The sequence below is a fragment of the Sphingobium sufflavum genome, assembly GCF_021403115.1.
Lineage (GTDB): Bacteria > Pseudomonadota > Alphaproteobacteria > Sphingomonadales > Sphingomonadaceae > Sphingobium > Sphingobium sufflavum.
The window spans coordinates 399,305-456,975 of record NZ_JAJSSH010000003.1; the positions used below are offsets into that span (position 1 = coordinate 399,305).

General features: G+C 64.1%; 48 protein-coding genes and 1 pseudogene (2 of these 49 running past the window's edge). 33 read left to right on the forward strand and 16 right to left on the reverse strand.

What is annotated here, in order from left to right:
• On the forward strand, positions 1–2,396 hold the 3' portion of the coding sequence (locus LWE61_RS07405) for a TonB-dependent receptor plug domain-containing protein (RefSeq protein WP_234149399.1). It extends 1 nt beyond the left edge of the window; the window shows 2,396 of its 2,397 coding nt (coding positions 2–2,397); its start codon straddles the left edge of the window (only 2 of its three bases are visible, at positions 1–2); the stop codon is at positions 2,394–2,396.
• A gap of 343 nt (positions 2,397–2,739) precedes the next feature.
• On the forward strand, positions 2,740–3,948 hold the full coding sequence (gene manD / locus LWE61_RS07410) for a D-mannonate dehydratase ManD (protein ID WP_234149400.1): 1,209 nt from the start codon (positions 2,740–2,742) through the stop codon (positions 3,946–3,948).
• Positions 3,949–4,060: 112 nt separating this feature from the next.
• On the opposite strand, the gene LWE61_RS07415 is transcribed toward manD, so the two are convergent.
• From LWE61_RS07415 to LWE61_RS07425, 3 genes are read right to left on the reverse strand one after another with little or no spacing between them, the layout of a single operon-like run.
• The gene (locus LWE61_RS07415; RefSeq protein WP_234149401.1) at positions 4,061–4,960 is read right to left on the reverse strand and encodes a sugar kinase; all 900 of its coding nucleotides are present in this window, start codon (positions 4,958–4,960) and stop codon (positions 4,061–4,063) included.
• The gene (locus LWE61_RS07420) at positions 4,957–5,925 is read right to left on the reverse strand and encodes a sugar phosphate isomerase/epimerase family protein (RefSeq protein ID WP_234149402.1); all 969 of its coding nucleotides are present in this window, start codon (positions 5,923–5,925) and stop codon (positions 4,957–4,959) included. The genes LWE61_RS07415 and LWE61_RS07420 overlap by 4 nt, the downstream gene beginning before the upstream one ends.
• Positions 5,922–7,229 (reverse strand): MFS transporter, encoded by a 1,308-nt coding sequence (locus LWE61_RS07425; protein WP_234149403.1) that lies wholly within the window; start codon positions 7,227–7,229, stop codon positions 5,922–5,924. The genes LWE61_RS07420 and LWE61_RS07425 overlap by 4 nt, the downstream gene beginning before the upstream one ends.
• Before the next feature lie 250 nt (positions 7,230–7,479).
• Between LWE61_RS07425 and uxaC the strand changes: the two genes are divergently transcribed.
• The 6 genes from uxaC (at position 7,480) to LWE61_RS07455 (ending at position 17,747) form a co-directional block, all read left to right on the forward strand.
• Positions 7,480–8,892, forward strand: a complete 1,413-nt coding sequence (gene uxaC / locus LWE61_RS07430; RefSeq protein WP_234149404.1) for a glucuronate isomerase — start codon at positions 7,480–7,482, stop codon at positions 8,890–8,892.
• Positions 8,889–10,355, forward strand: a complete 1,467-nt coding sequence (locus LWE61_RS07435; protein WP_234149405.1) for a mannitol dehydrogenase family protein — start codon at positions 8,889–8,891, stop codon at positions 10,353–10,355. Before uxaC ends, LWE61_RS07435 begins: the two co-directional genes overlap by 4 nt.
• A 903-nt stretch (positions 10,356–11,258) precedes the next feature.
• A complete protein-coding gene (locus LWE61_RS07440) occupies positions 11,259–11,798 on the forward strand; it encodes a hypothetical protein (RefSeq protein ID WP_234149406.1) in 540 nt (179 codons plus the stop codon).
• 179 nt (positions 11,799–11,977) lie between these two features.
• A complete protein-coding gene (locus LWE61_RS07445) occupies positions 11,978–13,162 on the forward strand; it encodes an ROK family transcriptional regulator (RefSeq protein WP_234149407.1) in 1,185 nt (394 codons plus the stop codon).
• Between the two features lie 279 nt (positions 13,163–13,441).
• Positions 13,442–15,820: a TonB-dependent receptor gene (locus LWE61_RS07450; protein WP_234149408.1), complete on the forward strand. Its 2,379-nt coding sequence runs from the start codon at positions 13,442–13,444 to the stop codon at positions 15,818–15,820.
• Positions 15,821–15,854: 34 nt separating this feature from the next.
• Complete coding sequence (locus LWE61_RS07455) at positions 15,855–17,747, forward strand: sulfatase-like hydrolase/transferase (RefSeq protein WP_234149409.1); 1,893 nt, start codon at positions 15,855–15,857, stop codon at positions 17,745–17,747.
• Positions 17,748–17,800: 53 nt separating this feature from the next.
• Here the strand turns inward: LWE61_RS07455 and bglX are convergent, their stop codons facing one another.
• The 4 genes from bglX to LWE61_RS07475 form a co-directional block, all read right to left on the reverse strand.
• Positions 17,801–20,134 (reverse strand): beta-glucosidase BglX, encoded by a 2,334-nt coding sequence (gene bglX, locus LWE61_RS07460; RefSeq protein WP_326490618.1) that lies wholly within the window; start codon positions 20,132–20,134, stop codon positions 17,801–17,803.
• A gap of 70 nt (positions 20,135–20,204) precedes the next feature.
• Entirely contained in the window at positions 20,205–20,801 is a 597-nt protein-coding gene (locus LWE61_RS07465) for a TetR/AcrR family transcriptional regulator (RefSeq protein ID WP_234149411.1), read from the reverse strand.
• A 91-nt stretch (positions 20,802–20,892) separates the two neighbouring features.
• Positions 20,893–21,915: a hypothetical protein gene (locus LWE61_RS07470; RefSeq protein ID WP_234149412.1), complete on the reverse strand. Its 1,023-nt coding sequence runs from the start codon at positions 21,913–21,915 to the stop codon at positions 20,893–20,895.
• Positions 21,912–23,084 carry a sulfotransferase family protein gene (locus LWE61_RS07475; RefSeq protein ID WP_234149413.1) on the reverse strand — a complete coding sequence of 391 codons (1,173 nt, stop codon included), beginning with the start codon at positions 23,082–23,084 and terminating at the stop codon, positions 21,912–21,914. Before LWE61_RS07475 ends, LWE61_RS07470 begins: the two co-directional genes overlap by 4 nt.
• Positions 23,085–23,153: 69 nt before the next feature.
• On the opposite strand from LWE61_RS07475, the gene LWE61_RS07480 reads away from it, so the two are divergent.
• From LWE61_RS07480 to LWE61_RS20600, 3 genes are all read left to right on the forward strand, one after another.
• Positions 23,154–23,639: a GbsR/MarR family transcriptional regulator gene (locus tag LWE61_RS07480; protein WP_234149414.1), complete on the forward strand. Its 486-nt coding sequence runs from the start codon at positions 23,154–23,156 to the stop codon at positions 23,637–23,639.
• Between the two features lie 161 nt (positions 23,640–23,800).
• Positions 23,801–24,826: a 2-hydroxyacid dehydrogenase gene (locus LWE61_RS07485; protein ID WP_234149415.1), complete on the forward strand. Its 1,026-nt coding sequence runs from the start codon at positions 23,801–23,803 to the stop codon at positions 24,824–24,826.
• 143 nt (positions 24,827–24,969) lie between these two features.
• The gene (locus tag LWE61_RS20600) at positions 24,970–25,104 is read left to right on the forward strand and encodes a hypothetical protein (RefSeq protein WP_267961619.1); all 135 of its coding nucleotides are present in this window, start codon (positions 24,970–24,972) and stop codon (positions 25,102–25,104) included.
• A 39-nt stretch (positions 25,105–25,143) separates the two neighbouring features.
• Here the strand turns inward: LWE61_RS20600 and LWE61_RS07490 are convergent, their stop codons facing one another.
• Entirely contained in the window at positions 25,144–25,761 is a 618-nt protein-coding gene (locus LWE61_RS07490) for a TetR/AcrR family transcriptional regulator (protein WP_234149416.1), read from the reverse strand.
• A gap of 227 nt (positions 25,762–25,988) precedes the next feature.
• Between LWE61_RS07490 and LWE61_RS07495 the strand changes: the two genes are divergently transcribed.
• Positions 25,989–28,412, forward strand: a complete 2,424-nt coding sequence (locus tag LWE61_RS07495) for a TonB-dependent receptor (protein WP_234149417.1) — start codon at positions 25,989–25,991, stop codon at positions 28,410–28,412.
• Between the two features lie 22 nt (positions 28,413–28,434).
• Entirely contained in the window at positions 28,435–29,832 is a 1,398-nt protein-coding gene (locus tag LWE61_RS07500; protein ID WP_234149418.1) for an aromatic ring-hydroxylating oxygenase subunit alpha, read from the forward strand.
• Between the two features lie 96 nt (positions 29,833–29,928).
• Here the strand turns inward: LWE61_RS07500 and LWE61_RS07505 are convergent, their stop codons facing one another.
• Complete coding sequence (locus tag LWE61_RS07505; RefSeq protein ID WP_234149419.1) at positions 29,929–30,732, reverse strand: SDR family NAD(P)-dependent oxidoreductase; 804 nt, start codon at positions 30,730–30,732, stop codon at positions 29,929–29,931.
• A gap of 230 nt (positions 30,733–30,962) precedes the next feature.
• On the opposite strand from LWE61_RS07505, the gene LWE61_RS07510 reads away from it, so the two are divergent.
• The 3 genes from LWE61_RS07510 to LWE61_RS07520 are packed head-to-tail and all read left to right on the forward strand — an operon-like array spanning position 30,963 to position 33,908.
• The gene (locus tag LWE61_RS07510; RefSeq protein WP_234149420.1) at positions 30,963–32,210 is read left to right on the forward strand and encodes an LLM class flavin-dependent oxidoreductase; all 1,248 of its coding nucleotides are present in this window, start codon (positions 30,963–30,965) and stop codon (positions 32,208–32,210) included.
• Between the two features lie 4 nt (positions 32,211–32,214).
• Positions 32,215–33,039 (forward strand): SDR family NAD(P)-dependent oxidoreductase, encoded by an 825-nt coding sequence (locus LWE61_RS07515; protein ID WP_234149421.1) that lies wholly within the window; start codon positions 32,215–32,217, stop codon positions 33,037–33,039.
• Complete coding sequence (locus tag LWE61_RS07520) at positions 33,036–33,908, forward strand: alpha/beta hydrolase fold domain-containing protein (protein WP_234149422.1); 873 nt, start codon at positions 33,036–33,038, stop codon at positions 33,906–33,908. Before LWE61_RS07515 ends, LWE61_RS07520 begins: the two co-directional genes overlap by 4 nt.
• On the opposite strand, the gene LWE61_RS07525 is transcribed toward LWE61_RS07520, so the two are convergent.
• The gene (locus tag LWE61_RS07525) at positions 33,886–34,617 is read right to left on the reverse strand and encodes a helix-turn-helix domain-containing protein (RefSeq protein ID WP_234149423.1); all 732 of its coding nucleotides are present in this window, start codon (positions 34,615–34,617) and stop codon (positions 33,886–33,888) included. The genes LWE61_RS07520 and LWE61_RS07525 overlap by 23 nt on opposite strands.
• A 234-nt stretch (positions 34,618–34,851) precedes the next feature.
• Between LWE61_RS07525 and LWE61_RS07530 the strand changes: the two genes are divergently transcribed.
• The 4 genes from LWE61_RS07530 to LWE61_RS07545 all read left to right on the forward strand — a co-directional run bounded on the left by LWE61_RS07530 (position 34,852) and on the right by LWE61_RS07545 (position 38,622).
• Complete coding sequence (locus LWE61_RS07530) at positions 34,852–35,772, forward strand: SMP-30/gluconolactonase/LRE family protein (RefSeq protein WP_234149424.1); 921 nt, start codon at positions 34,852–34,854, stop codon at positions 35,770–35,772.
• Between the two features lie 50 nt (positions 35,773–35,822).
• Positions 35,823–36,602, forward strand: coding sequence for an SDR family NAD(P)-dependent oxidoreductase (locus LWE61_RS07535; RefSeq protein ID WP_234149425.1), 780 nt, complete (start codon positions 35,823–35,825; stop codon positions 36,600–36,602).
• A gap of 57 nt (positions 36,603–36,659) precedes the next feature.
• Positions 36,660–37,427 carry an SDR family NAD(P)-dependent oxidoreductase gene (locus tag LWE61_RS07540; protein ID WP_234149426.1) on the forward strand — a complete coding sequence of 256 codons (768 nt, stop codon included), beginning with the start codon at positions 36,660–36,662 and terminating at the stop codon, positions 37,425–37,427.
• A gap of 127 nt (positions 37,428–37,554) precedes the next feature.
• Positions 37,555–38,622, forward strand: a complete 1,068-nt coding sequence (locus LWE61_RS07545; RefSeq protein WP_234149427.1) for an alpha/beta hydrolase — start codon at positions 37,555–37,557, stop codon at positions 38,620–38,622.
• 122 nt (positions 38,623–38,744) lie between these two features.
• On the opposite strand, the gene LWE61_RS07550 is transcribed toward LWE61_RS07545, so the two are convergent.
• Complete coding sequence (locus LWE61_RS07550) at positions 38,745–39,866, reverse strand: NAD(P)H-dependent amine dehydrogenase family protein (RefSeq protein ID WP_234149428.1); 1,122 nt, start codon at positions 39,864–39,866, stop codon at positions 38,745–38,747.
• A 46-nt stretch (positions 39,867–39,912) separates the two neighbouring features.
• A complete protein-coding gene (locus tag LWE61_RS07555) occupies positions 39,913–42,114 on the reverse strand; it encodes a TonB-dependent receptor (RefSeq protein WP_234149429.1) in 2,202 nt (733 codons plus the stop codon).
• Between the two features lie 475 nt (positions 42,115–42,589).
• On the opposite strand from LWE61_RS07555, the gene LWE61_RS07560 reads away from it, so the two are divergent.
• The 12 genes and pseudogenes from LWE61_RS07560 (at position 42,590) to LWE61_RS20920 (ending at position 51,133) form a co-directional block, all read left to right on the forward strand.
• Positions 42,590–43,132 (forward strand): TetR/AcrR family transcriptional regulator, encoded by a 543-nt coding sequence (locus LWE61_RS07560; protein ID WP_234149430.1) that lies wholly within the window; start codon positions 42,590–42,592, stop codon positions 43,130–43,132.
• Positions 43,133–43,310: 178 nt separating this feature from the next.
• Positions 43,311–44,060 (forward strand): SDR family NAD(P)-dependent oxidoreductase, encoded by a 750-nt coding sequence (locus tag LWE61_RS07565; RefSeq protein ID WP_267961621.1) that lies wholly within the window; start codon positions 43,311–43,313, stop codon positions 44,058–44,060.
• Between the two features lie 279 nt (positions 44,061–44,339).
• Positions 44,340–44,540 carry a hypothetical protein gene (locus LWE61_RS07570; protein WP_234149432.1) on the forward strand — a complete coding sequence of 67 codons (201 nt, stop codon included), beginning with the start codon at positions 44,340–44,342 and terminating at the stop codon, positions 44,538–44,540.
• Between the two features lie 12 nt (positions 44,541–44,552).
• Complete coding sequence (locus LWE61_RS07575; protein WP_326490620.1) at positions 44,553–46,529, forward strand: TonB-dependent receptor; 1,977 nt, start codon at positions 44,553–44,555, stop codon at positions 46,527–46,529.
• Positions 46,526–47,518, forward strand: coding sequence for a thiamine pyrophosphate-dependent dehydrogenase E1 component subunit alpha (locus LWE61_RS07580; RefSeq protein WP_234149434.1), 993 nt, complete (start codon positions 46,526–46,528; stop codon positions 47,516–47,518). Before LWE61_RS07575 ends, LWE61_RS07580 begins: the two co-directional genes overlap by 4 nt.
• A 60-nt stretch (positions 47,519–47,578) precedes the next feature.
• Complete coding sequence (locus LWE61_RS07585; RefSeq protein WP_234149435.1) at positions 47,579–47,734, forward strand: hypothetical protein; 156 nt, start codon at positions 47,579–47,581, stop codon at positions 47,732–47,734.
• Between the two features lie 5 nt (positions 47,735–47,739).
• Complete coding sequence (locus tag LWE61_RS07590; RefSeq protein ID WP_234149436.1) at positions 47,740–48,513, forward strand: alpha-ketoacid dehydrogenase subunit beta; 774 nt, start codon at positions 47,740–47,742, stop codon at positions 48,511–48,513.
• A 17-nt stretch (positions 48,514–48,530) separates the two neighbouring features.
• Positions 48,531–48,749 carry a lipoyl domain-containing protein gene (locus LWE61_RS07595; RefSeq protein ID WP_267961646.1) on the forward strand — a complete coding sequence of 73 codons (219 nt, stop codon included), beginning with the start codon at positions 48,531–48,533 and terminating at the stop codon, positions 48,747–48,749.
• 4 nt (positions 48,750–48,753) lie between these two features.
• Positions 48,754–49,311 carry a nuclear transport factor 2 family protein gene (locus LWE61_RS07600; protein WP_234149438.1) on the forward strand — a complete coding sequence of 186 codons (558 nt, stop codon included), beginning with the start codon at positions 48,754–48,756 and terminating at the stop codon, positions 49,309–49,311.
• On the forward strand, positions 49,308–50,321 hold the full coding sequence (locus LWE61_RS07605; protein WP_234149439.1) for a phosphotriesterase family protein: 1,014 nt from the start codon (positions 49,308–49,310) through the stop codon (positions 50,319–50,321). The genes LWE61_RS07600 and LWE61_RS07605 overlap by 4 nt, the downstream gene beginning before the upstream one ends.
• Positions 50,314–50,937, forward strand: a pseudogene (locus LWE61_RS07610) (GMC family oxidoreductase). Before LWE61_RS07605 ends, LWE61_RS07610 begins: the two are co-directional and overlap by 8 nt.
• Entirely contained in the window at positions 50,867–51,133 is a 267-nt protein-coding gene (locus LWE61_RS20920) for a GMC family oxidoreductase N-terminal domain-containing protein (protein WP_407696207.1), read from the forward strand. The pseudogene LWE61_RS07610 and the gene LWE61_RS20920 overlap by 71 nt, the downstream one beginning before the upstream one ends.
• Here LWE61_RS20920 and LWE61_RS07615 read toward each other — a convergent pair.
• From LWE61_RS07615 to LWE61_RS07630, 4 genes are all read right to left on the reverse strand, one after another.
• Positions 51,072–51,674 (reverse strand): STN domain-containing protein, encoded by a 603-nt coding sequence (locus LWE61_RS07615; protein ID WP_234149440.1) that lies wholly within the window; start codon positions 51,672–51,674, stop codon positions 51,072–51,074. The genes LWE61_RS20920 and LWE61_RS07615 overlap by 62 nt on opposite strands.
• Before the next feature lie 131 nt (positions 51,675–51,805).
• Positions 51,806–52,762 carry a FecR family protein gene (locus tag LWE61_RS07620; protein WP_234149441.1) on the reverse strand — a complete coding sequence of 319 codons (957 nt, stop codon included), beginning with the start codon at positions 52,760–52,762 and terminating at the stop codon, positions 51,806–51,808.
• 104 nt (positions 52,763–52,866) lie between these two features.
• Positions 52,867–53,367, reverse strand: coding sequence for an RNA polymerase sigma factor (locus LWE61_RS07625; protein WP_234149442.1), 501 nt, complete (start codon positions 53,365–53,367; stop codon positions 52,867–52,869).
• Entirely contained in the window at positions 53,364–53,945 is a 582-nt protein-coding gene (locus tag LWE61_RS07630; protein ID WP_234149443.1) for an energy transducer TonB family protein, read from the reverse strand. The genes LWE61_RS07625 and LWE61_RS07630 overlap by 4 nt, the downstream gene beginning before the upstream one ends.
• A 539-nt stretch (positions 53,946–54,484) precedes the next feature.
• Here LWE61_RS07630 and LWE61_RS07635 point away from each other — a divergent pair.
• Positions 54,485–57,671 carry the 5' portion of a glycosyltransferase gene (locus tag LWE61_RS07635; protein ID WP_234149444.1) on the forward strand. It continues 128 nt past the right edge of the window, so only the first 3,187 of its 3,315 coding nucleotides appear in the window; it begins with the start codon at positions 54,485–54,487; its stop codon lies beyond the right edge, outside the window.

A 57,671-nucleotide genomic window follows, 5' to 3' on the forward strand; every position in this document is an offset into this window, starting at 1 on the left:
TGACAAAGACTTTGGTGCTGCTGCTGGCGACGGCGAGCGGCCTTGCGACGTCCGTAACCGCGATGGCGCAGACGGCCGCCGACGACAGCGCGACCCTGGCCTCCGAACAGGATATCGTCGTCACGGGCACGCGCGTCGCCGGGCGGACCCGGCTCGACACCTCGTCCCCCATCGACGTGCTGACCGGGGAGGCGCTGCGCGGACAGGGCACGGCGGAACTGGGTCAGGCGCTGGCCAATGTCGCGCCGTCGATCAACTTCCCCCGCTCCTCCGCCGTGGACGCGACCGATTCCATCCGCCCTGCGACCCTGCGTGGCCTGTCGCCGGATCAGACGCTGGTGCTGGTGGACGGTATCCGCGGCCATACGTCGGCGTTGCTCAACACCAATGGATCGGTGGGACGTGGCGCGGCGGCCTTCGACCTCAACACCATCCCCACCGTGGCGCTGGAGAGCGTCGAGGTGCTGCGCGACGGCGCATCGGCGCAATATGGGTCGGACGCTATCGCGGGCGTCGTCAACCTGCGCCTGCGCAAGGCGCGCAGCGGCGGCGGCGCGACCATTAGCTATGGTCAGTATGAGACGGAGGTCAGTCCCGCCCTTTCCAGCCGCAACGCGCATGACGGCAAGACGTTCAGCGCATCGGTCTGGCAGGGCATCGGCATCGGCAGCGAAGGCTTCCTGACCCTGTCCGCCGATTATCTGAACCGGGGCCGCACCAGCCGGGGCGATATCGACACCCGCTTCACCCCCGCGCGCGTCTCCTCCCGCTTCGGCGATCCAGAGGTCGAGCAATATACGCTGTTCGCCAATTTTGGCGTCCCGGTCGGCGGCGCGTGGGAGTTTTATGGCTATGCGGGCTATCAGAACCGTGACAGCACCGGTGCGGCATTGCCCCGCCCGCTGTCAAACGCCAACAGCGTGCCCGCCCTCTATCCCAATGGCTTCACCCCGCTCATCAAGGTGAATTCGGAGGATATCAACTCCGCTCTCGGCGTGCGCGGTGAACTGGGCGGCTGGTCGATCGACATCAATGGCTCTTATGGCCGTAACGTCCTGACTTTCCAGACCCGGCAGACGCTTAATTCCACCTATGGCGCGGCATCGCAGCTGGACTTCTACAGCGGCCGCCTGACCTATGACCAGTGGACCGGCGGGGTCGATGTGACGCGCAAGGTCGATCTGGGCGCGGACAGCAGCATCAACGTCGCCTTTGGCGTCGAGGGTCGTCATGAGGGCTTCAAGGAGGAGGCGGGCGAGCCGGCATCCTATAATCGCGGGCCGCTCGGTGCGAATGCGGCGTTGGGCAGCGGCGCGCAGGGCTTTGCGGGCTTCCGTCCCGTCGATGCGGGCAGCAACAGCCGCAACAATGTCGGCGCCTATGTCGACCTGGAGGCGCAGTTCGCCGGGCTGACGGTCGGCGCCGCCGGACGTTATGAGCATTATTCCGACTTTGGCGATAATGGCACCGGCAAGCTGGCGCTGCGTTACGATTTCGCGCCGTCGTTTGCGTTGCGGGCCACCGCCTCCACCGGCTTCCGCGCGCCATCGCTCCAGCAGAGCTTCTACTCCTTCACCCAGTCGACGTCGATCAACGGCGCGATCGTGGATGTGCGGACCTTCCCCTCCACCAGCCCGGCGGCGGTCGCACTGGGCGGCAAGCCGCTCCAGCCGGAGAAGTCGACCAACCTCTCCGTCGGTGCGGTGGTGCGCAGCGGCGGGTTCGAGTTCACGGTGGACGCCTATCGCATCCGGGTGCGCGACCAGTTGGCGCTGTCCGAGAATCTGCTGGCGTCCAATGCCATCGTCGCCCCGATCCTGGCCCCGTTCGGGGTGGGCGGTGCGCGCTTCTTCGTCAACGGCATCCGGTCCACGGCCAAGGGCATCGACGTCGTCGCCCATTACCGGCTGCGCACCGACAATGCTGGTCAGTTCGACCTGACGGCGGCGGGCAATTATAACGAGGTGGACATCACCGACGTGCCGGTCGCCACCGGCAATCTGGCCGGTGTGACGCTGTTCACGCAGCAGCGCATCACCAGCTTGGAGCGTGGCACGCCGCGGGTGAAGGGCAGCTTCACCACGGACTGGTCGCGCGGCAATGTGGGGGCCACGTTCCGGGCGTCTTTCTATGGCAATGTGTTCCAGCCCGCGACGGACGTCGCCAACTATGCCTATACCGGCAACCATACGCTGATCGACCTGGAAGGGCGCGTGAAGCTGTTGAAGCAGGGCACGCTGGCGATCGGCGCGAACAATCTGTTCGACGTCTATCCTGACGCGGTCCCGGCGGCGAACCCCAGCAATTATAATAGCGGGGCGACGGCCTTCCCCTATTATTCGCCGTTCGGGTTCAACGGGCGCTACCTCTATGCGCGCTTCAGCCTGAAGTGGTAATCTGACGAACGGGAGGGCGGCTGTCGGCTCCGCGCCGCAGCCGCCATTTCCCTGTGACCTATAATGCCGTCCGCAATGCGGGCGCGGGCCGCCCGTCGGATGCGGCGTTAGAGGCTGTTCTCCTCCCTGTCTCTCGGATATTCTGCGCGCCGGACGTGGTGATGCCATGCTGTTTGTGGCTGTCCCATCCTGCGTCGTCCGGGTGGCGAAATGCCCCGCTCGAACACCCTGACCAATATCTGAAACTTGACAGACCAATTTAAAGCCCGCAAGGAATGGATATGCAAACAGGCCGCCCATGGGGTCGCTGCCTGACAATCAGTCCATACACTGGGGGGAAGACATGAAAATCGCATCGGCCAAGGTCATCGTGACATGTCCGGGCCGCAATTTCGTGACCCTGAAGATCGAAACCGACCAGGGTGTCTATGGCATCGGCGACGCCACGCTGAATGGGCGGGAATTGTCCGTCGCCAGCTATCTGACCGATCATGTCATTCCCTGCCTGATCGGCCGCGACCCGCGCCAGATCGAGGATATCTGGCAGTATCTCTATCGTGGCGCCTATTGGCGGCGCGGTCCCGTCACCATGCGCGCCATTGCGGCGGTCGACATGGCGCTGTGGGACATCAAGGCCAAGATGGCGAACATGCCGCTGTACCAGTTGCTGGGCGGGCGCAGCCGTGACGCGGTGATGGTCTATGGCCATGCCAATGGCAGCGACATCGCCGAGACGGTGGACGCGGTCGGCCAGTATATCGACATGGGATACAAGGCGATCCGCGCGCAGACTGGCGTGCCGGGCGTCAAGGACGCCTATGGCGTGGGTCGCGGCAAGCTCTATTATGAGCCTGCCGACGCCGCGCTGCCGTCCGTCACCGGATGGGACACGCGCAAGGCGCTGAACTATGTGCCCAAGCTGTTCGAGAAGCTGCGCGAAACCTATGGTTTCGACCATCATCTGCTGCATGACGGCCATCATCGCTATACCCCGATGGAGGCCGCGCAACTGGGCAAGGCGCTGGAGCCGTACAGCCTGTTCTGGCTGGAGGATTGCACGCCCGCCGAAAATCAGGAGGCGTTCAAGCTGGTGCGCCACCACACCACCACGCCGCTGGCGGTGGGCGAGATTTTCAACACCATCTGGGACGCCAAGGATCTGATCCAGAACCAGTTGATCGACTATATCCGCTGCACCATCGTCGGGGCAGGCGGCATCACGCACATGCGCCGCATCGCTGACCTGGCCAGCCTGTACCAGATCCGCACCGGCAGCCATGGCGCGACCGACCTGTCGCCCATCACCATGGGTTGCGCGCTGCACTTCGACACTTGGGTGCCCAATTTCGGCATCCAGGAATATATGCGTCATACGGAGGAGACGGACGCCGTCTTCCCGCATGATTACAGCTTCGACAAGGGCCACCTCTACTGCGGCGAGACGCCCGGCCATGGCGTGGACATCGACGAGACGCTGGCCGCCAAATATCCCTACAAGCCCGCCTATCTGCCGGTCGCGCGGTTGGAAGACGGGACGATGTGGAACTGGTGATCGCACGCGCACGGATATGCACCGCATCCTCCCGATGATGTGTGCATGACTTGCGGCGCCGCCGCCATGGAGTGAAGCCCATGGCGCGGCGCCGTTTTTTTATGAATGGCGGTCAGTAGGGAGCGTCGTCCTTGCGGGCGGGGATCGCGCCGGCATGGCCGATCGCCCATCCCGCGAGCCGATGCCCGGCCAGTGCGGCTTCCACCGGGACCGCGCCACCGATGCGGGCGGACAGATAGCCCGCGTTGAAGGCGTCCCCTGCGCCGCTGCTGTCCACCACGGTGACGCGGGCGGGCGGAGGGACGGTCTGTCCGGCGACAAGGCATCCCTCCACGCCCAGCTTCACCACCGGCTCCGCGCAGCCGAGCGCGGACCAGCGGGCGGCGGTGGCGGCGGCATCGTCGGCCTCGCCCATCTCCACCTCGTCCGCCAGCGTCGGCAGGCCGATGTCGCAGCGGGCGATGGCGGCGTCGCGGGCGGCGCGGGCGGTGGCGGCGTCGGGCCAGAGGCGAGGGCGGTAATTGCCGTCGAAGGCCACGCGGCCGCCGCGGGCGCGGACGGCGTCGCACAGGCTGAACAACCGACCGCGCCCTTCCGCCGAAAGGATCGCAAGCGTAATGAGGGAATAGACCAGCAGGTCCGCCGCCCCGGCCTGCGCGATCAACCGGTCGCTGTCGGGCAGGTCGAACATGGACCGTGCCGCGCTCTCCCCCCGCCAATAGGCAAAGCTGCGCTCGCCCGCGTCATCGGTCTGGATCGCATAGAGGCCGGGCATGCGCCCCGCCGCCGTCAGGGTCGGGGTGAGGTCCAGCCCCTCCGCCGCCCAGCTGTCGCGCAGCCCCGCGCTGAACGCATCGTCGCCCAGCGCGGTCGCATAGGCCACGTCATGGCCCATGCGGGCGAGGTGGATGCCGGTGTTGAGTGTGTCGCCGCCGTGCCCCACGGCCCAGCCGCGCGCGGGGCCGCCGGACAGTTCCACCATGCCTTCACCGATCAGGCAGATGCGGGTCATCGGGCGCTCCCCAGATCGAGATCACGCAGATAGGCATAGCTGCGCGCCGCCGATTCCAGCGGGGGCAGCGTATAGGGAGGCTCCTGCTCCACGGCGAAATGGCGCACCCCGGCGGTGCGGGCGGCGGCCAGTACGCGAGGCCAGTCGACGATGCCGGAGCCGACCTCCGTCGTCGCGGCGCGCAGGCCGGTGTTGACGCGGTGGGTGGGGGCAATGTCCTTGACATGCATCAGGCGGAAGCGGCCCGGATAGGCGCGCAGGATGGTGACGGGATCATGACCCGCCGCCACGACCCAGCCCGCATCCATGTGGAAATGGACCAGTGCGGGGTCGGTATGCTCCAGCAGGATGGACAGGCCGTTCGCTTCCCCCTGTGGGGCCAGTTCGGGATTATGGTTATGATAGGCGAGGGCCGCGCCATGCCGTTTCAGCGCCGCACCCTTTTGGTTCAGCCAGTCGGCGGTGCGTTTCCAGTCGTCGGCGCGCATCGTGCCCGTGACCCGCTCCAGCATGGCCGGCACGGTTTCGCCCGGCAGGCCGCGCATCTCCACGCCGGGCGGGAGGAGGAAAAGGGTGGAGGTGACATAGTGTGCGCCCAGCGTGCGGGCATCCTGCGCGATCAGGCCCGCATCGTCGGCAAAGCTGCGCCCACCGCGCTGGGGAAGGGGGAGGAGGTTGAGGCTGGCGCACCGCATGCCCGCCGCCGTGATCGCGCGGGCCATGGTCGCGGCGTCATGAGCGTCCAGTCCCGTCTCCACTTCGCGATAGCCGATGGCGGCCAGCGCGCGCAGCGTGGCAGCCGGGTCTTTGCGCACCTCCGCCGCGACGACATAGAGGTTGATACCGATGGGCTGGCGCGGCCCGGCGAAGACGCGGCGCGCGGCGCCTGCGCCGGGCAGGGCGGCAAGGCCCGCGATGGCACCCGCCTGCATCAGTCCGCGCCGGGAAAGAGCGAAATCGGTCATATTGCCGCCTCCCGCGTGGCCGGTTTGCGACCGCGCAACATCGTCCAAAGCACCGCCGCCGCGACCAGATCGAATATGGCGAGGCAGACGAACAGCGGATCATAGCCGATGGTGTCGGCCAGCGTGCCGACGATCAGGGAAAAGCTCATCCCCCCGATCCATGCGGCGGACCCCGCCATGCCGGTGGCGGTCGCGACCACGCGCGGTTCGAACATGTCCGCCGAGAGGGTCATGAGCGCACCCGAAAGCATCTGGTGCGCGAAACCGCCGACACAGAACAGCGCGATGGCCGCCGCCGGAGAGCCGGCGAGGCCGATGCAGGCCGGGCCGACCATCAGAACCGCGCCGGTCGTCACCACGATCTTGCGCGATCCCAGCAGCGAAATGTTGAAGCGACGCATCAGCCAGGGCGCATAATAGCCGCCGAGGATCGAGCCGAGGTCGGCGGCGAGGAAGGGCAGCCATGCGAAGGCGGCGATGCTTTTGAGGTCCATTCCGCGCGAATCGACCAGATAGAGCGGGATGAAGAAGCTGAAGGTGTGCCAGGCCGGATCGCACAGGAAACGCGGGATGGCGATGCTCCAGAAGGCACGGGTGCGGATGATCTCGCGCCAGCTTGCCTTGGCTTCAGTCGTGGTGCTGTCGTCCACCGCCGAATCGTCGCGCCCGCTTTGGATATGGGCGCGCTCGCCATCGCTCAGCCCCTTGTGCTCGGCGGGCGAGCGATAGCCCCAATACCAGAGGGCGGCCCAGAACAGGCCGACGCCGCCCGTCACCACGAATGCCGACTGCCAACCCCAGGTGAAGATGCAGAAGATGACGATGGGCGGGGCCAACATGCTGCCGAACGACGATCCGATGTTGAACCAGCCGGTCGCGACCGTCCGTTCGCGCGGGGGAAACCATTCGCCCACCACCTTGATCCCCGCCGGGATCGCCGCCGCCTCCGTCAGGCCCAGCATACCGCGGAAGAGGGCGAGGCTGGGCCAGCCCACGGCAAAGGCATGGGCGCAGTTGGACAGCGACCAGCCGACCGCGAACAGGGCAAAGCCCAGCCGCAGGCCCATCAGGTCGAGCGCATAGCCCGCCAGCGGCTGCGCGATGGTATAGGCCCCCTGAAAAGCGGCGACGACCCAGCTATATTGCTGCGTCGTCATGCCGAAACTGTCTTTCAGCGTGGGCGCGGCGACGGCAAGGGAGGAGCGGGCGAGATAGTTGAGCACGGTGCCCAGCGTGACGAGGCTGATGATCCACCAGCGTAAAGCCCCCGATTTGCTGCCCGCCACCTGTGTCGCCACATCCATACTCCCTATCCTACCAGAGCCGCGCTCCGGCTGGCATCATATTGGCTAGACCAATGGCGCAAGCGTGTGAGCGTGTCAAACATCGTGAGTATGGTGAACTGGGCGAAATGAAACCCTGATAATATCGCTCTTTTTCGAAGAGATTGACGGCGCACGCCGTCGTCTCTAGCTGTTCTGACCAATCTGGCGCCGGATCGGGCGGGCGCGGCTCCGCCATTCCCCGACGCCGAACCGTCGAAAGGCCCCACGCGTGACCAAGCTGACCCTGCATCCCGACCGCCTGTTTCCGGCCGACCCCGGTACGCGGGACATTGCGCGGCGGCTGTATGCCGGGGTGAAGGACTTGCCCATCATCAGCCCCCATGGTCACACCGATCCGGCCTGGTTCGCGGGCAATGAGTCTTTCGCCGATCCCGCGCAATTGCTGATCGTGCCGGATCATTATGTGTTCCGCATGCTCTATAGTCAGGGCGTGCCGCTGGAGGCGCTGGGCGTGCCGCGCGCCGATGGCGGGGCGGTGGAGACTGACAGCCGGGCGATCTGGCGGATCTTCGCGGAAAACTATCATCTGTTCCGGGGCACCCCGTCGCGCATGTGGCTGGACTGGGTCTTTGCCGAGGTGTTCGGGATGGAGGAGATATTGTCCGCCGACAATGCCGACGCCTATTTCGACAGCATCGACGCGGCGCTGCGCACCGATGCCTTTCGGCCCCGCGCGCTGTTCGAACGGTTCAACATCGAACTGCTGGCGACGACCGAAGGTCCGCTCGACCCGCTCGACCATCATCGTGCGATCCGGGCCAGCGGGTGGCAGGGGCGGGTCATCACCACCTACCGCCCCGATCCGGTGGTGGACCCGGAGTATGAAGGCTTTGCGGCCAATGTCGCCCGTTTCGGGGAACTGACCGGCGAGGATGTGAGCCACTGGGCGGGCTATCTGCGCGCGCATGAGACCCGCCGCGCCTATTTCCGCGAGGCCGGGGCGACCGCCACCGACCATGGCCATCCCACCGCCCGCACCGCCGACCTGCCCCGCGCGGAGGCGGAGGCACTCTATGCCAGGGTGACGGGCGGCAGCGTCACGCCCGCCGACGCCGAACTGTTCCGCGCGCAGATGCTGACCGAAATGGCGCGGATGAGCCTGTCGGACGGCATGACCCTGCAAATCCATCCCGGCGTCCATCGTAACCACAACCCCGGCCTGATGCAGGGGTTCGGGCGGGACAAGGGCGCGGACATCCCCACCGCCACCGAATATGTGCAGGCCCTAAAGCCTCTGCTCGACCGTTTCGGCAATGAGGCGGGGCTGACCATCATCCTGTTCACGCTGGACGAGGATAGCTATTCGCGCGAACTGGCCCCGTTGGCGGGCCATTATCCCGCGCTGCGTATCGGGCCGCCCTGGTGGTTCCACGACAGCCCTGAGGGGATGCGGCGGTTCCGCGAGGCGGTGACGGAAACAGCGGGATTCTACAACACGGTCGGCTTCAACGACGATACGCGGGCCTTCCTCTCCATCCCCGCGCGGCATGACGTGGCGCGGCGGATGGACTGCGCGTTCCTGGCGCGGCTGGTGGCGGAACATCGCCTGCCGGAGGATGAGGCGGCCGCGGTCGCCCATGCGCTGAGCTATGATCTCGCCAAGCAGGCGTACCGGCTGTGAGGCTGTCGGCTGCGAGCCTCGACGGCCTGCCCGCCGCAGTGGTCCGGCCCGGCTATGACCGGGAGCGGGCCACCATCGGCGTGGTGCATATCGGCATCGGCGCGTTCCACCGCGCGCATCAGGCGGCGGTGTTCGATGCAGCGCTGGCGAGCGGCGACAATCGCTGGGGCATTACGGGCGTGTCCCTCCGCTCCGCCACGGTGCGCGACCAGATGGAGCCGCAGGACGGCCTTTATACGCTGGTCGAGCGGGATGGCGACGCACAGGCTCTCCGCATCATCGGGGCGGTGAAGGACGTGCTGGTCGCGCCGGAAGACCCCGGCGCGGTGGTGGCACGGCTGGCCTCGCCCGATGTGCATATCGTGACGTTGACGGTGACGGAGAAGGGCTATCATCTGGACCCCGCCACGGGGACGCTGCGGACGGCCGATGCGGAGATCGCCGCCGATCTCGCCAGCCTGAGCGCGCCGCGCAGTGCGCCGGGCTTTCTGGTCGCGGGACTGGCGCAGCGGTATGCGGCGGGGCTGCCGCCCTTCACTGCGCTGTCCTGCGACAACCTGCCGCATAATGGCGCGCGGTTGCGCAGTGCGGTGCTGGCCATCGCGGCGGCGCACGACCCCGCGCTGGCGGAATGGATCGCGGCGGAGGGCGCCTTTCCGCAGACGATGGTGGACCGCATCGTGCCCGCCACCACGGTGGAGGACATTGCCGCGCTGGCCGACCGGATCGGCGTGGAGGACCGGGCGATGGTCAAGACCGAACCTTTCCTGCAATGGGTGATCGAGGATCATTTCTGCGGTCCCCGCCCGGATTTCGCGGCGCTGGGCGTGCAACTGACCGACGATGTCGCGCCATGGGAGGAGGCGAAGCTGCGTCTGCTCAACGGCGCACACAGCGGCATCGCCTATCTGGGCGGGCTGGCGGGGATCGAGCATGTCGATGGCTTTGTCGCGCTGCCCGGCGGACGGGCCTTTGTCGAGGCGCTGTGGGACGAGAGCGCGGCGACGCTGACCCCGCCGGAGGGGCTGGACATCGTGCGTTATCGGGCGGCTTTGATGGGCCGCTTCGCCAATGGGTCGCTGGCCCATCGGACGCGGCAGATCGCGATGGATGGCTCGCAAAAGCTGCCGCAGCGGCTGATCGCCCCCGTGCTGGCGCGGCGGGAGCGGGGGTCAGGCGTGGAGGCGCTGGCGCTGGCCATTGCGGCATGGATGCGCTGGCAGTCCGGGGTGGACGATGCGGGCGAAGGCTTTGCGGTGGACGACCCGCTGGCGGCGGAGACGGCGGCCGCGTTGGCAGGGGCCACGACAGCGGCGGAGCGTGTCGCGGCGTTGCTGGCGATCCGCGCGATTTTCCCGGCGGCGGTGGCACAGGATGCGGGGCTTGTCGCCACGCTGACGCAGGCGCTGGAGCGGCTGGAGGAACAGGGCGCGCTGGGGGTGCTGGGAGGCGTTTCGTCCTGAGAGGTAGGCGCGGTTCGGCAGTTGTCCGATAGCGACCGTTATTGTTTCAGGGTCTCCGGTTGGGCGGGCGTTGGATTTGGGACTCTGCTTCCGCTTGCGGCGGTCGGATTTCGTCCGTGAAACTTTACCGGGCGGCGTGAGGTTCGCGACGTAGACTGTGGGTTTAGGTGAGGAAACATGCTCTTGACCCAAGTATATGGGTCTTGTGCCCTGGCTGCTGGCTGCTGGCTGCTGGCTGCTGGCTGCTGGCTGCTGGCTGCTGGCTGCTGGCTGCTGGCTGCTGGCTGCTGGCTGCTGGCTGCTGGCTGCTGGCTGCTGGCTGCTGGCTGCTGGCTGCGAGGCAGAGCAGATTCTAATCCGATTGAAACAGTGTGGTGTAAGTTTCTTTAATCCATCGCATTTTTGGGCGGTAGACGATCCTTTTTGTATGGAACCGCTAGTACGGCGGTGCAGCATGGGATCTGTCGGCGGTTGTCATGGGTGAAACTTTACCGAACCGAAGTCGGTAAAGTTTCATTGGCGAAACCTCATGAATGTCTGAATTGCAGGGAAGGTTGGACCAGCCCTGATCCATGGCGGCTTCCAATGGGAAACTGGATTTGAATCTGGCGTTGAGACTTGGTTTGACCTCGCAGAATGGCCCGATTGACCTTGCAGAATGGCCCGAAGGCATCGTCGTAAAGTTTCGGGTTTGCCGAGCAACCGGTTCCAGCAGTGACGAGCTGGACCTCTGGCACCGTGTGAGAATCTCTCTTGCCTCCATCTCGCGATGCACGCCATCGACAAGCGGCGGGCCTCCCGCGCACCTTCGGTAAAGTTTCAGGGATGAAAAACATGCCTGACATGCACAAGGGGGATTCACACCGGCGCGGAAGCTGCTAGATTCACTCTATGTTCCAACAGATGGATCTTTTCAGCCGGACTGCCCGCGCGCCTCGCTCGCAGAATCTGGGCTTGATTATCGAGCGGATCGCGGCCCATTCGAAACGGCCGCGCTACGCCTTTCTGGTGCTCAACCTGATCGCGGAAGCGGCGGGGGAGGGGAGCCGGGCCGGACCTTATGTCGTGGCGGAAGGGGAACGGCACGCCATACGGGACTGGCTGTGCGACAAATTGCTGCCGCTGGCGCATCGCGACCAGCGCCGCCGGGAAATCGTGGCGAAGGTTCGGGCGGAGTTAGAGCAAAAGGGCCTGCTGCCGCAGGATGAGCAGGGCGCGGCGGCGCTGTTGGACCATGCGGTACGTGAGCATGTCCGCCGGTCCGGGCGTTGCAATGTCAGCACGGCGGTCTCCGACTTGGTCCGGGCGGGATTGGTCAGGCGGCATTATCAGGGCTATCGGATGGATCATCCCAATCGGGGCGCCCAGCGTGAGGCAGTCTATACACTGACCGCGGATGCACAGGGCGCGCTCAGCCAGCGGTTCGATTTGGCGGCGGGGTGACAGCTGCGGGGTGAGGAGCGGCTGTGTCAGGCCGGGAGGTCCGGCGCGCCCCATGATGCCGCGACTTTCCCACTGTCGCTACCTTGGCCAACGCTCATTCGACCGGCCGCTTTCGACGCAACCCTCGACACATGTGCGCCGTCATTCTACGAAACCGGACGTCGAGAACAGGTGCGCAGTTGATTGATCCAGACCAGAGCAAGCTTCGCGCGCTGAAACTGATCCGTCGGACGGAGGGATTGTCCCGCATCGAACTGGCCAAGGCGCTGGGCTTTAACAAGGCGACGGTGACGGACCTGGTCGCGGACCTGTTGCGCCGCGATCTGCTGGTCGAGGAAAAGGGCGCTGCAGCAGGGCGGGGCCGCCCGCGCACGCATCTGAGCATCAATGCCTCGGCAGGCTATGTGATCAGCGTGTCGCCCCTGATGGGGGAGCGGGCGTCGATCGACATCGTCGACCTCAAGGGCAGTCGCATCCATAGCTGCGAGACGGTGCTGGCGCCTTTTGACGATGTGGAGGCCCTGCCCGACATGCTGTCCGGCGTGCTGGGCGCGGTGCTGGACGAGGAGATCGTGCCGCGGGCGGCTATTCGCTACGCCGCCATCGTCCTGCCGGGCCTTGTCAATCATCGCGATGGCATCGTCCACTGGCTCCCGTCCAGCAAAACCGCGATGAGCGTGCCGCTGGCCCGCCAGATGGAGGAGCGGGTGGGGATACCCGTCATCCTCGACAATCGGGTGGCGGCGATTGCGCGGGCCGAGCATTGGTTCGGTAGCGAGGGCAATCTGGACAGTTTCACCCTCATTGCCCTGCTGGAGCAGGGGATGAACGCGGCCCGCTATGTCGAAGGGCGGATGCAGATCGGCCATAATGGGATGAATTCCGAATTCAGCCATGTGAAGGTCGCGTTCGAAGGGGGCAGGCCCTGTTATTGCGGGAGCAGCGGTTGCATCACCGCCTATGCCAGCGTGAGCGGTATCGGGTCCGCGCTCGCCCGGCTGCGGGGTATCGGCCTGTCCGACTGGTCCCAGCGCACGACCGCGTTCGAAGAGGCCGTTCGTCTGACGGCGGCGAAAGAGGAGGGGGAGGTCGCCGGGCTGTTCGCGACCGCCGGTGAGGCCCTCGGCACCGCCATCGCCAGCCATATCAACGAGCATGATCCCGGCCGCGTCATCGTGGTGAGCGCTCGCCCCGACCTGCTGTCCCTGATGCGGCGGCACTGCGAGGAAAGGGTGGATTCCTCTACGCTGCCCATCCTGCGTGAGCGGACCAGCGTGGAATATCGCACGGTCCGGCCGGATGAATATTGGAAGGGAACGGCTGCGCTGGCGCTGGAGGGCGTCTATCGCGCGCCGTCGTCCTGACGGCCGGGGAAAGCAGCGCGATTGCCACGGATGGAATTTTGTTGGTTGACCAGATTAATTACTATCGTCTAGGTAGACAGCGCATGCCGTGCACCAGCAGCGTACCATCAGAGGCGCGTTGACCGGCATCAGGCTATCGAGGCGACAACGTCCGGTAGCACCGGGATGGCCGACAGGGCTTCCACGGTTTTCCATCGCATCCGCTTCGCTGCGCGTCCGTCCGGTCTATCGACCGGCGCTGTTTCCGCGCGGCCCGATAGTCTTACAGGGGGTATAGTCATGTCCAACATCATCCGCAGCCTGAACCGGGCTATGCTCACGGGGTCGGCCAGCCTGATCGTTATGGCCACCGCCCATGCGCAGACGGAAGCGCAGGACGAGATCGTCGTGACCGCGCAAAAGCGCACGGAACGTCTGCTGGACGTGCCGCTGGCCGTGACCGCGATTAATGGCGATGCGCTGAACGACCGCCAGATTTTCGACACGAACACGCTGGTTCAGGCCGTGCCCGCACTGAATTTTCAGCAGGGCAACAACCCCACCAACAGCAGCTTTCGTATTCGCGGCGTCGGCACGTCGTTGTTCAATCAGGGTGTCGAGGCGTCCGTCTCCGTCGTGGTCGACGGTGTCGTCTCTGCGCGGCAGGTGCAGAGCTTCACGGACTTCTCCGATATCGAGCGGGTCGAGGTGCTGCGCGGGCCGCAGGGCACGTTGTTCGGTAAGAATGCCAGTGCGGGCGTCATCAACGTCGTCACCGCGCGCCCATCCAAGACGTTCGAGGGTCGCGCGAGTGTGACCGTAGCGGAGGGCGACGAATATCGCCTGAGCAGCACGGTGTCCGGCCCGATCACCGACACGCTGCGCGCGCGCATCACCGGCTATTATAATGATGTAGGCGGCCACATCTACAACGCCTTCACCCAGCGGAACGAGAATGGTTTCGATAGCTGGGGCGTGCGCGGCAAGCTGGAATGGGACGCGACCGACCGGCTCAACCTGCTGCTCGCCGCCGATTATCGCCAGAATAATGCGGATTGCTGCCAGGGCGTGCTGGTGAGCGTCGGCAATCCGCAGCGGCTGCAACTGATCGGCAACACGGGCGCGGGTGCGAACAACCGCCAGTCGTGGAACAATGGGGCGACCTTTGCCGACAGCGAGCAGAAGACCGTCTCGCTGGAAGCGAATCTCGATCTGGGCGGCGCCACGCTGACGTCGATCACGGCCTGGCAGAAATATGACATCGCCAATAATTTCGAGCCGGACCGGCTGGGCAGCAGCGTGCCGATCTTCGTGACGGCGGGCGGGGCCGGGCAGTTCGACTATAATTATGGCACGACCGGCATCGAGCAATTCAGTCAGGAGGTCCGGGCCGCGTCGAACGGGAACGGGCCGATCAGCTATGTCGTCGGCGCCTATTATTCCGACCTGCATATCGACCGCGCCTTTTCGCGGCGGCGGGCGGTGTGCGCCACCGGCACCTTTGGCCAACCCTGCACGCCGTCGGGCTATCAGTCGCTTGCGCATTTCGCGGCGCTGGACAGCTATAATGTCTCCGGCTTCGGTCAGGCGGAATGGACTGTCGTCGGCGGGCTGAAGCTAATCGGTGGCCTGCGCGTGCAATATGAGAAGGTGACTGTCGGCGGCCAGCGCACCGGACCCATGGTGGCGGGCGACGGCAATTTCGGCGGCGCGGCGTCCGTTTACGCGGCCCGTTCGGCCAATGACACTGCCGTCACCGGCAAGGCGGGCGCGCAATATGCGTTCAGCCGCAATGCGCAGGTCTATGCCAGCTATACGCGCGGCTATAAGGGGCTGGGCTTCGATACGGAAAGCGGCGCGGATTTCGCCAATCAGGCCCCGGTGCTGCCGGAACATGTCGATGCCTATGAGGTCGGTTTCAAGGGACGCACGGCGGATGGCACGCTGACCGTGGCGGTCGCGGCCTTCCTGGCGGACTATACCAACCTCCAGATTCAGGCGAACCGATCCGACCCGATCCTCCAGACGATCCAGTTCGTCCAGACCAACGCCGGTTCCTCGCGCACGAAGGGGTTCGAGGTCGAGGCGACGGTACGGCCGTCGCGGCATTTCAGCCTGACCGGCTCGGTCAGCTACACCGACGCCAGCATCAACGTCGACGGCCTCAACTGTCCCACGCAGTTCCAGGCGGCGGCGCCCACCGTCGGGGTGGGCGGGGTGCGTCCGGTCAACAGCTGCTATCGCTATCAATATCTGAACGGGTCCGGTACGACGGTGACGAGCGGCCCGGTGCAGGACGTGCGCGGCGGACAACTGCCCGCATCGCCCAAATGGCGCATCTCGCTCAGCCCCCGGTTTGAGCATGAACTGGGCGATGCGCTGGTCGGTTTCATTCAGACTGACCTGACCTTCCAGAGCGACCAGATCTTCGCCGTGGAGCAAGACCCACTGGGCAAGCAGGATGGCTATGCCATCGTCGACCTGAGCGCCGGGTTTAAGACGGCCGACGGGAAATATAGCCTCACGACCTTTGTGAAGAATCTGTTCGACCAGAATTATTACACATCGCTCAGCGGGGCGACGCTCAACGCGGCCAGTCCGACGCTGATCGACCTTTATGCGAATGTGCCCAAGGGTGCGAGCCGCTATGTCGGAGCGACCGCCTCGGTTCGTTTCTGATCCCTGATCGCCCCGCATCCAAAGGACAGGCTTGATGGCCATTACCCGCCGTACGTTGATCGCGACCAGTGCAGCCCTTGGCATAGCGGCCAGGGCGACGGCGGCGGGTGGCGCTGCCCGCCCGAATATCTTGTGGCTGGTGAGCGAGGATAATAATCCCTTCATCGGCGCCTATGGCGACCGGCTGGCGCGCACGCCGACCATCGACCGGCTGGCGAAGGGGGGCGTCCTGTTCAGGAACGCCTATTCCAACGCACCTGTGTGCGCGCCGTCGCGCTTTGCGATCCTGACCGGCGTTTACCCCGAAAGCTGCGCCCCGGCCCAGCATATGCGCGCCGTCGCGCATCTGCCGGAGGAATTTCGCACCTATCCCGAATTGCTGCGGTCGGCGGGCTATTTCTGCACCAATAACAGCAAGACCGACTATAATTGCGATGTGAAGCCCGCCGCCATCTGGGATCGGCAGGGCAAGGAGGCGCACTGGCGCGAGCGTGCGGCGGGGCAGCCGTTCATGGCGGTCTTCAACCATGACACGACGCACGAATCCCGCATCTTCACGCCCACGCCGGGCGCGGTGACGCCGGAGGAGGTGCGCATCCCCGCCTATCTGCCCGACACGCCGGGCATAAGGCGCGACTATGCCAGCTATTATAATCTGATGGAGGCGATGGACCGGCAGATCGGCGCGCGCATCGCGGAGCTGGAGGCGGATGGTCTCGCCGACGACACCATCATCTTCTATTATTCCGACAATGGCGGCGTGCGGCCCCGGTCGAAGCGCTATTGCTATGACGAGGGGCATCGCTGCGCGCTGGTCGTCCATGTTCCACCCAGGTGGCGCCATCTGGCCCCCGCAGCGCCGGGGAGCACGATCGACGCGCCGGTCAGCTTCATCGACCTTGCCCCCACATTGCTGTCCATCGCGGGCATCCGGCAACCCGCGCAGATGGCCGGGCGTCCCCTGCTGGGCGAACGGAAGGGCGCGCCGCAGAAATATGCGTTCGGTATGCGCAACCGCATGGACGAACGCTATGATTTCAGCCGCACCGTCACCGATGGGCGCTGGCGCTACATCCGCCATTATATGCCGCATCGGCCATGGGGCCAGTATCAGGCGTTCGAATGGCTGGCCAAGGGCTATCAGGAGTGGGAGGCCGCCTATCTTGCCGGCACGCTGACCGAGGTGCAGGCGCGCTTCTTCAGGCCAAAGCCGCATGAGGAACTGTTCGACCTGACCGCCGACCCCGATCAGGTGACGAACCGCATCGCCGATCCGGCGGCGGCGGCCAAGGCACAGGCGTTTCGCCGCGCCCTCGACGATCATCTGGTCGCGATCAACGACAATGGTTTCATACCGGAGGGCATGGCGGCCGAAGGCTATGCGAACAGCCGCTCGGCCAGCGCCTATCCGTTGCAGGCGATCATGCCGCTGGCCGCCGCCGCCGCGCAGCGGGACCGGGGCAAGGCGGCGCTGTTCCTGCGCGCGCTGGGCCATGGCAATGCGATCATGCGCTATTGGGCGGCCACGGCCTTCCTCACGCTGGATGCGCCGGTCGAGGAAGCGCGGGGTCCGCTGGAGGCGATTCTGCGGTCCGATCCCGCACCGCAGGTCCGCGTCGTGGCGGCGGAGGCGCTCGCCCGGCACTGGTCCAGCGACGACGCGGTGCGGACGCTGGGCGCGCTGGTGGAGAAAGCGGAGCAGTGGCAGGTGCAATTGCAGGCGCTCAACGCGCTGACCTATATCGGGGACCAGGCCCGCATCGTTCTGCCCGCGATCGAGGCCGCCTCCCGTATCGACGATGAATATCTGTCACGAGCGGGGATATATCTGCTCGCGCGCCTCCATGGCACCTATACGCCCGCCACCAAGGTCTTCGACATGAACCAGATGATGCGGCGCATGGCGAAATCGGGCGTAACCGGCTGACGATTGGGGAAGGAGGGCCGGGAACTCCTGTCCCCGGCCCTCCTCGAACCCTGTCAGCGCGCGCCCTGTGCCAGCGAGAAGGATGTCGTGAAGGGCGCGGTGGAATCCCCGCCCACGGCGATATCGAAGCGGGTGGCGTCCAGCGCCCAGTCGCGCGTCGCGCTGCTCCAGTACCGCAGTTCCGCGTCGCCCAGCGTGAAATTGAGCGTGCGCTTCTCGCCCGGTTTCAGGGTGACACGGCTGAAGCCCTTCAACTCGCGAACCGGCCGCGCCGCCTTTCCACCCTGCTGATGGATATAGAGCTGGACCACCTCGTCGGCCAGACGCTTGCCGGTGTTGGTGACGTCCGCACTGACCGTGACGGCGACCCCGGGCGCGCGTTCGGCCTTGTCCACCCGGATGTTGGAATAGGCGAAGGTCGAATAGCTGAGGCCATGGCCGAACGGATAGGCGGGATCGCCTGCCTCGTTCCAGTATCGCTTGGACTGGTTCGCGGGGTCGTGCGAGGCTAGGTGCGAATATATCAGCGGTACCTGGCCGCCATTCCTTGGCCAGCTGAACGGCAGCTTGCCCCCCGGCACCGCGTCCCCGAACAGGAGGTTGGCGGTGGACGATCCGGCTTCCGATCCGGGATACCATATGTCCAGAATCGCGGCGGCCTTCGTATCCTTCAGCGCGAGGGGGCGGCCGTTCATCAACACCAGCACGACGGGCTTGCCTGTCGCCACGACGGCGTCGAGCAACTCCTGCTGACGCCCCGGCAGGTCGAGCGTGGAGCGCGATGCGCTTTCACCGATCATTTCCTGCGTCTCGCCCAGCACCAGTATCGCGACATCGGATTGCCGGGCCAGTTGCACGGCCTGTGCAATGCCCGCCGTATCGCCGCTCTCCGGTGTCGGGCGCGTCACCTTGCCGACAATCTGCGCAAAGGGTGACGGATGGAGACGGTCGGGAAGCGCGACGCCGGGCGCGAAGTCGACACGCACCTTGGGACCGACTTTCGCCTTGATGCCCTCCAGGATGCTGCTCATAGCGGGCTTGTTCTGATCGAACACCCATGGTCCGACGGCGTCGCGCGGAGAATCCGCAAGCCCGCCGATGACCGCGATGGACGACAGTTTCGTCCGGTCGAGCGGCAGCAGCGCCTGCTCGTTGCGGAGCAGGACGGCCGCCCGCTCCGCCGCAATCCGCGCGGCCTTGAGATGCGCGGGGCTGCGCAGGGTCGCGGCTGCGGCTTTCTCGTCCACATAGGGATTGTCGAACAGGCCCATCCTGATCTTCATCTCCAATACCCGTCGAACCGCTTCGTTCAGCCGCTGCTCGGAGATGGTGCCCGCCGCAAGGGCGGCTGGCAATCGCGTGAAAGCCGGTCCCATGATGTTCATTTCCATGTCGACGCCCGCGTTCAGGGCCGTGGCGGCGGCGTCCTGTAGCGTGCTGGCGACGCCATGGGTGCGCAGGCTGGTCACGGCCGCATTGTCGGTGACGACGAAGCCCTTGAAGCCCCAATCCTTGCGCAGCACATCGTTCAGGAGCCAATGATTGGCAGAGGCCGGAACGCCGTTCAGCCCCATATAGGCGCTCATGATGTTGCCCGCGCCGGCATCCACCGCCGCCTTGAACGGGGGCAGGTAGATGTTCCAGAGTTCGGAATCCGAGAGATTCACCTCGTCATAATCGCGCCCGCCCAGCGCCGCGCCATAGCCGACAAAATGCTTCGGGCCTGCGATGATGCGTCCGGTGTCACCGATATGGCCACCCTGGAATCCCTTCACCTGTGCCGCCGCCATCGCGCTGCCGAGATAGGGATCTTCTCCTGCTCCCTCGACGATGCGTCCCCATCGCGGATCGCGCGCGATGTCGATCATCGGGGCGAACGTCCAGTGCAGGCCCACGCTGCGCGCCTCGTTTGCGGCGACCGCCTGGCTTTTCTCGACACCGTCCGGATCCCAGGACGCGGCGTTGGCGATGGGGACCGGGAAAATGGTCGACAAGCCATGGATCACATCGAAGCCGAAGAGCAGCGGGATATGGAGCCGCGTCTTTTCGACGGCGATCTTCTGGACCCGGTTGATTTCCGCCGGATCGGTCATGAACAATAAGGCGCCGAGATTTCCGCTGGCCACCAGCTTCTCGTTCGCGGCCATCATCTGCGGGATGGGCAGCGCGAAAAGCACGGACAACTGACCGGCCTTCTCTTCGGGCGTCATCTGTTGCAGGAGGGCGTCGGCACGGGCCGCGACCTCCGTTTCCGACAAGGCGGCATGGGCGGTCGGCTGCTTGGTACGCGTTTGCCCCACTTGGCCGGAGGAGCTTGCCGACGTCATCGCCATGGCCATCGCGCAAAGGGCCGTCGCACAGGCGAATGTTTGTTTTCCGGAAATCATGGTTTCAGTCTTTCGATGGAGGGCCTTGGCCCGGCAATTCTCAATGCGGCAGCGTTCAGTTCGACAGTGCTCAAAACGGCAGGGACAGACGGGAAATCTGCCTGTCCCATTCGTCGACAAGATCGAACGCCAGCCCCTCCCTCAACCACTGATGTTCCAGACCCGTCATCATGACCATGATCTGGCGAGCGAGGGAATGGGGGTCGTCGGCAAAGGGGGCGACGATCTTCGCGAAGAAGGTAAGGGCTTCCGCCTCGCGCCGCCGGAAATAGTCATAGGCGGGGTGGGCGGCGTTCAGCGCCTCGGCTCGCAATATGACATAGAGCCGGACGAGTTCCGGCTGATGCCTGTTGCGTTCAACCATGGCCCTGAACACGGACAGGGCGGCCGCGCTGGCCGATATGTCTGCGCGTGATTCAGAGGCGAACTGCGTTATCCGCGGAGAAATGGCGTCCTCGTCACGCCTGTCTCGATCCTGAAGGAGCGCGATCAGCAGGCGATCCTTCGACGGGAAATGGTGGAAGAAGCCGGATTTGGCGATCCCGCACCGCTGGGCGAGTTCCTGTATCCCAAAGCCATGGAAGCCTTTTTCCCCGATCAGGCGCGCAGCCTCATCCAGAATGGCCGCCCGGCGCTCGATTCCTGCCTGTTCCCTGACGCCCGCCACATCTCTCTCCCTGATCCGTCAATTTAGACTGACCGATCGGACTGTCAACGGAAACCGAAGAGGGAGCGTCGTCAAAATCCACCGTTTTCTGTCACCCCTCCCGATCCAACCTGCGGACGATGCCGGTGGGACAGCCGCTGGAGCCGATCATGCGGCAGACGAAGGCACCGCGCCGTCGGCCCACAGTGTCGATGCGGTTCTGTGTTGCTTCCGGCAGGTCGGGGCCGACCGCGATGCGGATGCGGCCATCCGTGTCGGGGACGGCATTGCGATCATGGACGCCGGACGTCTGGAGATGCTCATACCAGTAATTATAGGCGTGGAGCGACCAGTAGCCGGACAGTAACGCGGGCATCGTCACCTCCAGCCACTCGCCCTCCGCAAGATCGAAGCCGCCGAGATAATATTGGGTGTCGGGGTCGCCCTGCACCGTGGCGCCCAGTTCGGGCGGGGCCTGATCGAGGCGATTGCGCCGTTCGCGCGCCGCCTGCGTCCATTGCAGATATTCGCGGACATTATTGCCCAGCGTCCGCGCGACAAAGGCGAGCGCCCCGTCATGCGAGCCGGTCGCTAGCGCCGGACCCGCTGCCTGCGCTCCCCCCTCCAGCCGCAGCCGGGCGGGTTCGGACAGCGGATCGCGGTGCAGGATGCGGATCAGCAGGATGCGCGCATCCGTCGGGATAGCCAGCGTCCCCGGTCCCTGCGCATCGGCGGCGAGGGTGAGGGCCAAGTGGCCGTCCACGTCACAGTCCGCCGGGGTGAAGGTGGCATAGCCCACCTCCAGCGGTGCGCCATTGGGGCCGATGCTGTAAAGGCCGACGCCCACCCGCTCCGACCCGTTGATCTGTCCGTCGAGGCGATAGCGGCGCTGTGCGTCGATGGCGGCGTGGCGCATCCTGTAGTCGGGATTGGGACCACCATGGCAGGGCAGGGGGCGGGACAGGCCGTCCTCCTGAAACAGATGGCCCAGCAGCGCGCCGCCCAGGCCGGCGGTCATCACCCGACTGACATAGGCTTCGCCCTCCGCCGCGACAGCATCGTCGGGCGCGGCGGCGGCGATCAGCGCCCGCGCCTCCGCCACGGCGGTTTCCAGCGCCTGCCAGCCCGTGCTCATGCCTTTGCTCCGATGCGGGCCAGCCCATCCTGTTCGCGCGGGATGGCGAAACGGCGGATATAGTCGCCGAACTGCTCCGCCACAGCCGCCTCGTCCAGGCCATAGTGGGCAAGGGCATAGTCATTGCGGCCGCGCGCATTCTTGGGATTGGCGGCGTGCCATCGGCCGACCGTCTCCGCGACTTCGGCGGGCGTGTCGATGCCGATGCCGCGATGGATCGCTCGCATCTCCCGCACCGGATCGTCGATCAGCGCATAATAATCGACATGCACGACGCGGCTACCATGCGGCCCCACATCGAAGGCCATGATCCGGTCGATATGCCGCTGGATGAAATGCAGCATATCCCGCCCGACCTGCTGCCGGTCTACCGCTTCCGCCTCGCACAGGCCGCGCAGATTGGCGCTCATCTTCGCGATGGAGGCGAGCACCTGCACCGGGTCGCGGTGCGTCATCACGAAACGGGCGTCGGGATAGACCTCAAGGATCGCGTCGAGCGCGATGACATGGTTTGGATATTTCAGCGCCCATGGTTTCGGTGCGGATTTCCATTGCAGCAACTGCAACTGGCGCTTGTGGATGCGATAGGTTTCCACAAGGTCGAGACCGTCGAGGATATGGTCGAAATAGTCCGGCACCCGGTAGAGGTTGTTGAGGCCCGCCGCGCCAAAGCTCTGCTCCAGAAAGGCATGACATTCGTCCGATCCGTCCGCGTCGATCAGGTGGAGCGCGTCGAACCCCTCGAAGGTCGGCGCGCGCATCTGCGCCCATTGCGCCTTACGCGCCTGTGCCGATTCCGGGTCGAAGCCGGGCGGGGGCGAGGGGGTGATCGACTCCCATGTGCGGATCAGGCGAAAGCGGGGATCGCGGTCGAACAGATATTGGAAATAGGTGGTGCCCGACCGGGGCAAGCCCATCAGGAAGACGGGCGCGATGATCGGCTCCTCGGCAATCTCAGGATAGTCGCGCAGCCATCTCAGCCCTTCCAGCCGGGCGATACTGTCGCGCAGCAGGCCGCGATGAATGCGCTGTTCGCCTGCCTCCGAAACGGGAAAATCGCTGACGATGGCGGCGAGGAGCCGTTGGAGATTGTCCGCGACGCCGCTGTCGGTGTCGGAAATACCGACGATCTGCTCGGCCTCGGCAAGGATCGCCTTTGCATTCAGCACAGCCTGTCTCCTGATCGTTCGCCGCTTGATGACAGCGTATGATTCTGCAATATTCGAAAAATGTCGAATATGTCAAAGTCGAAACTGACTGGGGAGCAGCAGGGGTTCGTCGCCGCCATCGCCGCGCTGCTGGTGCCGTCGGGGATGCAGACGGCGGCGGCCAGCCTGTATGGCTATCTGCTGCTCTGCCCGGAACCGGTCAGCCTGGACATCATCGCGGATGACCTCGCCATGGCGAAAAGCAGCGCCAGCACGGCGGCGCGGATGCTGGATCAATATGGGCTGGCCCGTCGCTATGGCGAGCGCGGCAGCAGGCGGGTGCGCTATGGCGTGTCGGAACGCTATTCGGGTTTCATAGCCGCGCAGGCCGCGTTGCTCGGCGACATCGGCCGCGTGATCGAGGGCAGGGCAGGGCAGGTGGCGGAGGATGCGACGCTGAAACGGTTGCGCTATCTCGGTTCCTTCTATGGCAAGATGGAGCGGACCATCACCCAACGCATACAGGAACTGGCCGATGAAGCGGTGCGCGAGGGGTTGGTGGAGCGGCCTGAATGATCGGGATTTGTGGATTTTCTGGCGGATGGGCTTCGACACTTATTATCTTGCAGACCGGAGTTATGCTGGGGCGAAACCAGTGCGTGCGTTGGTGCCGCGCTTGAGGCATTCATGCGCTGGCCGCGAAAATTCTCGACGTGAGGAATGGTTGTCGAACGCCTATGAAGATCGCCGTCTACGCCACCAAACCCTATGATCGCCATTTCCTCTCCGCAGCCAATGCGGGGTTCGGGCATGCGTTGATCTTTCTGGAACCTCGACTGGATCGTCACACGGCCCTGCTGGCGAAGGAGTGCCCGGCGGTCTGCGTGTTCGTGAACGACCAGCTCGACCGCACTGTGCTGGAGATGCTGGCGGCGGGCGGGACGCGCTTTATCGCCTTGCGCTGCGCCGGTTTCAACAATGTCGATCTGGTTGCAGCGCAGGAACTGGGACTATCGGTGGTGCGGGTTCCCGCCTATTCACCCCATGCCGTCGCTGAATTCACGATCGGCCTGCTGCTGGCGCTGGATCGCAATATTGCGCGGGCATGGGCTCGGGTGCGCGAGAATAATTTTGCGCTCGATGGACTGATCGGCCGTAACCTATATGGTCGCACCGTGGGCGTTGTCGGCACGGGGCGGATCGGCGCCTTGGTCGCGCGAACGCTGAAAGCCGGATTCGGATGTGAGGTTCTGGCCAGCGACATCCTGGTCGACCCCGCGTTGGAGGCCATCGGTGTGCGCTATGTCCCGCGTGAGGAATTGCTGTCCACCAGCGAGATCGTGACGCTGCATTGCCCGCTGACGCCGGAAACGCGCCACATGATTGATGCGGAGATGATCGCGGCGGCGCGGCCCGGCCTGTTGATCGTCAATACCAGTCGGGGCGCGTTGATCGACACCCGCGCGCTCATAAACGGCTTGAAGAGCCGCAGCATTGGCGGCGTCGCTCTCGACGTTTATGAGCAGGAGGCCGACCTGTTCTTTGAGGATCTGTCCAACGAGATTATCGAGGATGATGATTTCCAGCGCCTGCTGACCTTTCCCAATGTGCTGGTGACAGGCCATCAGGCGTTCCTGACCGAGGAAGCGTTGGACAGTATCGCGATGACGACGTTGCAGAGCCTTGCCGATGCGGAGGCGGGCCATATTCTGGTCAACGCCGTCACCGCCGGGGGTGTGATCCGTCCGGCTGCGCCGTTGTGAGCCTGTTCCTGCTTTCCGGTCATGATGATGGGCTATTTGCCTGCGCTGATCCTGCCGCTATCCGTCACAAAGTATAATTCCGATAATATACATTATGTTAATTAAATTGACGGCCGGCAGGACGATCGAGTGTTAAGAGACATATGCCACGAGAATTCTACGCCATCGTCAAGGCGGAGTTGAAGCCGGGCACCACGATTTTGGTGACGAATTCGCGCGTGGGCGCAAAAGCCATGGAGCGACTCACCATTATCGACGCGGTCGCGCCCGCCCCCTGATAACCGGCCAGTCGCTCCGCTATCATCGATGCAGCGCCCTTACTCCCCGACAGCCCAATCCCGCAGGAGGCTGTGCACCGCGAGGCGGAACGCGGCCATGATCCGTTCGGGGTCGGCATCCGCGTCCGCGGTAATGCGGCTTGTCATGCCATGCGACAGCAGGATGATGGCTTCCAGGACATGGGCGACATCGGCCTTGGGCAGAGGCCCCGCCAGCGGCAAGAGATTGTCCTGCATCATCTCGCGGAAACGGCGATCGATCCGCTCGACCACCTTTGCGACCTGCGGATTGCGCCCCGCCTCCGACATGATCTCCAGCGTCAACGGCGCGCGGATAGGGTCGATCCACCATGTGAATTGGGAAATCCACGCATCGACGGGCGAGAGAGGCGACGCCGCGCTCTGGCCGGAGGCGGACAGCAGTTCCTCAAATCCCGCAAACCGGCGCTCGCAAAGCGCGATGATGATCGCGTCCTTGCTCCCGAAATATTGATAGATGTGCCCGACGCTCATCTTCGCGGCCGTGGCGATCCGCGCCATGCTCGCGCCGTGGAAGCCCTCCACCAGAAAACAGGCCTCCGCAGCGTCAAGAATCTGGTCCTGACGCAATTCGGCGCGTTCCTGACGCCGGGCCATGGCATCCGAATTCCGAACCATAGGGTGGTGACAATCTCCAGCATAACAGGGGAAAAACGTCCCCATGCCTTATCCCAATTTGCACAGGGGCCAAGTGGCGATTTCCCGCATATCCCACCACGGCACAAAAAAGAATGATGGTTCATTCTTTTTATGATAGCCTCCGATTCGCGATGAGGAGCCGGCATCGACCAAAAGGCTCCCGTCCCGCTGCCGCCGAAAGGTGGCGCTCAGGAGGAGGATATATCATGCGTGCGAAGATCGGGCTGTTTGCGGGCGTTGCATGGGCCGTCATGGTCCAACCTGTTCATGCCGAACAACCGGGGGCAACGGACAACGCCTCTGCGGCGCAGTCTGGCCAGACCATGGACATTATCGTTACGGCACGCAAACGCGATGAACGCGCTATCGACATTCCTGTCGCCATTTCCGCCCTCTCCGGCGAATCCCTCGCCCGCTATGCCACCAACTCCCTGACCGCGATCAGCGAGCGCGTGCCGCAACTTGTCATCGGCGAGACGACGAACCAGACCGGCGGTTCCATCAGCCTGCGCGGCATCGGTGCGGGCATCGCCAATCCCTCGACGGAGCAGGCGGTGACGCTGAACCTCGACGGCGTGCCGATCAGCTATGGTAATGCCGTCCGCCTCGGCCAGTTCGACCTGCAACGGGTGGAGGTGCTGAAGGGACCACAGGCGCTCTTCTATGGCAAGAATAGCCCCGGCGGCATCATCTCGCTCATTTCAGCGGACCCCGGCAAGCGATTCGAGGCGCGCCTGCGCACCGGCTATGAGTTCGAGGCGGACCAGCGTTTTGTCGAAGGCATCGTGTCGGGTCCGCTGACGGATCAGATTGGCGCGCGCATCGTCGCCTATTATTCCAAGGAAGACGGCTATTTCCGCAACAGCGCGGTGCCCGTTGCCGGACGGACGCCGGGCGCAGGCGCAGCGAGCAACAATGCCGAGGATCTGTTCCTGCGCGGCACGGTGACGATCCGGTCCGTCGATGACCGGCTGCGTATCAAGGCGAAGGTAAATTACGGCCAGCGCGACCGTGAGGGCGTGGGTCCGGCCGCAGCGGGCCAGCCGATCGACTGTCCGTCCGGGGCGGCGCAAATCGGTCTGGGCGTGACGCCGGAGTGCAGGCTGGACCGCTATTTCACCGATGCCGCCCTTCCCGCCTCCGTCGCTGCGCTTCATCCGTCCTTTGGCAACGGTATTCCCTATGCCCGGTCGCGCCAGTTTCTGGCGTCGCTGTCCACGGACTTCGACATTTCGGACGACCTGACGTTCAGCAGCGTGACCGGCTATTATCGCCTTCAGGAAAAGTCGCTCGACTCCTTTACGTCCGTCAACAATCCGGCGACGGGCGCGTCGAATGATGTGATCGCGCGCGGCCTGAGCCAGGAATTGCGCCTCGCCTCCGACTATGACGGGCCGGTCAACTTCCTGCTGGGCGGCTTCTATCAGGACGGGCGGTTCACGGTGGGACAGGCTTTCTATACCTTCGCCACCACCGCCGTCTCCCCGTCCCTGATCGCGGCGACATTCTACAACCAGAAGACGACGGCGGCCTCGCTGTTCGGGCAGGTCCGGGTCAAGCTGATCGAGCAGCTCGAACTGGCCGCGGGCGCACGCCAGTCGTGGGAGCGCAAGGCGCTGGTCGGTACGGTCAACGCCACGCCCTTCACCATCGTCAATCCCCGGCGCACCTATGATGATTTCTCGCCGGAAGTGACGCTGACCTATAAACCGACCGACAACCTGACCCTCTATGGCGCCTATCGGGAGGGGTTCACCTCCGGCGGCTTCAACACATTGCCTACGCAGCTCAGTTCGCCGGCCTTCCCCGCGCTGGCCCCGCGCGACCTGTCCTTCGACCAGATGACGGCCAAGGGCGGCGAAATCGGCATCAAGGGCCTGCTGGCCGGACGGCAGATCAGCTTCGACCTCACCGGCTATCATTATGAATATGACGGCCTGCAATTGTCGCGCTGGGATGCGGCGGCGTTCAGCCAGACCGTCCAGAATGCGGGCGGCGCACGCCTGCGCGGTGTGGAGTTCAGCGCGACGGCTCGGCCGGACGCGGCCCCCGGTCTCGAACTGCGCGGAGCGGTCAATTATAACGATGCGCGCTACACCCGTTTCGTGGGTGGCTGCTATGGCGGCCAGTCGGTGGCGCAGGGGTGCAATCTCAATCCGCGCAACCCCGCCGATCCGGCCAGCTATGGCACCAGCACCAATCCCTATAACGGCCAAAACCAGACCGGCCAGCGACTGGCCCGCGCGCCGCTCTGGGCGCTGAGCACGGGATTCACCTATGACCATGGCTTCAGCGACCGGCTGGGCGGCATGGTCTCCTTCGATGCGCTCTACACCAGTTCCTACGCCTTCCAGACGGAGGCCGATCCGCGTGCGGTGCAGCGCGGATACTGGCTGCTGAACGGCAGCATCGCGCTGAATGGCGGGGAAGGACGCGGATGGGAACTGAGCCTGATTGGGCGCAACCTCACCAACCGGCTCTACACCGCGACCGGCGGCGCGCTGGCCTTTACGGGAACCGGCACTGGCACCGGCACGACGACGCGCGCCGACCTGTTGGGCATAGCGGGTTCCCCGCGCTCGGTTCTGCTGCAACTGACGCTGCGCGATACGCTGCTCGGCCGTCGGTGAACCTTGTGGGAGTGAGAGTGCCATGAACCATCCCGCCCCGGTCGCGACCGCCGATGCCATCTCGCGCGAGGAGGAACTGGACCAGCCCCTCACCTATGGGGTGGAGGCGTTCCTGTCGCGCGACTATGCCGAACGGGAGAAGACGCACCTGTGGCCGTTCGTCTGGCAACAGGCGGGCCGGGTCGAGGATATCCCCCATATCGGGGATTTCATCACCCATGATGTGGGCGACGACAGCATTATCATCGTCCGGACGGCCAGCGACGAACTCAAGGCTTATCATAATGTCTGCCCGCATCGCGGCCGTCGCCTGATCGACGTGCCCCCAAGGGCGCATCATGCGCGGGGGCACCGGCGGGCCATCACCTGCGGCTTTCACGGCTGGACCTTCGGCCTCGATGGCGAGGCCCGGCATATCCTCGACAAGCAGGACTGGAAGGGTTGTCTCGACGATCCCGCGCGCACGCGGCTGTCCGATGTGCGGGTCGATAGCTGGGGCGGATGGATCTTCATCAACATGGATGCCGACTGCGCGCCCCTGCGGGATTTTCTGGAGCCTGCGGCGGGTATCCTTGACCCCTTCGAACTGGAGAAGATGCGCTATAAATGGCGGCAGTGGGTCGTCTTCGACTGTAACTGGAAGACCGCGCTGGAAGCGTTCATGGAGGCCTATCATGTGACCGGCACCCACACGCAGATGCTGCGCAATGGCGACTATTATTCCTACAGCGCCGCCTATGGCCTGCATGGCGTGAGCGGCTTCGATCAGCGCGACGCGACGGTCAGGACGAAGGAGGGCAGCAGCGTCACCCGCACCGGCAAGTCCGGGGTGGACCCCCGCCTGTCCACCTATGACCTCCAGAACGAGATATACACGACCGTCAACAATGCCGGCACCACGGAAACGCTGGTCAATGCCGCCCGCCGACTGGTGGACGAATTGCCCGAAGGCACCGCGCCCGAAGATGTGATCGCGCACTGGCTGGCCTCCGCCAAAGCCGACGATGCGGCGAGAGGTATCCTGTGGCCCGGCATTACACCGGAGCAGACGGGCAAGGCGGGCCTCGCCTGGCACGTCTTTCCCAATGTGGCGGTGTTGCAGGGCGTGACCTTCGCCCTGTGCTACCGCACGCGGCCCCATGGCGACGACCCGAACAGATGCATCTTCGAAGCCTATGCGATCGAACGCTTTCCCGATGGTGAGGAGCCGAAGCCGGACTGGGTCTATGCCGAACCGACGGAGGAACATTGGGGGCTGGTGCTGGCGCAGGACTTCTCCAACATGGCGGCCGTGCAAAAGGGCATGAAGTCGAGAGGATTCCGCGGCACCCTTCCCAACCCGCATCAGGAGCAGAAGGTCACCAACTTCCACCGCAACCTGGCGCAGTATATCGGCATGGGCGGGCCGAGGCCGATTTGAACAGCCATGGGGCGTCCTGCATCGACCGGTAGCTATCGTGTCCGCCCCGGAATTGCGCCGGAACACAGGCCGGGAGGCGTTCTTATTCGATCCGCCTCATGGCATCGCCACCCCGCCATTGGGGCGAAGGATCTGGCCGGTTACAAACCGGCTGGCGTCGCAGGCGAGGTAGAGGACGGCGAGCGCGATGTCGCGCGGTGTTCCCGTGATGCCGAGGGGAGAGGATTGGGCGCGTAGGCGCAGGCCCTCCTCCTGCCGCTCGGCATTGATCGCGCCATCGGCATCGCGAAAGCCATGGTTGCCCATTGGCGTGTCCACCCAGCCCGGCGAGACGGCGTTGACCCGGACGCCAAATGCTCCAAACTCCCTCGCGGCGGTGCGGGTAATCATGTTCACCGCCGCCTTGGTCTGGGAATAGATCGACAGGCCCGGCACCGCCGACTCTGCACCTGTCGAGGAAATATTGACGATCGCGCCGCCACCGCCCGTCTTCATGGAGCGCCCGGCGGCCGCGCAGCCCCAATAGACGCCCTTCTGGTTGACCGCGATCACCCGGTCGACGTCCGCCTCGTTCGCCTCCATGATCGGCACGTTGACGATGACCCCGGCCGAGTTCACCCAGATGTCGATCCGTCCGGTCAGCGCGAGCGCGGCCTGTGCCAGAGCATCCACCGCGTCGCGCCGGGCAACATCGGCCGGATGGACCAACACTCGCCCCCCTGCCCCCGTCACGGCCGCCGCCGTCTCCGCCAGCGGATCGGCATGGATGTCGCTGACCACCACATGCGCGCCTGCCTTTGCCAGAACCCGCGCCGTCTCCCGCCCGATCCCCGATGCTGCGCCCGTCACCACGGCGCACCGCCCGCTGATATCGAAACTTGCCTGCAATGCTTCGTGCATCCGCTCCTGCTCCTCGCCTGTGTCGATTGACCGGATGGAAATCCGGTAAGTTGCGGGCAAGCATGGAACGCACGGCTTCACAAGAAAAGTAGGGTCACACAAATCCATATATACGCGGTGATTGATGCGTATATATGGATTTCAGGAGGTGGCGCCGCAATCTATTGAGATGACCGGCCCGACGACCTTATCCTCACTCCACACAATCGTTGCGGGATGAGGAAATCGCTATGGAACTTGGTCTGCTTTATGAGTTCGATGTCCCCCAGCCATGGGCTGGCGAGCATCCATGGGGGCAGCGCATGGCGGAGCGGGCCGTCTATCGCGACTGTATCGAGCAGATCGTGCTCGCCGATAAGCTGGATTTCGAGACGGTCTGGCTGGTGGAGCATCACTTCCGCGAAAATCGCAGTCATATGCCCAGCAACGAGGTGGTGCTGGGCGCGCTGTCGCAGATCACCAAACGCATCAAGCTGGGCTTTGGCGTCGCGCTGATGCCGCATGAATTCATCCATCCCGCGCGTATCGCGGAAAAGGTCGCCACGGTCGATGTCCTCTCCGGGGGGCGGGCGGTCTGGGGCATGGGCCGGTCGACGCCGATGGAGCAGCAAGCGTTCGGCGTCGATATCGCGGCAAGCAAGGAAAAGCTGAAAGCCGCCGCGCGCACCGTCGTCGGTATGTGGGAACAGCAATATTATGAGGAGGATTCCGAATATCTCAAATTCCCCAAGCGGATGGTGACACCCAAGCCTTATCAATATCCGCATCCGCCCGCGTGGATGGCGGCCTCGACAGAATCCAGCGCGACCATGGCAGGGGAGAATGGTTGCGGCCTCCTGTGCTTCTCGATCATGCAGCCGCTGCACAAGCTCAAGGAGGTGATCGACGCCTACCACCGGGCGCAGGAACGCGCGGTGCCGCTCACCAGCGTCCACACCAACAAGGTGGGCGTCTACACCCTCGTCCATTGCGCGGAATCGCGGGATGACTTCGCCGCTTCGCGCCTGTGGGACTCCATGTGGTGGTGGTACAAGGGCCTCGCAGAGTTTCACCTGAAATGGGAGATGGCCCATCTGACGCCCGAACAGCAGGCCAAGGCCTTTCCCCTTCTGGAGGCGCGTGCGCGGGGGGAGTTCGATATCACCGAATTCGACCGGGAAGACATGGTGATCGTGGGCACGCCGGAGGAATGTGTGCAGAAACTGCTGCGTTACGATGCGGCGGGCGTGGATCAGCTCCTCTGTTATCTCAACTTTGGCTATCTGCCGCATGCGGCGGTGATGAAGTCGATCGAACTGCTCGGCACTCGCGTCCTGCCCGAATTGCGGAAACGGGGTGCGCGGGGCGTTGCCGATGCGCTGGCCACCGGCCTCCAGTCTGCCGAAGCGCGATCCGTGACGCAGGAAAAATGGGCGCCGACGCCCGAAGCCGGTTCTGACGCTGGCCCTAAATCTGGCATTGCCAGGGTCAAGGCATAATCCGATGCTGGATATGTTTGGCATGGCGGGCAGCCGCTATCTGATCTTGGGCGGCGGTCAGGGCATGGGTGAGGCGACCACGCGGCTGATCGCCAGTCTGGGCGGGAATGTCGCCGTGGTGGACCTCGACCTCGACCGGGCGAACCGCGTCGCGGCAGACGCCAGGGCGCTGGGTGTCTGCGCTCATGCGTTCAGCGTCGATGTCACCGACGCGGAGGCGCTGGTCGCCACTATCGGAGAGATTGAGGACACCGCCGGGCCGATCGACGGCATGGCCAGCATCATCGGCATGGCGGCCTGGAGTTCGCTCCTCGACATGACGACCGACATCTGGGATCTCGATCACAACCGCAACCTGCGCTATTTCTTCGTCGCCGCGCAGGAACTGGCGCGGCGTCTGTACCAACGGAACGCGCCGGGTTCGATGGTTGCGGTGGCGTCCGTCGATGGCATCCGCTCTGCACCGAACCATGCGTCCTATGGCGCGGCCAAGGCGGGCCTCATGAACCTCGTCAAGTCGATGGCGGTGGAATGGGCGGACGGCGGCATCCGAGTCAATTGCGTTGCGCCGGGCGGTATCGTGACGCCGCGTGTGCCGTTGACCGATGCGGACGCGGAAGCGCGCAGTATGGCCCTCCTGCCCATGCGCCGCCGGGGCTTCCCGGACGACATCGCCAAGGCCGTGGCTTATTTCCTGTCCGACATGTCGCCCTATGTGACCGGCCAGACGCTGGCGGTCGATGGCGGCTATACAGCCGCGGGCTTTCTGGGCCGAACGCTGCGCGTGCCGGGCGGCGGCACATTGGGGATGCCAAAGGAGGGCGCATGACAGGTCCGCGCTGGCCGGAACGGACGGGACGCAGGCCCGGCGCCGATGTCGCGGCGATCCGCAGCCAAACGGCAGCGGCCATCGCGGCGGGCCGGTGGCATATCTCTCCCCCGCCGCAGTCCATCCTGCTGGGCGGCGTCCGATGCCTGCATTTTGCTGCACCCGACCCGCAGGGCACCGTCCTGCATTTCCACGGGGGCGGCTATCGCATCGGCTGCGCGGAGATGATGACGCTTTTCGCCATCGCTCTCGTTGCCCGGTGCGGGGTCGACGTCATCTGCCCCGATTACCGGCTTGCGCCCGATCATCCCTTCCCCGCCGCCCTCAACGATGGCTGGTCCTGCTGGACCGCCCTTCGGGAAAGCAGTGCGCTTCCCATCCTCCTTTCCGGCGATTCTGCGGGCGGCGGTCTCGCCGCCACAATCGCGGCGCATGGCCTGCCCCTCGCGCTTGTGCCTGCGGGCGTGATATTGCTCTCCCCCTGGATCGACCTGTCGGTGACGAGCGGCTGCTACGACCGCAACGCCGCCACGGATCCCGTCTTTTCGCGCGCCTCCGCGAAGGCATCGGCCGAGGATTATCTACAGGGCTATCCTGCCGATGCCCCCCTCGCCTGCCCCCTCTCGGTCGATCTGCACGGTTTTGCACCGTCCTTCATCAGCGTGGGAACAGGGGAGGTGTTGGCGGACGATGCGCTGCGCCTCCATGCCGCGCTGCTGGCGGTGGCGACGCCCTCGACCCTCAGCGCGATTGACGGTATGGAGCATGTCGCCGTGATGCGGGACCGGACCGGCACGGGCGCGCAGGAGACGTTCGCCGCCATCGCCCGGTTCATCGACGACCGGCTCAGCCCCCTTGCCATTCGCTGATGGCGTCCCGCATCGTGGCCAGCAAAAGGTCGCGGCGATCCCGCACTTCGCCGGCGGCTCCTGCAAGCGCGAGGATCAGGCTGTAGCCCGGCCCCTGAAGCGGCAGCGGCATCGCAATCGACCAGATGGCGCCATCCCCGCTTGGCCCGTCGGCAAAGCCGTCCTGCCGAATTTGCCGCACCCCCTCCATGATGAGCGCGATCGGGCCGCTCTCGATCCGTGCCCGCTGCGCCAGCCGCACTATGTCCGCGTCGGCCAGCGTGGAGAGATAGGCGCTGCCGATGGCCGAACCGAACATGGAAATCTGAAGCCCGCGCTCCGCCGTGTCGCCCGGCGCGGTGGCGAGGTCCACGATCTGCATGAACAGGTCGTTGGGCGCTGTGAGCGTGACCCCGATGGACGTGCGTTCCTGCAACATCGCAACCAACTGATGCAGGCCGCTATGGCCCTGATACAATTCCCCCAGCCATCCGGCGAAGGTCAGCAGGCGGGGCGATGGCAGATAGGCCTTGCTATCGATATTGAAGACGAGATGCCCGCTGTCCACCATCGTCTTGAGCAACTGGTTGATCGAAGAAGATGACAGGGAGAGCCTGTCGCCAATCTCCTTGGCGCGCAGCCAGCGCCCCTCGCCGCCGAACAGCTCCAGTACGTCCAGCGCCCGCGTGGCGGACCGGGATACGCTCCGCTTCTCGCCGGGACGTTTCACACGGACGGATGATCGGCCGTAGCGCTGGGGGGCAGAGATCAGGGTCATTATCGTGCAGAGTTTCGATGGGAGGTCATTGTTCGCTACCTCCTCCCAAAGATCGTTGTCGTGCAAGCGACAATGCAATTCCATGGCCGGGAATATATGACGCTTGACAGGCCTGCGTGTCGCTAACAAGTTGACGATCAACAAGGCCCACAGGGTCGGTGGCCCAAAAATATCAGGAGGGGTTTCATGAAAGAGCTGGCTCTCGGCGACTATGCCAAGGTTGCGGAAGGCGTCTATCTGGAGGGGCTTTGCTACGACTTCGGTCGGGACGTCATCTGGTATAGCGATGTCATCAAAGGCGGCATCTGCGGCGTCCGGCCCGACGGCACGCCCTTTGGATCGTTCAACGAAGGCCGTATGTGGACAGGCGGCGTCATGATGAACGCGGATGGAGCGGTCCTCTCATCCGGCCCCGGCGGCATCATGTGGAACAACCTCGACACGGGCCAATCGGGCTGGCTCATCCGGGAGCTGGATGGCAAGCCGATCAACGGCATCAACGAGATGTGGCCGGATGGCACCGGTGGAATTTTCTTTGGCACCAATGATATCGAAATGGTCGTGGCAGCGCAGCCGACACGTCCGACGGCCCTCTACCGCCTGACCGTGGCGGGCGAGGTCATCCGACTGGCGGAGGATATTGTCTTTTCCAACGGCATCGCCTTCGACGCCGCGCGGCGCGCCTTTTATTGCAGCGACACCTTCAACGTGGCCTGGGCATGGGATGTGGCCGACGATCTGTCCCTGACCGGACGCCGCATATTGCTCGACAAAGATGACTGCGATGGCCTCGCCCTCGACGCGGAGGGGCATGTGTGGATAACCGGGTTCCGGTCCAGCGGCTTTCTCACCCGCGTGACGCCGCAGGGCGATGTTCTGCCTCCTGTCGAGACACCGCCGGGATGCACGACGCAGGTCCGCTTCGGCGGTGCCGACCTGCGCGACATCTACATTAATGTGGTGCCGGCCGATGGCGGAGACAGTCTGAAGGAAGGCAAGCCGCTTACCGGATCGTCCTGCCTGTATCGCGGACGCTCCGCCGTGCCGGGCATCGCCGTTGCGCCCGCACGCTTTCCGCTGGAGCAGATGTCAGCGGCCATCGGCTAATCGTCCCAGTCCTCGCCAATCCTAACAGCACGCTCTCCTCAGGAAGAAACATGACCACAGTCGGAACGCAACTGAGCGGGAAGGTCGCGATTGTCACGGGCGGCGGACAGGGCATCGGCGAGGCGATCGCCACCGCCTACGCCCGTGCCGGTGCACGGGTGATCGTCACGGGCCGCACGCCAGGCAAACTCGACGAGGCCGTGGAGCGCATCAGGGAAGCGGCGACAGGATCGGGCGGCGAGGCGCTGGCCCTGCTCGCCATCGCGGGCAATCGCGACGACGCGCAAAGGACGGTCGCGGAGGCAATCGACCGATGGGGCCGCGTCGATATTCTCGTCAACAATGCCCATAGCTTCACCGACCATCTCCCGCTGGACGATCCCCGGATGGAGGAGAATTGCATGGTCGATTTCCAGTCCGCCTTCTTCGGCTCGCTCCAGCTCATGCAACTCGTCTTTCCGCATATGCGCGATGCGGGTGGCGGGTCGATCATCAACTTCGGGTCCAGTTTCGGCCTGCGCTGTGAGCCGGGCTTCCTGGCCTATGCCGCGAGCAAGGAAGCAATCCGCACGCTGACCAAGACCGCGGCAAAGGAATGGGGCAGCCACCGCATCCGGGTGAACACCATCCTGCCCTCCGCCATGTCGCCCAAGGCGTTGTGGTATCTGGGGGAAAGCAAAAGCTATGATGCCGAACTGGCCAAGGTCGCCCTCGGCTATTTCGGGACGCCGGATGACATTGCACCGCTGGCGCTGTTCCTGGCGAGCGAGGCGTCCAGCTATATCAGCGGACAGACCATCGGGGCGGACGGCGGCAGCACCATGTTGTGAGCCACCACCCCCATCGACATCCCCAGAATATCATCCCGTCGGAGAGAAGGAATCGCCATGGCTGAGGCAGCATCAAGGGTCGCACTGATTACCGGAGCGGGTGATCCGCAAGGCATGGGCGCGGCCTGTGCACGGCGGCTGGCCAGACAGGGCTTTGCCGTCGGCGTCCTCGACATCAACGGCGAAGGCGCACAAGCCGTCGCGGCGCAGATTATTGCAGACGGCGGCCATGCCCTCGCGTTGGAAACGGATGTTACCGATCGTGCGGCTGTCACCGCTGCCATTGAAGAGGTTCGCCGGACGCTCGGCCCGATCCTCGCCCTCGTCAACAATGCCGCGGTTGAGGGATGGTGCAAGTTCGAGGACTTGACGGACGCCCTGTGGGACAAGACGTTCGATGTGAACCTGAAGGGGGCCTTTATCGTCACCCAGACAGTTCTGCCGGACATGGAAGCCGCCGGCTGGGGCCGCATCGTCAACATCTCCGCATTGGGCGGCCAGATGGGCGGGGTGTTCGACATGACCCATTATAACGCCAGCAAGGGCGGCATGATTACCTTCACCCAGTCGCTCGCCATCGGTCTCGGCGCGAAGGGCATTACGGTCAACACCGTCTCACCCGGCTTTATCGACACGCCGATGGCGCGCCGCGCGATCGAGACGAGCGCCTTCCCCATCGACTATCGGGACATCCTCGCGTCCTATCCCATACCGAGGCTCGGCTCCGCCGAGGATATTGCCACGGCGGTTGCCTTCTTCGTCTCGGATGATGCCGGTTATATCACCAACCAGGTGCTGGGCGTGAATGGTGGCAGCTATAGCTGATCGGCCTGCCGCCTGCGCCGCATCTCCTTGCCGCCAGTTCGTGGGCATAACCTATTTGACAGTCGATGATGTTGGTACAAAAAGCTGCGCGCGCTTTGGAAAAAAGCCCGGTGGGAGAGAATAGCTCATGGACATGAATCGACGCGATTGTGCGGCCCTGCTGGCTGCATCCTTGGTGGTGACGGGCATGGCCGGCGTTCGGAGCGCCAGCGCAGCAGCAGGCGCTGCGCGGGTTCCCTTCGATCCGCTTCCCTATGTCCACCCGGACCTGCGCGCCATGGCCACCCAACTGGCGAAGATGGGCAATATGGCGATCACCGCCGAAACCCTTGCCGCCTCGCGCAAGGGCGGTGCGCAGTTCAACAGGCCACCCCTTGCCGCACCGGCCTGGCGGGAAGAGATGGTACCGGGCCTTGATCGGCAGCCAGCGGTGAAGGCCGCTGTCATCAACGCCGGAGAACGGGCCGCACCCCGCCCCGCCATCCTGAACATCCATGGCGGCGGTTTCATCATGGGCGATTTCAAAAGCGATTTGCGCCAGATGCAGGAAATCGCGGCGGAACTGGACTGCGTCATCGTCAGCGTGGAGTATCGGCTGGCGCCTGAAACACGCTTTCCCGGCCCCCTGGACGATAATTATGCTGCCCTGAAATGGCTCTACGCCAACGCCGAGAAGCTGGGCGTGGACAAGAGCCGGATCGCGGTCATGGGCGGCAGCGCGGGCGGTGGCCATGCCGCGATGCTGGCCATCGCGGCGCGGGATCGCGGCGAAGTGCCAATCGCCTATCAGGCGCTGATCTACCCCATGCTCGACGACCGGACAGGCAGCACGGTGCACAAACCGCCCTATCAGGGGGCGCTGCTATGGTCGCCGGAGGCCAACAGGTTCGGCTGGACCTCCCTGCTGGGCGTCCCTGCGGGATCGCGCCATGTGCCCAAGGGATCGGTACCCGCGCGCGAAGAGAATCTGGCCGGACTGCCCCCGACCTTCCTGGGTGTCGGCTCGATCGACCTGTTCGTGGACGAGGGCGTCGATTATGCGCGACGTCTGGCGGATGCGGGCGTGCTGACGGAACTGATCGTCGTGCCCGGCGCCTTCCACGGCTTCAACCTTGTGGAGACCGCCCCTGTTGTGAAGCGGTACAAGGCGCATTTCATGGCGGCGCTGCGTCAGGGGCTGGGCCTTCCGGCGTAAGGCGATAAGCGCGACCGCCTGCCAAAATCCATCGGTGCGGACAGGCGGTCCGCACCGATCAAGACAGGTCCGGCCAAGGCGAGTGCTGCCAATGGCCTTCGCTGTCGCGTTATCGGCAGCCTTTATCTCTCAGGCCGCAATATCCGGTGTTCGATGGCAACCGCATCACTGCGGAACGCGCTGCCGGGCGTCGTGAGGGGCAGTTCTCGGAAACTGGTCAGCCCCGGCGCCGCCGCACAGACATAGGGGATGGCGTTGACGATGCGGGTGACCGTCATGAGATAGCCGTCATAGCCCAGTTCCTCCGGCTTGCTGCGGTCGCCGATCGTACATTCCAGCGATATATTGGGATCGCCCTCCACCTCGATCCGCATGCAACCATGCGTGTCCGCTCTCTTCCATTCCGGCGCGATGTCCTCGCACATGCGGTTGACATGCTCGACCACGATGGCCTCTCGCCCTGCGACATAGGCGCTGGAGCGGATGCGGATGGCCGCGACCTTGCCTTTCTCTATGGTGCCGAAGCCGACCTGAATGTCCCGCTCCGCCACGCGCTTCTCATAAAGTTCCTCGAAACGCTCGACCTGATAGCCCAGCTTGTCGGCGATATTGACGAGCGGGCCGCCCCAGACGTAAAGCTGCGCGCCGGGCTGCTCCAGTATCGCCTGTTTTTCGGGCAGTTCGTCGAAGCCGAAGATGTCCGCCATCTCCCGCCGTTCCTGCACCATCGAATAGTTGAACAACTCGTAGGAGGTAATGCGGCGGATGGTGTTGCTGAGCGTGGTCGCCAGCATCGCCATATGGTCCACGAACCCCGGTTCCTGCCCATTGGCGTAGAAGGTCACCCCGCCCCGGACGGCGGCATCCCGAAGCGCCCCGACATAGGCCTGATCCGAATGGGAGGGCGGGAAGACGAGCGAACCGTCGCTCGCCGTCACGACATTGATGCCCTGCTCCAGCAGCTTGATATGCCAGGCGCCGTTGACCTTCTGCGCCTCCATCGGATCGCGGACATTCAGCGCCATCACTGCGCAATCGGGACGGAGCGCGAAAATCTCCTCCTCCTTGTCGGTGATGATGACGCCGCACGGACGATCCGTGTCGAGCAGGCCGGCATCCATGCCGATGTTCTGCGACCGACCCCAGACGCCCACCAGTTCGATATCGTCCCTGCCCTGCAGGCACCGCACGGCAATGCCGCCGATATTCCCGGTGCCGATAACCACGACGCGCAACTTGCTCATTCCATTCTCCACACTGGTAGTCGTCCACGCGCCATGGCCCGGCCCGTCAGAATTTCGCCCGCACCGACCCCCCAATGGTCGCCGGAGCACCCCATACCGCCCCGATGCCGGGGGCGTGCGTGAGCACCTGGCTGTAATAGCGCGAGCCAGTGACATTATCCCCATAGACCGCCAGCGTGAAACGGTCGGACGGGTCCGTCCACTCCGCGCGCAGGCCAAGCAGTTGATAGGCCTTCTGGTAAAATTGTTGTGCCGGATCGAAGTAGAATGTCGATGTATGGTATAGATTGCCCGACAGGGTCAGGTGGCCTCCCTCCAGATCGAGGCCATAGCGGGCACCGACGCTGGCGGTGAACTTGGGCGCTCTCTGCATGGGCTTGCCCGACGCATCATAGCCGGCCGTGGCAAAATCGACCGCATTGTACATGCCATCCGGTCCCTGCACATAGCGGGCGCCCTGCGTCACGGTGCGATATTTGGCGTCGACATAGGCGCCGCTCGCCGTCACTTCAAAGTCAGGCGTAACCTGATAGCGCACGTCCCCCTCCACGCCATAGATGCGGGCGGTCGCGGCGTTCAGAACCTCTGCAAGGCCACCCGGATAGACGGAGAATTGCAGGTTCTGATAGTCGTAATACCAGCCCGCCAGATTGAGCGAAAAGGCGCGCGATGCATATTTATAGCCAATTTCATAGGCGTCCATGACTTCCGGCTCGACCCGGCCATCGTCGCCGGGAACATAGAGGCCGACGACCACATCGGTCAGCCCGGCCTTATAGCCGCGTGTATAGGACGCATAGACCGACGAGCGCGGGTTGAGCGCATAGCGCAACACGGCGCGCGGCGTGACACGATCACTGGACCTGTCGGGATAGGGGATGTGGAAGAACCCGTTGGCCACGTCGATATAGGCCCGGTCGATCTTGTCATGGGCATAGCGCGCACCGCCGGTCAGAAAGAGATTATCGACGATCTCATATGTGGCATCGAGATAGCCCGCGATGCTCTGCGTCCGCACATGGGTATGGACATTGGCGCCCAGCGTCGCCGGACTTGTGCCGGATCGGACCGGGTTAAACTCGTCGAGATTGTTGATGTAGAAGAGGCCCGCCGTCCACTGAAGGCGACCGCCCGCCTTCGACGTCAGGAGCAGTTCCTGCGTGAACGTCTCGTTGCGCACCGGAATCTGATTGTAGTTGATGTCCGCAGCGGTCTGGTCATTGTCCGCGAAGATCATCGAATTATCCACCCGATACTGGGTGTAGGATGCCAGGTCCGCGAAATCGAGATCGAAGGAGCCGGTAAGCTGATAGGCATCGCCCTTGAAGCGGAAGCCCGGAACCGTGCCCGCATTGATCGCGGCCTGACGATAGCCGGTAGCGATCTGATTGGCCGGTATCCGCGGCGTTGCCCCGGCATAGGGTGGCTCATAGGGCGCATAGACCCGCCTATCCTGCACCAGAACGGTCGGCGCCGTGTTGCTATTGTCGTCCACGTCCTGATGGCTGTAGCGCAGCAGGAAAGACACCGTCTCTGACAGTTCGACATTCAGGCCTAAGCGGATGGACCAGTTGGTCAGGCGGCCCGGATGGCGCGGCCCGCTGGCGACGATGTTGTGGATATAACCGTCGCTGGACCGGAACGCCCCCTCGATGTCGAAGGCGAGTTTCCCAGTCAGGCCGGCGGTGGCATAGCCCTTGACCCCGACTGTGTTGAAGCTGCCATAGGATGCTTCCAGTACGCCGCGCGCCGTCTGGCTGGGCTTGTTGCTGGTCACGAGGATCGCGCCGCCGGTCGTATTGCGGCCGAACAACGTGCCCTGTGGCCCCTTCAACACCTGAATACCCTGAAGATTCAGCAACTGAAAATCGCTGCCCAGCGGATTGGGCATATAGAATCCATCGACATAGATGCCGACATTGGAGCCGGCGCCTGCTGTCACCACCGCATTGCCCACACCACGAACCGTAGGCTGCACGAAGTTCGCCTGATAGTCGAACCGTGTTGCCGGGGTGAGTTTAACAATGTCGCCAAGCTGCTGGATGTTCGCCTGTTGCAGCGCATCGGCGCTGATTGACGTGACGGATATGGGCACGTCCTGCGTGCGTTCGGCGCGCCGCTGTGCAGTGACTACAATATCTTCGACGGATGGTTGCCCGGCGTCGATGGCTGGCGACTGCGCCAATGCCGGGGTGGCGGCCAGAACGGCAGGCAGGCTCACGCCCGCCAAAAAGGCTATGCCCTTCATAATATCCCCTCCTGCAAAGCGCTCCGGCATGACCGATGACGCTTATGTTTCACTCCAGCGCAGTGCTGTCGGTGGTCTCGTTCGGATCTGATGCCAGATTATGAACCTGTCATTCGATGAACGGCCATCTTGTTGAACGCTGCTCGTCAGATTGATAGCAGGTTTATATATGTACACAATATAAAACAGCCTAGACAGGATCCCTCCATAATACGTTGAAAATAGGCCAATGTTACTGCGAAATTTGAACTTACGTCGCTATAGGTATACATATATCTCACTCGGCACGATCGCTGCATCTCGTAGGATTAAACGAGCCATCGAACCGGGAACCGCCAATCCAGACGATCTTTAAGAAAGGCGGTTACGCGGCTAAGAGGAGGTTCAAGGCTGTCGCAGGGCCTGGGAGGATAGCACTATCGGATCGTCAATAAAGCGCCGCATGGGACCAAAGGGGTCGGACATATGGCACCGCATGCTCGATGGTGCCGAGACCGTTCTGCGAGAGGAGGGCTATGGCGCGCTGACATCCCGGCGACTGGCCGAGCATATCGGCGTGAAGCAGCGGCTCGTTTATTATTATTTCGAGACGATGGATGTGCTGATCGTCGAAACCTTTCGACGTCTGGCCTCGCGAGAGTTGGAGCAGCTTCGCGCTGCCACGATCGGCACGCATCCGCTCCGGCAAATCTGGGAATTGTGCATCCACACGAATGATTCCCGCATGGTCGCGGAGTTCATGGCTCTGGCAAACCGGATCGTGTCGCTGCGATCGGAGGTCATCGCCTATATCGAGGAAGCCCGCGCGTTGCAGGTCGCAGCCCTGACAAATGCACTGCCAAAGGATCGAGCAACAGCGATACCCCCGGTGGCGCTGGCAATTTTCGCTTCAAGTTCGGCGCTCACCATTCTCAGGGAGGCCGAGCTTGGCGTGTCCACCGGACATGCCGATGTCTTGACGGTGATTGACGGCCTGATCGACTCGTGGGGGCACATACGCCCGTCCGACGAGGGATGACGGGCAGCACGGGCTTCACCTTCCAGCTCCTGTCGGCGCTCGCGCCCCGGCGGCATGGCGAAAGGGTTTCCTGATCGGCAGCGACAGGATGCGTCAGCTTGCCGTCTGGATTTTCGGTCTGGCCTCGTGGATAGGAACGGGCCGATCACAATCGGCACGCTTATGGAGAGCATACTGTATGAGGCTTCAAGGCAAGGTCGCCGCCATCACCGGCGCTGGTTCAGGGATGGGACGAGCCATGGCCGAGATGTTCGTGGCGGAGGGCGCGCGCGTCATTTGCGCGGACATTTCCGGCCATGAAGCCGCGGTGGCCAAGGCTCTTGGCGCGAACGCCGTCGCGACCCATGCCGACGTCACCAGTACCGAGGATGTCGGACGCATGGTCGCACTGGCCGAGGATCGCTTCGGCAGGCTGGATATTCTTTGCAACAATGCCGGTACGACCGGACCCTTCGATGTGCCCCTGCACGAAATGGATGACGCGACGTTCGATATGCTCATCGACGTCAATCTGCGCGGGGTATTCAACGGTATGCGCTGCGGCATCGTGTCGATGTTGCGGACCGGCGGCGGGTCGATCGTGAACACGGCGTCCGCCTCCGGGCTGGTGGGCTGGAAGGGCCTCGCCTGCTATTCCGCGTCCAAGGCGGCGGTGGTGCAACTGACGAAAAGCGCCGCACTAGATTATGCCGACCAGAATATCCGGATCAACGCCGTTTGCCCCGGCATGACATGGACCGGGCTGGTGCCCTGGTCGGAAGGACGCCGCGTTCCGACAGACGAGGAACGGTCGTTGCCGCACATCCCGCTCAAACGGTGGGGCCTCGATCGCGAAATCGCGGCCGCCGCCCTCTTTCTGGCGAGCGACGAGGCCAGCTTTGTCACGGGGGCGGCGCTTCCCGTGGACGGCGGCTATGTCAGTGGTTGAGCGCCCGATGTCGCAGGGGTCAGGCTGTGCGCGGTAAGACCAGCGGATAATCTCCCGGCCCCCTCCCCATGGTTCCGCCCTGTTCGGGGTTCGGACACGCATCGGTTCATTTGTCCACTCACGTCCTAATCATTCAACGCCAGGTCAAGACGACCGCCGATAACCAGCCCACGATGGTGACTGGAGATGGCGCAAAATATGTGCGCGACATCCGCATTTGCAGGCACGGCCTGCATCATCGATCGCAACCGCATAGCGGGCGACAGGAGGGGATGCCGTATGAAAGGGATTCTGTTTTCCACCGCCGGTCTACTGGCACTCGCAGTCTCGGCTCAGGCTCAGGCTCAGGCGCCGGAACAGCCGACCGCAGGCGCGTCCGACATCATCGTGACGGCCCAGCGCCGGGCGGAACGGACGCAGGATGTTCCGATCTCGATCACGGCGATCAGTTCGGAGGCGCTGCAACAGGCGAACGTCTAGCAACTGGGCGACATCGTCAAACTCACGCCCGCGATCCGCTTCGACTATCAGGCGAATTTCGTGCAGCCTACGATCCGTGGCGTCGGCAATGCGGTCGTCACTGCCGGGGGCAGTTCCAACGTCGGCATCTATGCAGATGGCTTTTATTCGCCCAATCCGCTGGCCGCCGACTTTCAGTTGTTGAATGTCCAGAGCATCCAGGTGCTCAAGGGACCGCAAGGCACTCTCTTCGGTCGCAACACGACGGGCGGCGCGATCCTCGTGACCAGCGCACGACCCGCCAAGGATACCGCAGCGGTCGCTGAGCTGTCCTACGGCAGTTTCAACGCTCTGCGGGCGCAAGGCTATATGACGACCGGCCTGTCGGACAATCTGGCCGTCGATCTTGAAGGCAGTTATTCGCGCGGCGACGGCTATTTGCGCAATATCATTGCGAGCGGCCCTAGGCATCCGGGGGCGTATGAAAACTGGTCCGTGCGCGCCGGTGTCGCCTTCGATCTCTCCGATTCCATAGATGTGCTGCTACGCTACAGCCATCAACGGGTGGACGATGCGAGCAATGTGGCGTTGGGTACATTGCGACAGAATGGAATCACTTATGCCCCGTTACAGGGCCTTCCCGAACAACTCCCCGCCGGCCTCGTCGCGACAAATTATCGCGAGGTCGCCGTTACCAACAGCGCGGTCCCCTATTTTCACTTCGATGCCGATATTTTTCAGGCCACTGTCGGCTTCGACATGGGTTCTGCGGACCTGACATCCTACACCCAGTATCGCATCGACAAGTCTGACATCGTCTCCGACAATGACCAGACGGCGGCGGATATCAATTACAACCGTATTCCGGTCACAGGCCGGACGTTCACGCAGGAATTCATTCTGGCGTCGAAGCCGGGCGGCCGCCTGCAATGGACCGCCGGTCTCTTCTACTTCAACTATGTCGACCAGTTATCCCCGCTGGGTCTGGGCACCAGCAGCAGCAATGTCTATGCAGAAGGGGCGTCCCATTCGCGCACGCAGAGCATCGCGGCCTTCGCCGACTTCACCTATGAAGCCATCGACAATCTCTTTCTGACCGTCGGCGCGCGCTACAGCCATGATCGTTTCGATCGTGGGGCGTTCCGGCTGAGCCTCGTCAACCCGGCCTTCGACCTCATCAACCAGTCTTTCGCCCCGCTCGATACCGATCGGGTAACGCCGCGCGCCGTGATCCGCTATGCGGTCGACAACGCCACCTCGGTCTACGCCTCCTACACCAAGGGGTACAAGGCGCCGCTGGTGGACGTGATCGCAGGCGGGATCGTTCGCCCGGAGCAGATGGATGCCTATGAGATCGGCATCAAGCACGCCACGCGGCAGCTCTCGCTCAACCTGTCGAGCTGGTATTATGATTATAAGGATCTCCAGATTTCCATCTACAAGGATAATCTGTCGCAAATCCTGAACGCCGCAACGGCCCGCATCTATGGCGTGGAAGGCGATGTGACCTACCGGCCGACCTCGGATCTCACGATCACTGCGGGCGGAGCATTGGTGGATGGGCGCTACAAATCCTTCCCCAACGGCAGCTATTACGACATTTGCGGCAATCCCGCGACGTGCGGCACCAACTATGGTTTTTGGACGCTGTTCCCCTCCAACAGCAGCGGCAAGCGGATGCAGCGGTCACCCACCTTCACGGCCTCGCTAGGCGCCAGCTATGGCATCGACGTGGCAAAGGGACGCCTGAACCTGTCGGGCAATCTCTACCACTCGTCCCAATTCTTCTACGACCTCAGCGAGCAGTTCCGACAGGGCAGCTACAACCTGCTGGGCCTTCGGGCGGAGTGGACAGATCCATCGGGCAATATCAAGCTCGCGGTTTACGGCGAGAATCTGCTGGGTGAGGAATATACGACACAGGTCGCCTATCATGCGCCGTCGATCGGCGTCGGATGGGCCGCCCCCGCCACCTTCGGGGCTTCGATCCGCTATGCGTTCGGTAAATGATCGTGGAGGCGGTCGGACATAACCGGCTGACGCCCGCTCTCGCCGAAGAGATGCTCCGGCGGATGCTGCGGATCAGGCTGTTCGAGGAGAAGGTCGCGGACCTTAAGGCCAGTGCCGCGATCACCGGCACGACCCACCTGTCCATCGGGCAGGAGGGGGCCATCGTCGGAGCCTGCATCCCTCTCGACGCGGATGACTATATGACCGGTACCCATCGGTCGCACGGCCATCCCATCGCTAAGGGCGCGGCGCTGGGTCCGCTCATGGCCGAACTGTTCGGCAAGGCGAATGGCGTCTGCAAGGGCAAGGGTGGATCCATGCATCTTGCCGATTTTTCCATCGGCAGTCTGGGTGAATCCGGTATCGTCGGCGGGTTGATGCCGATTGCCGTAGGTGCGGGACTGAGCGCCCGTATGTGCGGCACGCAGCAGGTTTGCCTGTGCTTCTTTGGCGACGGCGCGGTGAACGAGGGTATATTCCACGAATCCCTCAACCTTGCCGCGACATGGACGCTGCCGGTGATCTTCCTGTGTGAGAATAATAGCTATGCCATGTTCACGCGGCACGGGTCGACGTCGCCCGATGTCACCATCGCGGACCGCGCCGCTGCTTATGCGATCCCCGGTGTCCGGGTCGACGGACAGGATGTCGTCGCGGTGCAGGACGCGGTCCGCGAGGCGACCGAACGGGCGCGAGCCGGGCGGGGACCGACATTGGTCGAGGCCGTCACCTACCGATATTGCGAGCATAGCGAATTCGGGGGCATGACCCTCCCCAGTTATCGCAGCACCGAAGAGATCGACACCTGGCGGAAGCGAGACCCTGTCACCCTGTTCGAGGCGCGATCCCTGACGAGTAAGCTGCTGTCGACCGAAGCGATCGCCGCGATCCGCACGGATGTTGCCCACGAAGTAGCGCAGGCCGTCGCCTTCGCAGAGGCGGGTGCCGAGCCGACCGGCGACGCCCTGTTCGAAGATATCTACGGATAAGGAACGGCCATGCCGAAACAGACATATCTGAGGGCCGTGGGCTAGGCCATCCGCGACGAAATGCGCGTTGACCCAACCGTATTCGTGATGGGTGAGGACGTCCGATCCGGCATCTACGGCGACTTCGGCGTCGAGGAATTTGGTGAGGAGCGTGTGCGCGACACGCCGATTTCCTCGACGCCGGATTCTTCGGCGCGGGCATTGGCGCTGCCCTGACGGGCATGCGCCCGATCATAGAGGCGACCGCGTCCACATTCCTCTATTGTGCAATGGACCAGTTGGTGAACCAGGCGGCCAAGATGCGCTACATGACGGGGGGACAGGCCAGACTACCCATTGTCTTTCGCGCGCAGGTGCTGTTCGGCGTCGGGGCCGCCGCGCATCATTCCGACCGGGCATGGGCGATGTTCGCACAATGCCCCGGCCTGAAGATCGTCGTTCCCTCCGGCGCCTGCGATGCTAGGGGCCTGATGACGGCGGCCATCCGCGACGATGGCCCGGTCCTGATATTCGAGGATTCGAGCCTGTGGGGCCGCCGCGAGGAGATGCCGGAGGACGACCATGTCGTACCCATCGGCGTTGCGGAGGTAAAGCGGGAGGGCCGCGACGTGACGATCGTCGCGCTCGCCAGCGCGGTGCATCATGCGCTCGGCGCTGCCGCCACTCTCGCAGAGCAGGGCATAGAGGCGGAGGTCATCGACCTGCGGAGCGTCGTTCCGCTCGACCGTGCGACGATCCTGTCGTCGGTCAGGAAGACCGGACGGCTGATCGTCGTCGATCCCGCTCCCCTGACGTGCAGCATCGCGTCGGAGGTGGCCGCGACCGTGGTCGAGCAGGCATTCGACAGCCTGCGCGCACCCATCGTCCGGCTGACCGCTCCCGATGTGCCCGTGCCCTTCGCCCCGTCGCTGGAGCGGCTGATGTACCCTGATGCCGAACGGATCGTGGCGGCGGCGCGGCAGGTCACAATGGGAAGCAGGGAAGAGGTCGGATGAGCATGGTCGAGATCAGGATGCCGCAGTGGGGCATGAACATGACCGAAGGGACCGTGGTCCAATGGCTGAAAGCGGTCGGCGACCGCGTGGAACCGGGCGAGGCACTGGTGGAGATAGAGGCTGCGAAGGCCGCGAATGTGCTGGAGTCGCCCCTCGCCGGCGTTCTCGCCAGCATATTGGTGGCGGAGGACGATACCGTCCCGGTCCAGACGCCGATCTGCCTGATCGAGGAATAGGGCGATGGGCGTGGAAGAGAGGGATGCGCGGATCGACCGCTGGATCGACACACTCGACATCCGCGAAACGCTCGCCGAATATTTCCGCGCCCTGACAGCGGGAGACGCCGCCCGTGCACAGGCTGTTTTCCTGCCTGATACGCCGGAATGTCATGGGCCGGTCCGGGGCGTTGCGCATGGGCTGATCGCGGAATTTGTTGCTAACGCCGCTGTTTATCGCGCCACCGTGCGCCACATGCTCGACGTCTGCGTTGAGATCGACGGCGACACGGCTTTGAGCGAGGCGGGCTGGATCACTATCCTGCAAGGCGAAGACCGGGACTCCTTCTACGCTGGCCGGTATCTCGACCGCTGGCAACGCCGCGACGGGACATGGCGGATCGCAGCGCGGGTCGCAATGGTTGACTGGTGGCGGGTCGACCTGCGTAGCGACCTTCCCTTCTACGAGGGAGCGGAGGAGATATTGCGCTTTTCGGGGCGCGGTTTCGAGGATGCAGAAGTTCGAATCGCGCTCGGACTGGCGCAGGACGAAACGCGGTCGAAAGAGGATGCGGGCGCATGACGATCATCCAGACTGTCACCGGCCCTATCGACGCGGACAGTCTTGGCCGCGTGCTGATCCATGAGCATGTCTTCACGGGCGATATCGAGCATCTGCTCAACCATGGCCGGGATTTCGACGAGGATGCCGAAATCGCCAGGGCGGCGGCCAAGATGAATGCGATCAAGGCGTCCGGCATCGACACGATCATCGACCTGACCGTATTGGGACTGGGGCGATATGTGCCCCGCATCCGCAAGGTCGCGGAGCTAACCGACCTCAACATCATCGTCTCCACCGGCTGCTATACGCTGGACGTGGTGCCGATGCCGTTCCAGATGGTCGGCCCCGGCCTCCTCTTTGACGAGGAGGATCCGATGCCCGGCCTGTTTGCCGGTGATATAGAGCACGGCATCATGGACACCGGCATCCGCGCGGCCGAAGTCAAATGCGCGATCGACGCCGCGGGCCTGACGCCGGGCGTGGAACGGGTTATGCGGGCGGTAGCCAAGGCCAACGTGCGGACTGGCGCGCCGATCACCGTTCACACCAACCCGGCCAATGGCTCAGGCCTGATCGCCCAGAATGTCTTCGCCGAAGAGGGCGTGGACCTGCGCGATGTCATCATCGGCCATTTGGGCGACACGATGGACCTCGATTATCTCACCGCGCTGGCGGAGCGGGGATCGATCCTGGGGATGGACCGCTTCGGCATCGCCTTTTCGCTGAGCTTCGAGCAGCGCATCGCCACCATCGTCGCGATGATCGAACGCGGGTTCGTCGAACATCTGGCCCTGTCGCATGACTGCTATTGCTGGACCAATTTCCATCCGGGCGGCGTCGCGCGCTTTCATGAGCATCAATATTCCGCCGTTACGGATCATGTCGTTCCGGCCCTGCGCGCCGCCGGGGTCAGCCAGTCGGCGATAGACATTATGCTGATCGGCAACCCGCATCGTCACTTCGTCGGGGCGGCGTCCCGTTTCGCTGCCCGGAACCGCTCGACCCACCCGGCCGATGGCGTTGTTTGACTATATCATCGTCGGGGCGGGCACCGCCGGTTGCGTCCTCGCCAACCGACTGAGCGCCGATCCCAATTGCCGCGTCCTGCTGGTCGAGGCGGGCGGACCCGACCGGTCGCTCAACATCCGTATGCCTGCGGGGTCCAAGGCGCTGTTGAGCAAGCCGAACCCGCACAACTGGTTCGACTTCACCGAGCCGCAGGCGCACTTCGGCGAGCGCCGCATCTATTGGCCCGCCCGTCGCGGGTGGGGCGGCACATCGTCGATCAACGGCATGGCCTATGTGCGGGGCGATCCCAAGGACTATGACGGCTGAGCCGCCAATGGCCTCCCAGACTGGTCCTATGAAAAGCTGCTGCCCTATTTCATCCGGGCAGAGTGCAATGCACGCGGGCCATCGGCCTACCATGGTGGCGACGGCCCTGTGCATATATCCGACACGCCGGGCTGGATGCCGCTGTCACAGGCGCTGGTCGAGGCGGGCGGACAGGCTGGCTATCCCGTCAGCCCCGATTTCAACGGCGCGCAGCCGGGAGGGGTTCGGCCGGTTGCAGATGACGCTGCACCGGGGGCAGCGGGTCAGCGCCGCGACGGCCTATCTCCACCCTGCCCGCCACCGACCTAACCTCACGATCGTCAGCCATGCGATGGCCACTCGTATCCGTGTCCGCGACGGACGCGCCGCAGGCATCGACTGGCTGCGTCACGGTCGCCGGGACAGCGCCGAGGCCGCGCATGAGGTGATCCTGTGCGCGGGCGTCACGCGCACGCCACAGTTGCTGATGCTGATGCTGATGCTACCCGCGCCTCCTCCATGTTGACCACGGAAATCGCCTGCGGGGTTTCGAGCAGGGGTGTGTCGGTCTTCAGTCCGCTGATCGCCGTTTCCAGACGCAGGGCCGTGACGATGATGGTGTCGGCGCCGCCATAGCCGTGCGGGCCGTCGCCATCGGACCGGGCATCGCCGGTCCCGGCGGCAACCACGCTGTCCCTGACCTCCATCGGGTCGAGGTCGATCCGCCCCGATGTCGCACGGGCAATGGAAATCCCATTCTCTCCGGCATCGCGCGCCACAAGGCCACTGCCCGCCAGCAGACGGGACAGCGCATCCGCTCGTGTATAGCTGCCGCGCAGTCCGCTGCTGCGGCGGTCGTCGGCCAGCTCGGCTTCATAGGAAATCTGCACCCCGCTCTGCTCGGCAAAGCGGTTCAGTGCATCGGCGAGCGTGCCTGGCGGAATGTCATATCTGCGCTCCGTGCCCGCCTTCTGGGCATGGACCGGGGAATGGATCGCCATTCCCGCCAATATGCTGCTGCCCAACAACGTCGCAGACAACAGCGAACGCACCGAATTCCGAACCATCTAATCAATCCCCCAGCGAATATGTCGAGGGCACACCTTTGCTCTTGCGATGCACTCTCATCAGCCATGTCGGAGGAGGAGCCGGATTGGAGCCTGTCCGCGCCAAAAAAATCTGAAAAAGGTCTCAGCCTTCACCGGCTGAGGATGACGAACCTATCAGAAAGGCGGAAGGATCTGAGCTTTAGCGTCCGTTCCAATATGCCCAGGGCGGCGAGGGGATCATCTAGATCGTAGACGCCATTGACGCGGATGGCCGCTGCATCGCCGCGCACGGTCCAGTAACCGCGCCGCTGCCCGCCCAGTGCGGTCACGACCTCGCTCAACGGCTGGTTGAATATGATGAGCTTGCCCCGCGTCCAGGCTGTGGCAGTGGTCAAATCGACAGGGAGCGGTGTCGCCACGGAACCGGTGTGGAAGCGGGTCGCCTCGCCTTCGCGGACGATCCGCCGGTCCTTCTCGCTGTCCACACGGACGCTATGCTCGGTGACAACAAGGTCGACAGAAGCCCCTGTCTTGCGAATGACAAAGGCGGTCCCCAGCGCGGTCACACGGCCCGCATCTGTTCGAACGACAAAGGGATGCGCCGCGTCGGGCGCCACCTCTATGGCAGCGCCGCCGGACAGGAGGCGCATGACCCGCTGTCCCGCCGTACGCTCAAAGGCGATGGCGGACCGTCCGTCCAGTTGCACGCGCGATCCGTCCTCCAGCCGCACTGTCCGCCGTTCTCCGACGTCCGTGGCATAATCGGCGCGCCATCGCGTCGGCCAGTCACAGGCATGGCCGATCAGGAGCAGCGTCATGCATGCGGCCATCGCCAATGCCAGCGCCGGGCGGCGGCGGCCATGATGGCGCATGGGGCGAAACACGCTGATCTTCGAGACCGACGCCAGCGCGGTGCCGGCCTGTTGATAGCGTGCCCATATGGCGCGGTGCCGATCATAGGCGGTTCTGTGCCGGGGATCGTCCAGCCACGCAGCGAAGGCGCGCTCCTCCGCTACCGTCAGTCCGTCGCCATCCTGGCGCACGATCCAGTCCGCCGCCTGATCCTCGACGGTTTCTATGGGATCATCATGTTCTTCAATCGACATCGCGCACCTCGACGCTCCGTCTGTACGAGACGGCAAAGACCTTCCTCTCCATTTCCATAGTCGGCAATGGTGCAGTTCCGGCGCCTGATCGTCGCAAAACAATCTCAACTATCCTTGCCAAGAGTGCGTGCACAGGAAACCAGCGCCAGCCGCAACTGTCTCTCGACCTGCTTGATACTGATATCCAGCCGTGCGGCAATATCGCTCTTCTCCAGCATTTCGACATGTCGCATGGCGAATATCTCACGGCATCTCAGCGGCAGCAATTCCATTGCGGCATGAAGGCGCGCAAGTTCGTCCCGCCCCATGACATGAGCCTCCGCCGTGGGACCGTCGTCGGCGACCTTTGCGGTGTCCGCGTCCTGCACCAGCCAGCGCGACCAGCGGCTCTGCTGGCGCATCGCCTCCGCCGACAGATTGCGCGCGATGCCATAGAGATAGGCCTGCACATTTTCGACCCGCCCCGCCTCTATGGCGGGCATGGCCCTCGCCCAGGTTTCCTGCACGATGTCCGCCGGTTCGATGGGCGGCCGCACCCGACGCTGCACCCAGGACAACAATCCTACACGGTGCTGCGCCATCAGCGAAAAGGCTTTGACCGTCATGGGGACACCGGCTCGGCGATGAGAAACAGGATCGGCAGGCCGATTTCCAGTTCATCGGGAAGCTCGGCTGGAATGTGGTGAAAGGGCGCCGCCCGCCGCACGAGTGACACAGCCTCACGATCAAGCTCCGCACTGCCGGTGCCCTTGTCCACCACGGCACTCAGGAGGCTACCCGTCCGATCGATGCGGAACAGGATCATCCCATTGCCCTGATGCCCGCGCCGCAATGCGTCACCGGGGTAGCGCCGTTCGGCTGCGAGGCGGGCCGTCACTGCCCGGCGATAGGTCAGCAGCGCCTGTTCCGGCGCATCGGTCCTCCCGCCATCGGAAGGGGCAACAGGCACTGGCAGCGCCACAGGAACAGCCTCAATGCCGGGGGCGGAGCGTGGAAGCTCGATAACCGGATAGGGAATGGTGGCCGTCATGTGCGGAGCCTTGGGCGTGCCGGTGTCATGGCCCCGTTCGACCCTGTTCGCCCTTCTGTCCGGCAGGGCCGCCAGCCTGACGAGAGTGATAGTGTCGTCCGTCCCGGCTCGAAGCGTGGGACGATACCATTGGGAGGCGAGTACGATCACCATGATTGCATGCATGGCAAGGGTCAGTATCCCGGCACCGAGATGCCCCCACCCGCTACGCTGTCGATAATCCGCCCTTCGCTTTTTCGCTGGGCGAGGCGGCGGGATGACCCTCGCCTCCCTTCCCTCATCGCGCTTCGACATCGGATGCGCGCGTGGTGTCGAAGGAACGGCAACAGCTTTTGGCAAGGAAGACACGCTCATCAGCATGCAACTGCGTTAGAACAATGCGAACGGGTCGCAATAGTGATGGGCAATGATAGGGAGTCTACGCGCGAAGCACATCGGGTTTCCGACCGCGCAGGCCTCGGTAGATAAGGCGATGACGCCATGCGGGGCATCGTCCCATCGGGAATGACAATTCGTCGATAGGCAGCGCACGGCAACCGATCATGACGAATTGGTAATCCGGGGGCCAGCCTCTGCGCGGCTTTAAGGGTCTATAACGCCTTCGGTCCCTTGCAGCATATGTGGAGCGGCACATGGAGATGGCGATCGAGCAGCACGTCCGGGAAGTCCCGCAACGGAAAAGGAGTTGAGACATGGCTATGCCGGTCTTCTTCGATCCAAGCGGTCGGCGCGGCGTATGGACCCGGCGCATCGTCGCGGCGCTCCTCGTCTCGATCGTCGCCGCCGCCATCGCCTTCGCCACCACGCTCGCCTCGGTTCCGCATGGACGCGACCTCGCGCTGCCACTGCCGCAGGCGCGGGCGGACAGGTTGAGGATTACGGAAAGGATCGGCCACCATCTCCCGTCCTGGTTGCCCCACAGGGCCAACGCCGACCCGCATACGCCGCTGAGCATCGGCTTCTATGTCCCCGGAGACGATGCCAGCCTCGCGTCGCTTCGCCGGCACGTCGACGCCTTGGACTGGGTCGTGCCCGCCACCATCACGGTTTCCGGCCCCGATCATCGCGTCGCCATCGCGGACGATCCGAAGTTCGACCGCATGATCGCGGCCATGCCGCACCCGCCCAGGGTTCTGCCCATGGTGCAGAACTTCATGGGCGACGACTGGGACGGCGCCCATGCCGCCGCTCTGCTGCATGACCCCGCCCGGCGCAGCGCGCTCATCGCCCGCCTCACCACCATCGTCCGCGCGCAAAAGGACGCTGGCCTGGTCATGGATTTCGAGGTGTTGCCAGCCGCCACAATGCCCGATTACCTGCATTTCCTCACCCGGTTGCGCCGCGCCCTCCCAAAGGGTGCCGAGCTTGCCGTGACGGCACCGGCCGAGGACGAGGCATGGCCCCTCGCAAAGCTGGGCAAGGTCGCCGACCGCCTGATCCTCATGGCCTATGACCAGCATTGGGAGGGCGGCATCGCCGGGCCGATCGCTGCGCAGGACTGGTTCGTGGATCAGGTTCAGGCGGGGCTGCGCGCGGTTGGCCATGATCGTCTGATCGTGGCCCTGGGAAGCTACGCCTATGACTGGCACGGCGACGACACCGATGCCCTGTCCATCGAGGAAGCATGGCTGGAGGCCCATGACAGCGCCGCACCCGTCCAGTTCGACCCGGCCAGCGGGAACGCAGGCTTTGCCTATGACGAGGCGGGGCGGCACCATCAGCTATGGATGCTCGACGCCGCGACAAGCTGGAACCAGATGCAGGTGTTGAAGAGACTCGGCATCGACGATGTCGCCATGTGGCGGCTGGGCAGCGAGGATCCCGGTTTCTGGACCGATCTCAAGGCGTTCCGGTCGGGTGGCCGGCCGGACATCGGCACGCTTCAGTCGCTCCTCAGCACCGACGTCGAGGGCATGGGTGAGATATTGCGCATCACCGCCACGCCCACCACCGGGCATCGCCAGACGATGTTCGACGGACAGGGCCTCATCCGTGACGAGCGTTACCGCGCTCTGCCGACGCCCTATGTGATCCAGCGGACCGGTGCCCAACCCCGGATGCTGGCCCTCACCTTCGACGATGGTCCCGATGCGACATGGACGCCGCAAATCCTCTCCGTACTTGAAAAAGCCCATGTGCCTGCGACCTTCTTCGTCATAGGCGAAAATGGGCTGACGAACCCCGGCCTGCTGAACCGGATCATCGCCGACGGGGGCGAGATTGGCAATCATACCTATACGCATCCCAATCTGGCGCTCGCCTCGCCTTCTGAAACCCGGCTGGAACTCAACACGACCCAGCGGATGATCGAAGCCTATACGGGCCGCTCCACCCGCCTCTTTCGCGCGCCCTATTTCGGGGATGCGGAACCGACGACGGCGGACGAGATCGGACCGGCGCTGGAGGCGCAGAAGGCCGGCTACACCGTCGTCGGCCTCCATGTCGACCCGAACGACTGGCAGCGCCCCGGAGCGGACGCCATCGTGCGGCAGGTCGTGGATCAGGTCCATGCCGGCACACCGCAAAATTCGGCCAACATCATCCTGCTGCACGACGGTGGTGGCGACCGGGCGCAGACTGTCGCGGCGCTCCCCCGCATCATCGCCATGCTCAAGGCGCAGGGCTATCGCTTCGTTCCTGTCTCGATGCTCGTCGGGCAACCGCAGTCCGCCGCCAATCCGCCGGTCGCACCCGGAGATCTGTTCGCGGTGCGGACGGATATTGCCATCTTCGTCCTGCTCGCCGCCATCTCGGCCGCCCTTGTCTGGATATTCTATCTCGCCATTTCGCTCGGTATCGGTCGCGCCATCCTCATGACTCTGCTCGCCTGGGTCCAGTCACGCCGCAAGCGGGACGCGTCGCCGGAGTACCGCCCGACCGTCTCGGTCATCATCCCCGCCTATAATGAGGAGCGGGTGATAGAGGCGTCGGTGCGTCATGTCCTCGCCAGCGACTATCCGGGGATTGCCGTCATGGTCGTCGACGACGGGTCGAAGGACCGGACGAGTGCCGTCGTCGCGCGGGCCTTTGCCGACGATCCGCGTGTCACCCTCCTCACCCTGGAGAATGGCGGAAAGGCGGCTGCGCTCAACCGCGCCCTCCTCCAGACCGAAAGCGAAATCGTCATCGCTCTCGATGCCGATACCGGGTTCGAGCCGGAGACGATCGGTTGGCTCGCCCGCTGGTTCGTCGATCCGCGCATCGGCGCGGTGGCTGGCGATGCCCGTGTCGGCAACCGGGTCAATCTGGTGACGCGGTGGCAGGCGGTGGAATATATCACGGCGCAGAACCTCGAACGCCGCGCCCTGGCGGGGTTCGACGCCATGACCGTGGTTCCGGGGGCGGTGGGGGCGTGGCGCCGCGCTGCGCTGGAGGCGGTGGGCGGCTATCCCGAGGACACGCTGGCGGAGGATCAGGATCTGACCATCGCCATCCAGCGGGCCGGATGGCGCGTGACCTATGATCCGCAGGCCGTCGCCTGGACCGAAGCGCCGGAGACGTTCAAGGCCCTCGCCAAACAGCGGTATCGCTGGGCGTTCGGGACGCTGCAATGCCTGTGGAAGCATCGCGGCATCCTGCGGACGCGCACGCCATCCGGTCTGGCGCTGGTGGGGCTGCCACAGGCATGGCTGTTCCAGATCGCCTTCGCTGCCATATCGCCTCTGATCGACCTCGCCTTGCTGATCTCCATTGTCGGGATGCTGTTGCGCGTGGTTGAACATGGCTGGGCGCAGACGCGCGGCGACGTCGGCCAGATGGGCCTGTTCTGGCTGACCTTCACGACCGTGGACGTGCTGTGCGGCTGGATGGCCTATCGCCTAGACGCCCGACGAGTGCCCTATCCCGCGCATCTCCTGGTGGCGCAGCGTCTGGTTTATC

What these genes read in the sequence shown, in the direction of transcription:
- manD (WP_234149400.1), top strand. Translation starts at nt 2,740, where the DNA reads ATGAAAATCGCATCGGCCAAGGTCATCGTGACATGTCCGGGCCGCAAT.
- LWE61_RS07415 (WP_234149401.1), bottom strand. Translation starts at nt 4,960, where the DNA reads ATGACCCGCATCTGCCTGATCGGTGAAGGCATGGTGGAACTGTCCGGC.
- LWE61_RS07420 (WP_234149402.1), bottom strand. Translation starts at nt 5,925, where the DNA reads ATGACCGATTTCGCTCTTTCCCGGCGCGGACTGATGCAGGCGGGTGCC.
- LWE61_RS07425 (WP_234149403.1), bottom strand. Translation starts at nt 7,229, where the DNA reads ATGGATGTGGCGACACAGGTGGCGGGCAGCAAATCGGGGGCTTTACGC.
- LWE61_RS07440 (WP_234149406.1), top strand. Translation starts at nt 11,259, where the DNA reads ATGGATCTTTTCAGCCGGACTGCCCGCGCGCCTCGCTCGCAGAATCTG.
- LWE61_RS07450 (WP_234149408.1), top strand. Translation starts at nt 13,442, where the DNA reads ATGTCCAACATCATCCGCAGCCTGAACCGGGCTATGCTCACGGGGTCG.
- LWE61_RS07455 (WP_234149409.1), top strand. Translation starts at nt 15,855, where the DNA reads ATGGCCATTACCCGCCGTACGTTGATCGCGACCAGTGCAGCCCTTGGC.
- bglX (WP_326490618.1), bottom strand. Translation starts at nt 20,134, where the DNA reads ATGATTTCCGGAAAACAAACATTCGCCTGTGCGACGGCCCTTTGCGCG.
- LWE61_RS07470 (WP_234149412.1), bottom strand. Translation starts at nt 21,915, where the DNA reads ATGAGCACGGGCTGGCAGGCGCTGGAAACCGCCGTGGCGGAGGCGCGG.
- LWE61_RS07480 (WP_234149414.1), top strand. Translation starts at nt 23,154, where the DNA reads ATGTCAAAGTCGAAACTGACTGGGGAGCAGCAGGGGTTCGTCGCCGCC.
- LWE61_RS07485 (WP_234149415.1), top strand. Translation starts at nt 23,801, where the DNA reads ATGAAGATCGCCGTCTACGCCACCAAACCCTATGATCGCCATTTCCTC.
- LWE61_RS20600 (WP_267961619.1), top strand. Translation starts at nt 24,970, where the DNA reads ATGCCACGAGAATTCTACGCCATCGTCAAGGCGGAGTTGAAGCCGGGC.
- LWE61_RS07490 (WP_234149416.1), bottom strand. Translation starts at nt 25,761, where the DNA reads ATGGTTCGGAATTCGGATGCCATGGCCCGGCGTCAGGAACGCGCCGAA.
- LWE61_RS07495 (WP_234149417.1), top strand. Translation starts at nt 25,989, where the DNA reads ATGCGTGCGAAGATCGGGCTGTTTGCGGGCGTTGCATGGGCCGTCATG.
- LWE61_RS07500 (WP_234149418.1), top strand. Translation starts at nt 28,435, where the DNA reads ATGAACCATCCCGCCCCGGTCGCGACCGCCGATGCCATCTCGCGCGAG.
- LWE61_RS07505 (WP_234149419.1), bottom strand. Translation starts at nt 30,732, where the DNA reads ATGCACGAAGCATTGCAGGCAAGTTTCGATATCAGCGGGCGGTGCGCC.
- LWE61_RS07510 (WP_234149420.1), top strand. Translation starts at nt 30,963, where the DNA reads ATGGAACTTGGTCTGCTTTATGAGTTCGATGTCCCCCAGCCATGGGCT.
- LWE61_RS07515 (WP_234149421.1), top strand. Translation starts at nt 32,215, where the DNA reads ATGCTGGATATGTTTGGCATGGCGGGCAGCCGCTATCTGATCTTGGGC.
- LWE61_RS07520 (WP_234149422.1), top strand. Translation starts at nt 33,036, where the DNA reads ATGACAGGTCCGCGCTGGCCGGAACGGACGGGACGCAGGCCCGGCGCC.
- LWE61_RS07530 (WP_234149424.1), top strand. Translation starts at nt 34,852, where the DNA reads ATGAAAGAGCTGGCTCTCGGCGACTATGCCAAGGTTGCGGAAGGCGTC.
- LWE61_RS07535 (WP_234149425.1), top strand. Translation starts at nt 35,823, where the DNA reads ATGACCACAGTCGGAACGCAACTGAGCGGGAAGGTCGCGATTGTCACG.
- LWE61_RS07540 (WP_234149426.1), top strand. Translation starts at nt 36,660, where the DNA reads ATGGCTGAGGCAGCATCAAGGGTCGCACTGATTACCGGAGCGGGTGAT.
- LWE61_RS07545 (WP_234149427.1), top strand. Translation starts at nt 37,555, where the DNA reads ATGGACATGAATCGACGCGATTGTGCGGCCCTGCTGGCTGCATCCTTG.
- LWE61_RS07550 (WP_234149428.1), bottom strand. Translation starts at nt 39,866, where the DNA reads ATGAGCAAGTTGCGCGTCGTGGTTATCGGCACCGGGAATATCGGCGGC.
- LWE61_RS07555 (WP_234149429.1), bottom strand. Translation starts at nt 42,114, where the DNA reads ATGAAGGGCATAGCCTTTTTGGCGGGCGTGAGCCTGCCTGCCGTTCTG.
- LWE61_RS07560 (WP_234149430.1), top strand. Translation starts at nt 42,590, where the DNA reads ATGCTCGATGGTGCCGAGACCGTTCTGCGAGAGGAGGGCTATGGCGCG.
- LWE61_RS07565 (WP_267961621.1), top strand. Translation starts at nt 43,311, where the DNA reads ATGAGGCTTCAAGGCAAGGTCGCCGCCATCACCGGCGCTGGTTCAGGG.
- LWE61_RS07570 (WP_234149432.1), top strand. Translation starts at nt 44,340, where the DNA reads ATGAAAGGGATTCTGTTTTCCACCGCCGGTCTACTGGCACTCGCAGTC.
- LWE61_RS07580 (WP_234149434.1), top strand. Translation starts at nt 46,526, where the DNA reads ATGATCGTGGAGGCGGTCGGACATAACCGGCTGACGCCCGCTCTCGCC.
- LWE61_RS07585 (WP_234149435.1), top strand. Translation starts at nt 47,579, where the DNA reads ATGCGCGTTGACCCAACCGTATTCGTGATGGGTGAGGACGTCCGATCC.
- LWE61_RS07590 (WP_234149436.1), top strand. Translation starts at nt 47,740, where the DNA reads ATGCGCCCGATCATAGAGGCGACCGCGTCCACATTCCTCTATTGTGCA.
- LWE61_RS07595 (WP_267961646.1), top strand. Translation starts at nt 48,531, where the DNA reads ATGCCGCAGTGGGGCATGAACATGACCGAAGGGACCGTGGTCCAATGG.
- LWE61_RS07600 (WP_234149438.1), top strand. Translation starts at nt 48,754, where the DNA reads ATGGGCGTGGAAGAGAGGGATGCGCGGATCGACCGCTGGATCGACACA.
- LWE61_RS07605 (WP_234149439.1), top strand. Translation starts at nt 49,308, where the DNA reads ATGACGATCATCCAGACTGTCACCGGCCCTATCGACGCGGACAGTCTT.
- LWE61_RS20920 (WP_407696207.1), top strand. Translation starts at nt 50,867, where the DNA reads ATGACGCTGCACCGGGGGCAGCGGGTCAGCGCCGCGACGGCCTATCTC.
- LWE61_RS07615 (WP_234149440.1), bottom strand. Translation starts at nt 51,674, where the DNA reads ATGGTTCGGAATTCGGTGCGTTCGCTGTTGTCTGCGACGTTGTTGGGC.
- LWE61_RS07620 (WP_234149441.1), bottom strand. Translation starts at nt 52,762, where the DNA reads ATGTCGATTGAAGAACATGATGATCCCATAGAAACCGTCGAGGATCAG.
- LWE61_RS07625 (WP_234149442.1), bottom strand. Translation starts at nt 53,367, where the DNA reads ATGACGGTCAAAGCCTTTTCGCTGATGGCGCAGCACCGTGTAGGATTG.
- LWE61_RS07630 (WP_234149443.1), bottom strand. Translation starts at nt 53,945, where the DNA reads ATGGTGATCGTACTCGCCTCCCAATGGTATCGTCCCACGCTTCGAGCC.